Origin of the sequence: Streptococcus salivarius (genome assembly GCF_002094975.1) — a bacterium.
Classification (GTDB): domain Bacteria; phylum Bacillota; class Bacilli; order Lactobacillales; family Streptococcaceae; genus Streptococcus; species Streptococcus salivarius_D.
In genome coordinates, this window is record NZ_CP015283.1 from 1474902 (window position 1) to 1532572 (window position 57671).

The 57671-nt window shown below is 39.6% G+C and carries 53 protein-coding genes and 1 pseudogene (2 of these 54 cut by a window edge); 39 read left to right on the forward strand and 15 right to left on the reverse strand.

Annotated features, from left to right (window positions below):
* From gyrA to V471_RS06900, 5 genes are all read left to right on the forward strand, one after another.
* Nucleotides 1-308, forward strand: partial view of a DNA gyrase subunit A gene (gyrA, locus tag V471_RS06880; RefSeq protein WP_084871331.1) — the 3' end only. The gene continues 2161 nt to the left of window position 1, outside the view; 308 of the gene's 2469 nt are visible here — the last part of the coding sequence; the start codon falls outside the window, past its left edge; its stop codon occupies nucleotides 306-308.
* On the forward strand, nucleotides 308-1069 hold the full coding sequence (locus tag V471_RS06885; RefSeq protein ID WP_004182361.1) for a class A sortase: 762 nt from the start codon (nucleotides 308-310) through the stop codon (nucleotides 1067-1069). Before gyrA ends, V471_RS06885 begins: the two co-directional genes overlap by 1 nt.
* Nucleotides 1070-1106: 37 nt before the next feature.
* Entirely contained in the window at nucleotides 1107-1508 is a 402-nt protein-coding gene (gene gloA2, locus V471_RS06890) for an SMU1112c/YaeR family gloxylase I-like metalloprotein (RefSeq protein WP_045772368.1), read from the forward strand.
* 114 nt (nucleotides 1509-1622) lie between these two features.
* Complete coding sequence (locus tag V471_RS06895; protein ID WP_049527111.1) at nucleotides 1623-2591, forward strand: DUF1002 domain-containing protein; 969 nt, start codon at nucleotides 1623-1625, stop codon at nucleotides 2589-2591.
* 138 nt (nucleotides 2592-2729) lie between these two features.
* Nucleotides 2730-3992: an NRAMP family divalent metal transporter gene (locus tag V471_RS06900; protein ID WP_049527112.1), complete on the forward strand. Its 1263-nt coding sequence runs from the start codon at nucleotides 2730-2732 to the stop codon at nucleotides 3990-3992.
* Between the two features lie 125 nt (nucleotides 3993-4117).
* Here the strand turns inward: V471_RS06900 and V471_RS06905 are convergent, their stop codons facing one another.
* The 4 genes from V471_RS06905 to yghU form a co-directional block, all read right to left on the reverse strand.
* The gene (locus V471_RS06905; protein ID WP_003093591.1) at nucleotides 4118-4360 is read right to left on the reverse strand and encodes a type B 50S ribosomal protein L31; all 243 of its coding nucleotides are present in this window, start codon (nucleotides 4358-4360) and stop codon (nucleotides 4118-4120) included.
* Between the two features lie 106 nt (nucleotides 4361-4466).
* Nucleotides 4467-5399 carry an FAD:protein FMN transferase gene (locus V471_RS06910; protein WP_049527122.1) on the reverse strand — a complete coding sequence of 311 codons (933 nt, stop codon included), beginning with the start codon at nucleotides 5397-5399 and terminating at the stop codon, nucleotides 4467-4469.
* Complete coding sequence (locus V471_RS06915) at nucleotides 5386-6330, reverse strand: DHH family phosphoesterase (RefSeq protein WP_049527123.1); 945 nt, start codon at nucleotides 6328-6330, stop codon at nucleotides 5386-5388. Before V471_RS06915 ends, V471_RS06910 begins: the two co-directional genes overlap by 14 nt.
* A gap of 80 nt (nucleotides 6331-6410) precedes the next feature.
* Complete coding sequence (gene yghU, locus V471_RS06920; RefSeq protein WP_049554083.1) at nucleotides 6411-7199, reverse strand: glutathione-dependent disulfide-bond oxidoreductase; 789 nt, start codon at nucleotides 7197-7199, stop codon at nucleotides 6411-6413.
* Between the two features lie 174 nt (nucleotides 7200-7373).
* Between yghU and add the strand changes: the two genes are divergently transcribed.
* The 16 genes from add to dltD all read left to right on the forward strand — a co-directional run bounded on the left by add (nucleotide 7374) and on the right by dltD (nucleotide 23265).
* On the forward strand, nucleotides 7374-8384 hold the full coding sequence (add, locus tag V471_RS06925; RefSeq protein ID WP_084871332.1) for an adenosine deaminase: 1011 nt from the start codon (nucleotides 7374-7376) through the stop codon (nucleotides 8382-8384).
* A gap of 184 nt (nucleotides 8385-8568) precedes the next feature.
* Complete coding sequence (locus V471_RS06930) at nucleotides 8569-9165, forward strand: thymidine kinase (RefSeq protein ID WP_045772372.1); 597 nt, start codon at nucleotides 8569-8571, stop codon at nucleotides 9163-9165.
* Nucleotides 9166-9202: 37 nt separating this feature from the next.
* Nucleotides 9203-10282: a peptide chain release factor 1 gene (gene prfA, locus V471_RS06935; RefSeq protein ID WP_049554084.1), complete on the forward strand. Its 1080-nt coding sequence runs from the start codon at nucleotides 9203-9205 to the stop codon at nucleotides 10280-10282.
* The gene (prmC, locus tag V471_RS06940; protein WP_049554085.1) at nucleotides 10279-11112 is read left to right on the forward strand and encodes a peptide chain release factor N(5)-glutamine methyltransferase; all 834 of its coding nucleotides are present in this window, start codon (nucleotides 10279-10281) and stop codon (nucleotides 11110-11112) included. Before prfA ends, prmC begins: the two co-directional genes overlap by 4 nt.
* On the forward strand, nucleotides 11099-11710 hold the full coding sequence (locus V471_RS06945) for an L-threonylcarbamoyladenylate synthase (protein ID WP_049554086.1): 612 nt from the start codon (nucleotides 11099-11101) through the stop codon (nucleotides 11708-11710). Before prmC ends, V471_RS06945 begins: the two co-directional genes overlap by 14 nt.
* A 1-nt stretch (nucleotide 11711) precedes the next feature.
* Nucleotides 11712-12149, forward strand: a complete 438-nt coding sequence (locus V471_RS06950; protein ID WP_049554087.1) for a GNAT family N-acetyltransferase — start codon at nucleotides 11712-11714, stop codon at nucleotides 12147-12149.
* 131 nt (nucleotides 12150-12280) lie between these two features.
* On the forward strand, nucleotides 12281-13531 hold the full coding sequence (gene glyA, locus V471_RS06955; RefSeq protein WP_002891158.1) for a serine hydroxymethyltransferase: 1251 nt from the start codon (nucleotides 12281-12283) through the stop codon (nucleotides 13529-13531).
* Between the two features lie 5 nt (nucleotides 13532-13536).
* Entirely contained in the window at nucleotides 13537-14514 is a 978-nt protein-coding gene (locus V471_RS06960) for a nucleoid-associated protein (RefSeq protein WP_004182031.1), read from the forward strand.
* A gap of 1 nt (nucleotide 14515) precedes the next feature.
* Nucleotides 14516-15127, forward strand: a complete 612-nt coding sequence (locus tag V471_RS06965; RefSeq protein WP_037611402.1) for a lysozyme family protein — start codon at nucleotides 14516-14518, stop codon at nucleotides 15125-15127.
* Nucleotides 15128-15158: 31 nt separating this feature from the next.
* Nucleotides 15159-16898: an ABC transporter ATP-binding protein gene (locus tag V471_RS06970; RefSeq protein ID WP_049554088.1), complete on the forward strand. Its 1740-nt coding sequence runs from the start codon at nucleotides 15159-15161 to the stop codon at nucleotides 16896-16898.
* The gene (locus tag V471_RS06975) at nucleotides 16888-18636 is read left to right on the forward strand and encodes an ABC transporter ATP-binding protein (RefSeq protein ID WP_045768620.1); all 1749 of its coding nucleotides are present in this window, start codon (nucleotides 16888-16890) and stop codon (nucleotides 18634-18636) included. The genes V471_RS06970 and V471_RS06975 overlap by 11 nt, the downstream gene beginning before the upstream one ends.
* A 176-nt stretch (nucleotides 18637-18812) precedes the next feature.
* Nucleotides 18813-18944, forward strand: coding sequence for a teichoic acid D-Ala incorporation-associated protein DltX (locus V471_RS06980; RefSeq protein WP_002885174.1), 132 nt, complete (start codon nucleotides 18813-18815; stop codon nucleotides 18942-18944).
* 8 nt (nucleotides 18945-18952) lie between these two features.
* The gene (gene dltA, locus V471_RS06985) at nucleotides 18953-20503 is read left to right on the forward strand and encodes a D-alanine--poly(phosphoribitol) ligase subunit DltA (protein ID WP_049554089.1); all 1551 of its coding nucleotides are present in this window, start codon (nucleotides 18953-18955) and stop codon (nucleotides 20501-20503) included.
* Nucleotides 20500-21747 (forward strand): D-alanyl-lipoteichoic acid biosynthesis protein DltB, encoded by a 1248-nt coding sequence (gene dltB, locus V471_RS06990; protein ID WP_049554090.1) that lies wholly within the window; start codon nucleotides 20500-20502, stop codon nucleotides 21745-21747. Before dltA ends, dltB begins: the two co-directional genes overlap by 4 nt.
* A 17-nt stretch (nucleotides 21748-21764) precedes the next feature.
* Nucleotides 21765-22004, forward strand: a complete 240-nt coding sequence (dltC, locus tag V471_RS06995) for a D-alanine--poly(phosphoribitol) ligase subunit DltC (RefSeq protein WP_002891149.1) — start codon at nucleotides 21765-21767, stop codon at nucleotides 22002-22004.
* The gene (gene dltD, locus V471_RS07000; protein ID WP_070847341.1) at nucleotides 21997-23265 is read left to right on the forward strand and encodes a D-alanyl-lipoteichoic acid biosynthesis protein DltD; all 1269 of its coding nucleotides are present in this window, start codon (nucleotides 21997-21999) and stop codon (nucleotides 23263-23265) included. The genes dltC and dltD overlap by 8 nt, the downstream gene beginning before the upstream one ends.
* Nucleotides 23266-23411: 146 nt before the next feature.
* Here dltD and V471_RS07005 read toward each other — a convergent pair whose 3' ends face one another.
* Nucleotides 23412-26048, reverse strand: a complete 2637-nt coding sequence (locus V471_RS07005) for a calcium-translocating P-type ATPase, PMCA-type (RefSeq protein WP_070847339.1) — start codon at nucleotides 26046-26048, stop codon at nucleotides 23412-23414.
* 216 nt (nucleotides 26049-26264) lie between these two features.
* Nucleotides 26265-27995, reverse strand: a complete 1731-nt coding sequence (gene pabB, locus V471_RS07010; RefSeq protein WP_014633029.1) for an aminodeoxychorismate synthase component I — start codon at nucleotides 27993-27995, stop codon at nucleotides 26265-26267.
* 146 nt (nucleotides 27996-28141) lie between these two features.
* Between pabB and V471_RS07015 the strand changes: the two genes are divergently transcribed.
* From V471_RS07015 to metF, 3 genes are all read left to right on the forward strand, one after another.
* Nucleotides 28142-28495: a hypothetical protein gene (locus tag V471_RS07015; protein WP_045001669.1), complete on the forward strand. Its 354-nt coding sequence runs from the start codon at nucleotides 28142-28144 to the stop codon at nucleotides 28493-28495.
* Nucleotides 28496-28745: 250 nt separating this feature from the next.
* Nucleotides 28746-30995, forward strand: coding sequence for a 5-methyltetrahydropteroyltriglutamate--homocysteine S-methyltransferase (metE, locus tag V471_RS07020; protein ID WP_084871333.1), 2250 nt, complete (start codon nucleotides 28746-28748; stop codon nucleotides 30993-30995).
* A gap of 186 nt (nucleotides 30996-31181) precedes the next feature.
* The gene (metF, locus tag V471_RS07025; protein WP_021144026.1) at nucleotides 31182-32057 is read left to right on the forward strand and encodes a methylenetetrahydrofolate reductase [NAD(P)H]; all 876 of its coding nucleotides are present in this window, start codon (nucleotides 31182-31184) and stop codon (nucleotides 32055-32057) included.
* A gap of 134 nt (nucleotides 32058-32191) precedes the next feature.
* On the opposite strand, the gene V471_RS07030 is transcribed toward metF, so the two are convergent.
* The 5 genes from V471_RS07030 to V471_RS07050 all read right to left on the reverse strand — a co-directional run bounded on the left by V471_RS07030 (nucleotide 32192) and on the right by V471_RS07050 (nucleotide 36512).
* Nucleotides 32192-33910 (reverse strand): phospho-sugar mutase, encoded by a 1719-nt coding sequence (locus tag V471_RS07030; RefSeq protein ID WP_004182081.1) that lies wholly within the window; start codon nucleotides 33908-33910, stop codon nucleotides 32192-32194.
* A 152-nt stretch (nucleotides 33911-34062) separates the two neighbouring features.
* Entirely contained in the window at nucleotides 34063-34623 is a 561-nt protein-coding gene (locus V471_RS07035; RefSeq protein WP_004182060.1) for an ECF transporter S component, read from the reverse strand.
* A gap of 66 nt (nucleotides 34624-34689) precedes the next feature.
* The gene (locus V471_RS07040; RefSeq protein WP_084871334.1) at nucleotides 34690-35262 is read right to left on the reverse strand and encodes an ECF transporter S component; all 573 of its coding nucleotides are present in this window, start codon (nucleotides 35260-35262) and stop codon (nucleotides 34690-34692) included.
* A 28-nt stretch (nucleotides 35263-35290) separates the two neighbouring features.
* On the reverse strand, nucleotides 35291-35836 hold the full coding sequence (gene coaC, locus V471_RS07045) for a phosphopantothenoylcysteine decarboxylase (protein WP_084871335.1): 546 nt from the start codon (nucleotides 35834-35836) through the stop codon (nucleotides 35291-35293).
* Nucleotides 35829-36512, reverse strand: coding sequence for a phosphopantothenate--cysteine ligase (locus V471_RS07050; protein WP_084871336.1), 684 nt, complete (start codon nucleotides 36510-36512; stop codon nucleotides 35829-35831). The genes coaC and V471_RS07050 overlap by 8 nt, the downstream gene beginning before the upstream one ends.
* A 193-nt stretch (nucleotides 36513-36705) precedes the next feature.
* Here V471_RS07050 and V471_RS07055 point away from each other — a divergent pair, with 193 nt between their 5' ends.
* The 3 genes from V471_RS07055 to V471_RS07065 all read left to right on the forward strand — a co-directional run bounded on the left by V471_RS07055 (nucleotide 36706) and on the right by V471_RS07065 (nucleotide 40654).
* Entirely contained in the window at nucleotides 36706-38376 is a 1671-nt protein-coding gene (locus V471_RS07055) for a formate--tetrahydrofolate ligase (RefSeq protein ID WP_084871337.1), read from the forward strand.
* Between the two features lie 198 nt (nucleotides 38377-38574).
* Nucleotides 38575-39249, forward strand: a complete 675-nt coding sequence (locus tag V471_RS07060; protein WP_049546057.1) for a response regulator transcription factor — start codon at nucleotides 38575-38577, stop codon at nucleotides 39247-39249.
* Nucleotides 39239-40654, forward strand: a complete 1416-nt coding sequence (locus tag V471_RS07065; RefSeq protein WP_004182392.1) for a sensor histidine kinase — start codon at nucleotides 39239-39241, stop codon at nucleotides 40652-40654. Before V471_RS07060 ends, V471_RS07065 begins: the two co-directional genes overlap by 11 nt.
* A 77-nt stretch (nucleotides 40655-40731) precedes the next feature.
* On the opposite strand, the gene rpsT is transcribed toward V471_RS07065, so the two are convergent.
* Both rpsT and coaA read right to left on the reverse strand, forming a co-directional pair.
* Nucleotides 40732-40968 (reverse strand): 30S ribosomal protein S20, encoded by a 237-nt coding sequence (gene rpsT / locus V471_RS07070; RefSeq protein WP_004182129.1) that lies wholly within the window; start codon nucleotides 40966-40968, stop codon nucleotides 40732-40734.
* Nucleotides 40969-41037: 69 nt separating this feature from the next.
* Nucleotides 41038-41958, reverse strand: coding sequence for a type I pantothenate kinase (gene coaA / locus V471_RS07075; RefSeq protein WP_004182393.1), 921 nt, complete (start codon nucleotides 41956-41958; stop codon nucleotides 41038-41040).
* A 112-nt stretch (nucleotides 41959-42070) separates the two neighbouring features.
* Here coaA and V471_RS07080 point away from each other — a divergent pair, with 112 nt between their 5' ends.
* The 8 genes from V471_RS07080 (at nucleotide 42071) to V471_RS07115 (ending at nucleotide 49818) form a co-directional block, all read left to right on the forward strand.
* Nucleotides 42071-42661, forward strand: coding sequence for a class I SAM-dependent methyltransferase (locus V471_RS07080; protein ID WP_004182394.1), 591 nt, complete (start codon nucleotides 42071-42073; stop codon nucleotides 42659-42661).
* Nucleotides 42658-43935, forward strand: a complete 1278-nt coding sequence (locus V471_RS07085; protein ID WP_004182395.1) for a pyrimidine-nucleoside phosphorylase — start codon at nucleotides 42658-42660, stop codon at nucleotides 43933-43935. The genes V471_RS07080 and V471_RS07085 overlap by 4 nt, the downstream gene beginning before the upstream one ends.
* A gap of 33 nt (nucleotides 43936-43968) precedes the next feature.
* Nucleotides 43969-44631 (forward strand): deoxyribose-phosphate aldolase, encoded by a 663-nt coding sequence (gene deoC, locus V471_RS07090; protein ID WP_004182396.1) that lies wholly within the window; start codon nucleotides 43969-43971, stop codon nucleotides 44629-44631.
* On the forward strand, nucleotides 44618-45016 hold the full coding sequence (locus V471_RS07095; protein WP_049527913.1) for a cytidine deaminase: 399 nt from the start codon (nucleotides 44618-44620) through the stop codon (nucleotides 45014-45016). The genes deoC and V471_RS07095 overlap by 14 nt, the downstream gene beginning before the upstream one ends.
* A gap of 67 nt (nucleotides 45017-45083) precedes the next feature.
* The gene (locus tag V471_RS07100) at nucleotides 45084-46148 is read left to right on the forward strand and encodes a BMP family lipoprotein (RefSeq protein WP_284443953.1); all 1065 of its coding nucleotides are present in this window, start codon (nucleotides 45084-45086) and stop codon (nucleotides 46146-46148) included.
* Between the two features lie 113 nt (nucleotides 46149-46261).
* Nucleotides 46262-47800, forward strand: a complete 1539-nt coding sequence (locus V471_RS07105) for an ABC transporter ATP-binding protein (RefSeq protein ID WP_084871338.1) — start codon at nucleotides 46262-46264, stop codon at nucleotides 47798-47800.
* Nucleotides 47793-48860, forward strand: coding sequence for an ABC transporter permease (locus tag V471_RS07110; protein WP_004182400.1), 1068 nt, complete (start codon nucleotides 47793-47795; stop codon nucleotides 48858-48860). The genes V471_RS07105 and V471_RS07110 overlap by 8 nt, the downstream gene beginning before the upstream one ends.
* A gap of 1 nt (nucleotide 48861) precedes the next feature.
* The gene (locus tag V471_RS07115) at nucleotides 48862-49818 is read left to right on the forward strand and encodes an ABC transporter permease (RefSeq protein WP_004182401.1); all 957 of its coding nucleotides are present in this window, start codon (nucleotides 48862-48864) and stop codon (nucleotides 49816-49818) included.
* A gap of 64 nt (nucleotides 49819-49882) precedes the next feature.
* Here V471_RS07115 and V471_RS07120 read toward each other — a convergent pair.
* Nucleotides 49883-51132: pseudogene (locus V471_RS07120) on the reverse strand (ISL3 family transposase).
* A gap of 185 nt (nucleotides 51133-51317) precedes the next feature.
* On the reverse strand, nucleotides 51318-51953 hold the full coding sequence (locus V471_RS07125) for an MBL fold metallo-hydrolase (protein ID WP_045768638.1): 636 nt from the start codon (nucleotides 51951-51953) through the stop codon (nucleotides 51318-51320).
* A gap of 95 nt (nucleotides 51954-52048) precedes the next feature.
* Between V471_RS07125 and V471_RS07130 the strand changes: the two genes are divergently transcribed.
* From V471_RS07130 to asnS, 4 genes are all read left to right on the forward strand, one after another.
* Nucleotides 52049-54535, forward strand: a complete 2487-nt coding sequence (locus V471_RS07130) for a bifunctional DnaQ family exonuclease/ATP-dependent helicase (RefSeq protein ID WP_084871339.1) — start codon at nucleotides 52049-52051, stop codon at nucleotides 54533-54535.
* 157 nt (nucleotides 54536-54692) lie between these two features.
* On the forward strand, nucleotides 54693-55175 hold the full coding sequence (locus V471_RS07135) for a cell wall elongation regulator TseB-like domain-containing protein (RefSeq protein WP_070847407.1): 483 nt from the start codon (nucleotides 54693-54695) through the stop codon (nucleotides 55173-55175).
* Nucleotides 55176-55179: 4 nt separating this feature from the next.
* Nucleotides 55180-56361: a pyridoxal phosphate-dependent aminotransferase gene (locus V471_RS07140; RefSeq protein ID WP_045768641.1), complete on the forward strand. Its 1182-nt coding sequence runs from the start codon at nucleotides 55180-55182 to the stop codon at nucleotides 56359-56361.
* Nucleotides 56362-56397: 36 nt separating this feature from the next.
* On the forward strand, nucleotides 56398-57671 hold the 5' portion of the coding sequence (gene asnS / locus V471_RS07145) for an asparagine--tRNA ligase (protein ID WP_002891115.1). 73 nt of this gene lie beyond the right edge of the window; 1274 of the gene's 1347 nt are visible here — the first part of the coding sequence; its start codon is at nucleotides 56398-56400; its stop codon lies off the right edge, out of view.

Below are 57671 nucleotides of genomic sequence, written 5' to 3' on the forward strand. Positions count from 1 at the left end.
GTACCTCAGCTACTGAATACCCAACGAAGGGACGTGGTGGTAAAGGTATCAAGACTGCTAATATCACAGAGAAGAATGGTAACTTAGCAGGTATTGTCACAGTATCTGGTGATGAGGATATCATGGTCATCACCGATACAGGTGTTATCATCCGTACTGCCGTTGCTAATATCTCTCAAACTGGTCGTGCAACTCAAGGGGTTAAGGTCATGCGTTTGGATGACTCTGCTCGTATTGTAACCTTTGCTTTAGTTGAACCAGAAGAAGTAGAACAAGCTTCTGAAGACCAAGAAAGTGGTGACAACTAATGAGCAAAGATAAGAAAAATAAAGCAACAAAAAAACGCCGTAAGTGGCTGGATATTCTTCGCTGGGTGTTGATTGTTGTTCTCTTGGTTGTTGGTTTAGCCTTGATTTTCAATAAGTCTATTCGAAACACAGTGATTGCATGGAATACAAATAAGTATCAAGTGAGCAAGGTTTCTAAAAAGACTATTGAGAAAAACAAGGAAGCTAAGACGAGTTTTGACTTTGATACCGTTAAATCAATTAGCACAGAGTCTGTCTTGCAGGCACAGATGGATGCTCAAGAACTTCCTGTCGTTGGTGGTATTGCCATTCCAGAGGTGGGTATCAATCTTCCTATTTTCAAAGGACTTGGCAATACAGAGTTGACTTACGGTGCAGGAACTATGAAAGAAGACCAAGTCATGGGTGGTGAAAACAACTATTCACTAGCTAGTCACCACGTCTTTGGTATTGCTGGTGCATCTGACATGCTATTTTCACCACTAGATAAGGCTAAGGAAGGCATGAAGATTTATCTTACTGATAAGAATAAGGTCTATACTTATGTCATTAGTGAGGTCAAGGTTGTTCAACCAACCGAAGTAGCAGTGGTTGATGATACACCAGGCAAATCTGAAGTAACTTTGGTAACTTGTACGGATGCTGAAGCAACCCAACGTACAATAGTCAAAGGTGAATTGAAATCGCAGGTAGATTTTGACAAGGCAAGTTCAGACATCATTGAAGCCTTTAATAAATCATATAATCAATTTCAAAGTTAAGAAAGGGGCCTTCTGGCCTTTTTCTATGGAGGAAAATATGTTTTTAAATACAGTGCACCATGTTGCTATTATTGTTTCTGATTATGAGTTGTCTCGAGATTTTTATGTCAATAAACTTGGTTTTGAGATTATTCGGGAAAATCACCGTAGAGAACGCCATGATTATAAGTTAGACTTACGTTGTGGGGATATAGAACTTGAAATCTTTGGCAATAAGACCAGTGATCCGAACTATGTGGAGCCACCTAAACGTCCATCTTATCCTGAGGCATGTGGCTTACGTCATTTAGCTTTCAGAGTGACTAATATTGAAGAGGTCGTCAAGAGTTTAGAAGAAAAGGGTATTTCCTGCCAACCTATTCGCAAAGACACTTTTACCGGTGAAAAGATGACTTTCTTTGCTGATCCAGATGGTCTTCCCTTGGAGTTACACGAGTAGTTTTTTTGACCTTAATTTTTTAAGTCATGGTATAATAAATTCACGATTGGACTCATAGCCAGTCGTCCTTTAGGAGATTATGGAATAATATTCTATTTTCGAAAGGAAACACACATGAAATTGAAAAAACTACTTGTTACTGGGATGGCTTTATTGGCTTCAGTAACAGCCTTCACTTCGGTTGCGCAAGCAGCAACATCATCGCAAGTCCAAAAGGTCATTGATGAATCTTATGTTCAACCAGACTATGTGATGGGGTATTCATTGTCGGAAGAGCAACGTAATGAAACCTTGAATTTGTTAGGGTATGACAGCAGTAAGGATACTAATGTCAAGACCTTGACGACATCTGCATATGCGAATATCATGAACGTTGCTGACGATTCTAGTCTTCAGCTATATTCTTCTGTTAAGATTGCTAAGCTTGGTGCTAAGGAAACCTTGAGTGTAGAGATTGTGACACCGCAAAATATCACGAAAATCACTCCAGATATGTACCGTAATGCTGCCACGACACTTGGTATCGAACACGCTAAGATTACGGTAGCAGCACCAATCGCAGTTACTGGAGAAAGTGCCTTGGCTGGTATTTACTATTCCCTTGAGCAAAATGGGGCTAAGGTTTCAGATGAAAGCAAAGAGCTTGCGCAGGAGGAACTTAAAACCCTTTCTCAAATTAATGAGGAAAATTCAGGTAAGACTGACTATGATGCGGACAAGCTTAATGTAGCTATGACTGATATTAAGTCAGCAGTTGCTGATAAAGGGGATAAGTTGACTGAAGACCAAGCTAAAACGATTGTTCAGCAGACTATCAATAATTACAACTTGGATCTTTCTGATACGCAAATTAACCTTCTGGTGAATTTTGCTTTGAATTTATCTAAGTCTTCAATCATTGACAGTGCTAGCTTTAAGTCAACCTTGAGTTCACTTAAAGATTCTATCGTTTCGAAAGCTGGTAATACCTTCTCTGGAATCAACCTAAACTTTAATGCCAACAAAGCGGTTGAGAACAGCAAAAATATTTTTGCACAAATCTGGCAAGCTATCGTAGATTTCTTTACAGGACTTTCTAAATAGTAAAAGAGCTATCCGTTGGATGGCTTTTTCTATTTTTCAGAAAATATGTGAAATGCTATTGAAATTATTCCAACAATTGTGTAAAATGGTAAACATCAATTCAGATTATTCTGAAAATTTGTTTTAGGAGATTCTCTTATGTCACAAACAAGTGTAACTAGTCAGTCTACCTGGCGTAGTAAAATAAAAGCAATGGGACCTGGTATCCTAATGGCTTCAGCGGCCGTAGGTGGTTCCCATATCGTTTCATCAACCCAAGCTGGTGGTTCTTATGGATGGGCCTTGTTAGGCTTGGTTATTCTAGCTAACCTCTTCAAATACCCATTCTTCCGTTTTGGTGCTGAGTATACCGCAGATACAGGTAAAACCCTCGTTGAAGGTTATGCTGAGAAAGGTAAATTCTATCTTTGGGTATTCTTCATTTTGAATGTCTTCTCAGCCTTGGTTAATACTGCGGGAGTTTCTATTCTTTGTTCAGCCATCATTGCTAGTGCCTTTCCAATGCTTGGTTTGAGTATTACCACATGGTCAATTATTTTGGTTGCCATTATCTGGGGTATGTTACTCTTTGGTGGTTACAAACTTCTTGATGGTATGGCCAAATGGATTATGTCAGCTTTGACTATCGCAACAGTAGCAGCAGTTATTATTGCGGCAATCAAACATCCGGAGTACAATGCTGACTTCGTTGAAAAAACACCATGGCAGCTCGCAGCCCTTCCATTTATCGTTTCACTTCTTGGATGGATGCCAGCACCAATTGAAATTTCAGCCATTAATTCACTTTGGTCAGCTGAGAAAAAGAAAACTGTTGATTTCAACACTGATGATGCCCTCTTTGACTTTAACGTTGGTTACATCGGAACAGCTATTCTTGCGGTATTCTTTGTAGCACTTGGGGCTCTTATTCAGTATCCAACTGGTAAGCCAGTAGAAGCCGCATCAGCTAAGTATATTGCACAGTTTGTTGGTATGTACGCATCAGTGCTTGGTGAGTGGTCACGCTATTTGATTACCTTTATCGCTTTCTTGTGTATCTTTGGTACTGTAATTACCGTTATTGATGGTTACTCACGTGTTAACGAAATTTCTCTTCGTCTTTTGTTTAACCAAAAAGAAAAAAATCAAACACCTTTGAATATTTGGATGACCTTGACAGCTATTCTTGGTCTCATCATTATTTTCTTCTTCCAAGGTCAAGTAGCAACCATGCTTCGTTTCGCCATGATTGGTTCATTCCTTACAACACCTTTCTTTGCGCTTTTGAATTATGTACTTGTTACAAAAGAGAAGAAAGACCTTCCAACTTGGTTGAAAGGACTTGCTATTGCAGGTTTGATTTTCTTGTTTGGATTTGCTCTCTTCTTTATCTGGGCATTGGCTATCGGTAAAGCAGGTTAATAGGATTAAACGGTTTCCATATGGAAGCTGTTTTTTTATTTTATAGGAGGGGAGTAGGAGAGATTATATCCAAGAGCATACAAAAAAACCATTCCAATCGGAATGGCTTAACAACAAGATGTTGCTTATTTGAGACCGTATTTTTTGTTGAAACGATCCACGCGTCCGTCTGCTTGAGTGAATTTTTGACGGCCAGTGTAGAATGGGTGTGAATCTGATGAAATTTCTACACGGATAAGTGGGTAAGTTTCACCTTCGAATTCAACTGTTTCGTTTGAGTGTTTAGTTGAACCGCTAAGGAATTGGTAACCAGTAGTTGTGTCCATGAATACTACTTGACGGTAATCTGGATGGATATCTTTTTTCATGTTAAAATATTTCCTTTCTGCCATGGTACTTTCCGCACCATAGTTTTTTTTAACTATTTTAGTTTATCAAAAGGTGGTCTACTTGACAAGTCTTTTTTACTATTTTTTAGGAAATTCGCATTTTGTAAATGCCACCTGTCTGAAAGCAGTGATTGTCTTTATCAACGATGATTGCTTCCAGCTCAGCTTGTGAACTAACTTCCTGGAAAATATGTTCGAGACTAGAGCCAAATAAGCGGGTTGTCCAAATTTCACCATCCACTGAGAGGGATGAAATAATGGTAAGGCTGGCTAGGTCACTGGAGACTGGATAACCAGTTTGGCTATCAAAAATATGATGGTAGGTTTTGCCATCAATCTCAAAAGTGCGTTCATAGATTCCCGAAGTGACCACAGACTGGTCTCTTATAGCAAGCACCATAAGATTTGTGTTTCTAGTCTCCTTAGGATTTTGAATACCAATTCGCCATTTGTGGTCTGGATTATGGAGGGCTGGTCCAAAGGTTAGGACATTGCCTCCGAGATTGATTAGGGCACTGGTTACTTTTTCAGCTTTAAGAAAATCTGCAATACGATCTGCAATATATCCTTTTGCTAGGGCACCAAGATCAATTTTCATCCCTTTTTCTTTGAGAAAAACGCTTTGAGTTTCCTCGGATAGAAGAATGGCATTGGGATTGATGATGTCCAGGAGTGGACGAATTTCTTCAGGAAGAGGCAGCTTAGCATCAGAAAAACCAATGCGCCAAGTCTGAATGAGAGGCCCAATAGCAATATTAAGGTGACTTCCAGGTTGGCAGCTATGCCATTTTCCAAGAGAAATAAGTTCAAAAAGCTCTGGGTGAACTGTCACTGGATGTAAGCCTGCTGCCTTGTTAATTTTCATGAGTTCGGAACTGTCGTCATTGGCTGAGAAGCGCTTATTGTAGGTATGTAGAAGTGCTTCAACTTGGTCTAGCAGGGGTTCTGGTTCTTTATGATAGATAGAGACGTCAATCACAGTTCCCATGAGACGTACACGACGATTAGTGAGTTGCATGGGCAACTGTATCCTTGATTTCTTGATAGATTTGTTCGTTTTCTTCTAAGCTGTAGGAATTGGCCCCACTAGCAAGTGGGTGGCCGCCACCATCATGGCGTTTGGCAATCTCGTTGATGACAATGCTTTTACTGCGTAGACGGACACGGTAATGCCCTTCAGGTTGCTCTACGAAAATAGCCCAAGATTCGACGCAATCAATACGGCCTGGAGTGCCAACAATGGCAGAACTTTCAGCATCAGTGACATTGAATTCATCCAAAATCTTTCGTGTCAAGACAACTCGAGCTGCACCATTCTCATCGACCTCAAGATTATCGAAAACATAACCTTGTAGTTTAGCAATTTTGAAAGGAAAACTGTCCATACGACGAGCCATTGCTGCAAAATCAAAGTCGTATTCACGAAGTTTAGCTGCGATTTGAAGTGTTTTAGGAGTAGTAGATGGAAAGAGGAAGCGGCCTGTATCGCCAACAATACCATTGTAAAGAACACGAGCAGCGGCATCTGACAAGGAAAGACCAAGGCTGAGGGCCCAGTCAGTCACAATTTCGCTGGCACTTGAAGCAGTCGTATCAACTAAGAGGAGGTCTCCGTAAGCATCATCGTTAGGATGATGGTCAATTTTGATAAGGAAGTCACCTTTATCAAAACGGTCGTCGTCGATACGAGGGGTGTTGGCTGTATCGGTAACAATAACAAGCGCCCCTTCATAATCTTGGTCAGTTACCTCATCCATCTCAGCAATCCAAGATAAGGTAGGCTCATTGACACCAGTCACAAGGACTTTTTTATCTGGAAAGTTTGTTTTTAAAATTTCCTTCAGTCCTACCTGACTACCAATGGCATCTGGGTCAGGTCTTTGGTGGCGGTGAATAATAATAGTGTCGTAGGCTTTGATTTTTTCTAAAATAGCTTGAAATACAGTCATGAATGTCTCCTTGTCATTTTGCTTCTATTATATCATGAAACAATAGAAAAACGGTTAGCCTAGGCAAACCGTTATAAAAATTAGATCTCTTTATAGTCGACTTCAAGTCCGCGTTTAACCGCTGGACGGTCGGCAATTTTTTTAGTCCAAGCTTGAAGGTGCTTGTATTCTTTAACGTCAAGGAAAATACCAGCCTTATCCCAAATCTTATCTTGAGCAAGACGACCATACCAAGACCAGATGGCAATATCAGCGATAGTATATTCATCACCAGCAATATAAGGTTTGGTTGCTAATTCTTTATCCAGCAGGTCAAGTTGGCGTTTGGCTTCCATGACAAAACGGTTGATGGCATATTCGATTTTTTCAGGTGCATAGTGGAAGAAGTGCCCAAAGCCACCACCTAGAAAAGGCGCAGCACCTGTTTGCCAAAAGAGCCAGTTGAGAACTTCCGTACGTTTTGCGTGATTAGTTGGAATGAGTTTGCCGAATTTTTCAGCCAAGTAAAGGAGGATGTTAGCTGATTCAAAGACACGAACCGGTTGGTCCTCAGAGTAATCCATCATTGCTGGAATCTTTGAGTTTGGATTGATTGAAACAAAGTCTGAGCCAAATTGGTCACCGTCACCAATCTTAATACGATAAGCGTCATAACCTGCTTGAGTTACACCAAGTTCTTTCAATTCTTCCAGCATGATAGTTGCCTTGATACCATTTGGTGTCGGAAGAGTATAGAGTTGGAAAGGTTGGTCACCTTTAGGTAAAGTTTGTTCAAAACGTGCACCAGCTGTAGGTTGATTGAGGCCACCCCAGGCACCTCCCATAGAGGTTGGGTTTTCCCAAACTACTGGTAAAATATAGTCAGACATAAAGTTTCTCCTTGTATTCTTGATAGTTACATCCTAACAAAATGCTAATGGCATTTCAAGAATCTACTACGTCCTATTAGGCGCAACACCTTGACTTTTTCCATAAGAATGATAAGATAGTAAAAATTAATTTTTATCTGATAAAAAACATATTGTTTAGAGAGGAAGAAAAGAATGACTGCTATTGATTTTCATAAGTTGGCTAAAACAGAACTACACTGCCATTTGGATGGTTCTCTATCATTGGAAACCATTCGTCACCTAGCTGACTTGGCACAGATTGAGTTACCTGAGGACGATGCAGAGCTCAAACACCATGTGACAGCACCTGCTACCTGTGAGAGTCTCTTAGATTATCTTGAGGCTTTTGATTATATTCGTCCTTTGCTTCAAACAAAGGAAGCCTTGACCGTTGTGGCTTATGATGTTGCTAAACAGGCTGCTCTTGAAAATGTTATCTATATTGAAGTGCGTTTTGCTCCAGAATTGTCAATGGATAAGGGATTGACTGTCGCTGAAACCATTGATGCTGTTTGTCAAGGCTTACGTCAAGCTCAAGAAGAATTTGGTATTGTAGCTAAGGCCCTAGTTTGTGGCATGCGCCAATCAGATCAAGAATTAACGGCCCGTATTCTTGATGAAGCAAATGAAGTTGAAAATAGTGACTTTGTTGGTTTTGATTTTGCTGGAGATGAGCATCATTATGGACCTAAAGCGATTAAACCTCTGATTGAACAAGTCCAAAGTTACAACCGTCCCATGACTTTCCATGCTGGTGAGTGTGGTTGCCCAGCCTTTTTGGCTGAGTCAATTGCCATGGGAATTAAGCGTAATGGTCATGCAACGATCCTGGCTCAAGAGCCTGAGCTTCTGGAAGAGTTTGTCAAAAATGGTGTCACAGGAGAGTTATGTTTAACAAGTAATCTCCAGACCAAGGCAGCCGTTACAGTTTCTGATTTTCCTTATCTAAAAATGAAAGCGGCAGGTGCTAATATTACCATTAATACGGACAATCGTACCGTTTCTGATACAAACCTGACCAAAGAGTACGAACTCTATCACAAGCATTTTGATAGCTCAGTTCAAGACTTCTATGCTCATAATAAGACGGCAATCGAAGCTTCATTTGCTAGCGATGAGGAGAAAGAAGAACTTCTTGAAAAATTGGCTAAAGCCTATTCATAAGAAACTATTAGACTGGTAAAACTTTATCAGGAAGATAAGATTGAGCCGTTTGAAACACAAGTTAAACCTATCATAAAAATAAGGGAGTGAGGCGAACTTTTTTCAAAAATTGTTCAGTCTCCCTCCCTTTTACGCTTAGAATTATGATAAAATAAGTACAATACATATTTTAGAGGAGACTGGTTTGGCACAACTTTATTTTCGCTACGGCACCATGAATTCTGGGAAATCCATTGAGATTCTTAAGGTTGCCTATAATTACGAAGAACAAGGAAAACCAGTGGTACTATTGACCAGTCGTTTGGATAATCGAGATGGGGTCGGCTATATCTCTAGTCGTATTGGCATGAAACGGAAGGCCTTTCCTATTGGTGATGATACAGATATTTTTGGTTACGTTGCTCATATGGATCCACGACCTTACTGTGTTTTAGTTGATGAGGCTCAGTTTTTAACCCGTGCAAATGTCTATGATTTGGCACGAATTGTTGATGAGTTAGATATCCCAGTGATGGCTTTTGGTCTCAAAAATGATTTTCAGAACAATCTCTTTGAAGGATCTAAGTATCTTTTGCTTTTGTCTGATAAGATTGATGAGATTAAGACTATTTGTCATTATTGCTCGAGAAAGGCAACCATGGTTCTTCGTATGGAAGATGGTAAGCCAGTTTATGAGGGAGCACAAGTTCAAATTGGAGGACACGAGAGTTATATCTCTGTTTGTCGAAAGCACTGGTTTAATCCCCCTCAAGAAAACATAATCCCTTTGAATAAGGCCTAAAAACGACTATTAGTTATATAAGGAGTAAAGATAACAAATGAATATTTATGATCAGTTACAAGCGGTTGAAGACCGTTATGAGGAATTGGGTGAATTGCTTAGTGACCCTGAAGTCGTTTCAGACACTAAACGCTTCATGGAGTTGTCACGTGAAGAGGCAAATACTCGTGAAACGGTGACAGCTTACCGTGAGTACAAGCAAGTCATTCAAAGTATCTCAGATGCTGAAGAGATGATTAAGGAAGCAAGCGGTGATCCTGACTTGGAAGAAATGGCTAAGGAAGAACTCAAAGAATCCAAAGCCGCTAAAGAAGAGTATGAAGAACGCTTGAAAATTCTTCTCTTGCCAAAAGACCCTAATGATGACAAGAATATCATCCTCGAAATCCGTGGAGCCGCAGGTGGTGATGAAGCTGCCTTGTTTGCAGGTGACCTTTTAGCTATGTACCAAAAATACGCAGAAACACAAGGTTGGCGCTTTGAGGTTATGGAAGCATCTTACAATGGTGTTGGTGGTATCAAAGAAGTGGTTGCCATGGTTTCAGGACAATCAGTCTACTCAAAACTCAAATATGAATCAGGAGCACACCGTGTACAACGTGTGCCTGTGACTGAGAGCCAAGGTCGCGTTCATACCTCGACAGCAACTGTTTTGGTTATGCCAGAAGTTGAAGAAGTAGAGTACGAAATTGATCCTAAGGACCTTCGTGTCGATATCTATCACGCATCTGGTGCTGGTGGTCAGAACGTCAATAAGGTTGCGACTGCGGTTCGTATGGTTCACATTCCTACTGGAATCAAAGTAGAGATGCAAGAAGAACGTACACAACAGAAGAACCGTGATAAAGCCATGAAGGTTATCCGTGCACGTGTTGCGGACCACTTTGCACAAATCGCTCAAGATGAACAAGATGCTGAGCGTAAATCTACTGTTGGTACAGGGGACCGTTCAGAGCGTATCCGTACTTACAACTTCCCACAAAACCGTGTAACGGATCACCGTATTGGTTTGACCCTTCAAAAACTAGATACAATTTTGGCTGGGAAAATGGATGAAGTCATTGATGCTCTTGTTCTTTACGATCAAACTCAAAAATTGGAAGAGCTTAACAAATGATTCTAGCGGATGTTCTTGCTGACTATGAGAAGCAGCTTGAGGCTGTTGGAGAAGAGCCAGAGGCCCTTTCCTTTGTTTATCGTGGTTTGAAGCAGTGGGACTTGACTCATCTTGTTCTTCAATTGCGTCAGGAAGTTTCAGAGGAAGATGCTGAGTTATTAGCTCATGCATTTAGCCAATTAAAGAATCACAAGCCTGCCCAGTATATCTTGGGCTATGAAGACTTTCATGGCTTACGTTTTCAGGTTGATGAGCGTGTCTTGATTCCACGTCCTGAAACTGAGGAACTAGTTGACTTGATTTTAGCGGAAAACCCAAGCACAGAGCTTAAGGTTCTTGATATCGGAACTGGGAGTGGTGCTATTTCGGCATCCCTGAAAAAGAGTTGCCCCCTGTGGCAAGTAACAGCTAGTGACTTATCAGTGGATGCGCTAGAGCTTGCCAAGGAGAATGCTAAGCTAAATCAGGTAGACATTAGCTTTGTTCAATCGGATGTTTTCGAAAATATTTCTGGCAGTTTTGATATCATTGTGTCAAATCCTCCCTATATTTCTGAAAATGATAAGAACGAAGTTGGTATCAATGTCTTGGCTAGCGAGCCAAAGATGGCCTTGTTTGCTGATGAAGAGGGACTTGCCATTTATAGACAGATTATTGAGGAGGCAAATAAGTATTTGACTCCTAGTGGAAAGCTCTACTTTGAAATTGGCTATAAGCAGGGCCAGGATTTGAAGGGACTCTTGTCTCTACATTTTCCAGATAAGCGAGTGCGTGTCCTTAAGGACCAATTTGGACAAGATAGAATGGTCGTGATGGATGATGAAAAATAAGAAAGTGTTAAGAGAAATCTTGTCTGACGGTGGCGCAGTTGTTCTTCCTACAGAGACTGTCTATGGTTTATTTGCTAAGGCTTTGGATGAGAGTGCTGTGAACCATGTCTATGAGCTGAAAAATCGTCCTAGAGATAAAGCCATGAATTTGAATGTCGCTTCTTATGAAGATATCCTGTCTTATTCGAAAGAGCAGCCCAAATATTTGAAACAATTGTATGATGCTTTTTTGCCTGGGCCTTTGACTATCATTTTAAAAGCTAATGATAAAGTCCCAAGATGGATTAATTCAGGATTGGCGACAGTTGGCTTCCGTTTGCCAGATCATCCTGTCACTAGAAAACTGATTCAAGCAGAAGGGCCCTTGATTGGCCCCTCAGCCAATAAGTCTGGGAAGGCTAGTGGTCGTTATTTTGACCAAATAAGAGACCAATTTGATTTTCAGGTGACTGGCTATCAAGATGATGATGCCTTGTTAGGTGTAGATTCGACAATTTTGGATTTGTCTGGCAACAAGGTAAAAATTTTACGGCAAGGTTCTATCACTCAAGAAGACATTCTTGCCAAGCTACCAAAAATCCCTTTCGAGGAGGTATAACATGCTACGTGATTTGATAGCGACAGATGTTGAAGCAATTTGTGAGATTAACAAAGAGGCTTTAGGTTATGCTTTTAGTTCAGAGGAAACGGCTAGTCAACTAGCTAGATTATCCAAAGACCCACATCATTTTCTACTAGGTTATGAGGATGATGCTAGTCATGAACTCCTTGGCTACGTTCATGCAGAGGTTTATGAATGTCTCTATTCCAATGTAGGATTTAATATCTTGGCTTTAGCAGTTTTACCTCAAAGACAAGGGATGGGGATCGGTAAAATTTTACTTGAAGGGTTGGAGCAAGAAACAAAAAGACGCGGTTATGAGTTTATTCGCTTAAACTCTGCTGACCATCGTCTGGGTGCGCATGCATTTTATGAAAAAGTAGGTTATACTTGTGATAAGATGCAGAAACGGTTTATTAAATTGATAAAAGGATAAGACCTATTGGCGGCTCTACCCGAGTTGACCATAGAATAAATGACTAACAGAGACATATGGAAGTGTGAGATAATTTCCGACTGTATGTGGGTGAGTTGATTGAACCCCATTAGACCTCAAAGGAGACCTCTATGATTTTTGATAAAGAAGATTACAAAGCATTTGACCCTGAACTTTGGAACGCCATCGATGCTGAGGCAGAACGTCAGCAAAACAATATCGAGTTGATTGCCTCTGAGAACGTGGTATCTAAAGCAGTAATGGCTGCTCAAGGAACTCTCTTGACTAACAAGTACGCAGAAGGCTATCCAGGTAAACGTTACTATGGTGGTACAGACGTGATTGATGTGGTTGAGTCTCTTGCTATTGAGCGTGCCAAAGAACTTTTTGGAGCAAAATTTGCCAACGTGCAACCTCACTCAGGTAGCCAAGCCAATGCAGCAGTTTACATGTCTTTGATTCAACCAGGTGATACGGTTATGGGAATGGATTTGTCAGCGGGTGGTCACTTGACACATGGTGCACCAGTTAGCTTCTCTGGTAAGACCTATAACTTTGTGGCATACAACGTTGATAAGGAAACTGAACTCCTTGATTACGATGCTATTCTGGCTCAAGCTAAAGAAGTACAACCAAAACTCATCGTTGCTGGGGCTTCAGCTTACTCACGTATCATTGATTTTGCTAAATTCCGTGAAATTGCTGATGCTGTAGGTGCTTACCTCATGGTAGATATGGCTCACATTGCCGGTCTTGTAGCCTCTGGTCATCATCCAAGTCCAGTTCCTCATGCACATGTGACAACTACAACAACTCACAAGACGCTTCGTGGCCCTCGTGGTGGTTTGATTTTGACTGATGATGAAGATATCGCTAAGAAATTAAATTCTGCGGTCTTCCCTGGTTTGCAAGGTGGTCCATTGGAACACGTTATTGCTGCTAAAGCTGTTGCTCTTAAAGAAGCACTTGATCCTGCCTTTAAGGAATATGGGGAAAATGTTATCAAGAATGCTGCTGCCATGGCTGACGTTTTCAATCAACATCCAGATTTCCGTGTTATCTCAGGTGGCACTAACAATCACCTCTTCTTGGTTGATGTGACTAAAGTTGTTGAAAATGGTAAAGTTGCACAAAACGTTCTTGAAGAAGTTAATATTACTTTGAACAAGAATGGTATTCCTTACGAGCAATTGTCTCCATTCAAGACATCAGGTATCCGTGTTGGTAGTCCAGCCATCACAAGTCGTGGTATGGGTGAAGCTGAGAGCCGTAAAATTGCTGAATTAATGGTTGAAGCTTTGGAAAATCACGATAAACCTGAAGTTTTGGAACGCATTCGTGGAGAAGTTAAAGCTCTTACAGATGCCTTCCCACTCTATTAAAAACTATGTTAGATTTATATATTAAACGCATTATCATTCACCAGTTTTCGCCAAATGATACGGAGCTGGTTTTAGCAGAAGGGCCTCTTGAAATAACGCCACGCTTAGATGAGTATTTCCGAAAGAAACTCTCTAAAGTTTTCTCAGATGAGGCTAAACGTGGTTATTTCGATGCAGAGAATGTTTTCATCAGTCATTTAGGTGATGATTTGATGGAAAGCTCAGTTAAGATTGCCCAACTTTGGAAGGAAGAATTTGTCATTTCTGAAGATCAAAAGACCAATGATTTGGTCTTTATTCAGTTTGACAAAGAAGGGCAAGAGTATTTTGCTTTCTTGCGTATTGCTCTCAAGGATAGTTTGATTCATTCTTTGGGAGATAGCCAACATCCTATTCAATTGTCACAGAATAATTTGCCTTCTGCAGCCCAGACACCTGATGAAGCTTTGGTAATCAATCGTAGTAGTAAGCAGTATTATTTGATTGAAAAGCGAATCAAGCATAATGGAAGCTTTGCCAATTATTTCTCTGAAAATCTGTTGCAGGTCCAGCCTGAACAATCTGTCAAAAAATCGATTAAGATGGTTGAAGATACTGCCCAGAAGATTGCCGAGAATTTTAATCAGGATGACTTTAACTTCCAAGGGAAAATGAAATCTGCTATTTTCAATAATTTGGAAGAAGATCAAGAGTTATCACCTGAAAAATTGGCAGACCAGCTCTTTGATAATAATTTGACAGCTCGTTTGACCTTCGTTGATGAGCTCAAAGAGGCCATACCTGAGCCTATCTCGGTATCAGATATTGACCATTCGCGTCAAATTAAGAAATTGGAGAATCAAAAATTATCGTTATCGAACGGAATTGAGTTAATTGTGCCTAATAATGTGTATCAGGATGCTGATAGTGTTGAGTTTATTCAAAATCCTGATGGCACCTACTCTATTCTCATCAAAAATATCGAGGATATCATCAATAAATAATATGTTTAAATGGATAAGACGTCTGGCGGTTTTTGTCGTAGTCCTCATCATAGGTATCCAATGCTATCGAATCCATGCCAATATTCAACATGTCTTAACCTATGAATCCATGGTTAAGGAGGTTTTGGCAGAGGACGACATTGATAATACAACCAATGTCGATTTGGTTCTGGCTATGATCTACACAGAAACCAAGGGGAAGACAGATGACGTGATGCAGTCCAGTGAAAGTTCTACAGGGGTGACCAACTCCATAACAGATCGAAAAGAAAGTATTCGTCAGGGGGTGACGGTGCTGTCGGAAAATCTGGAAGAAGCTGCCCACCATAAGGTGGATCCTTGGACAGCAGTACAAGCCTATAATTTTGGTAAGGCCTATATCGATTATGTGGCTGATAATGGTGGAGTTAACACCGTCGAACTCGCAAAGGCTTACTCTAAAAATGTCGTTGCTCCGAGTCTAGGAAACACCAGCGGGAAAACATACACCTATTACCAACCAGTTGCCATGTACTATGGTGGCGGAAAACTTTATACAAATGGCGGAAATATTTACTACGCTAAGGAAGTACAGTTTAATCTCTTTTTGATGCGTATGTTCTCACGCCTTTAAAGAGTAAGGACGTTAAACTTAGGAAAGACAAATGAAAGCATTATTAGTGTATTTTAGAGGATACGTCAAAGACAGTATCCTGGGACCCGTTTTTAAATTAATCGAAGCCAGTTTCGAACTCTTGGTCCCTCTAGTAATTGCTGGAATTGTCGACACAACTATTCCAAATAAAGACCAAAATCATCTGTTTATGATGATTTTTCTCTTGTTCGGACTTGCCGTTATTGGGGTTGTTGTTGCTATTTCAGCACAGTATTTTTCATCCAGAGCAGCAGTTGGCTATGCCCGAGGTTTAACCAATGATTTGTATGCGAAAATCATGCGTTTATCAAAGGAAAAGCGGGATGAGATTGGAACGTCAAGTTTGGTGACACGTTTGACTGGTGATACCTTTCAAATCCAAACGGGTATCAATCAATTTTTGAGGCTCTTTTTGAGGGCGCCAATTATCGTGACAGGAGCCATTATTATGGCATTCCGAATCAGTCCACGCTTGACCCTATGGTTTCTTGGCATGGTCTTGGTATTGACCCTTATAATTGTACTAGCTAGTCGCATCGTCAATCCTTTATACGCCAAGATTCGAGTAATTAATGAATCAATTGTTACCAATACGCGTCAACAACTTGAAGGTATGAGGGTTATTCGGGCTTTTGATCAAAGTGAGCGTGAATTAGATAACTTTACTGGTGTCAATAAAGACTTGAAGAAGTGGCAGCTCAAAACAGGAGTGATAGCAAGTCTCATTAGTCCTTTGACTTTCTTGATTGTTAATATGACCTTGATTGCTATCCTTTGGCAGGGAAATCTGCAAATTCAAGGTGGCCTTTTGTCTCAAGGGATGCTGATTGCTCTAGTCAATTATCTCTTGCAAATTTTGACGGAGCTCCTTAAATTGGCCATGATGTTGACTAATCTGAATCAAAGTTTTATTTCAGCGAAACGGGTACAAGCTATTTTTGAACTCCAAGATGAGGATATTGAGGCACCTTTAGAAGTCCGCACTTCTAGTCAGGCTTCTACAGTGCTAGCTATTGATCAGATGACCTTTACCTATCCTACAGCTAGTTCGCCATCACTCCAAGAGATTCATGTCAGTCTTACTCAAGGTCAGTCACTAGGTATTATTGGTGGTACAGGTTCAGGTAAATCGACATTGGTGAACTTAATCATGAACTTATATCAGCCTCAGATTGGTTCGCTAGCTATTTTCAAAGATCAAAAATCACCAAAAAACCTTAAAGAGTGGCGTTCTTGGGTTGCCTATGTCCCGCAAAAAGCTGAGTTATTTAGAGGAACCATTCGTTCAAACTTGTCCTTAGGACTTGACCACGAACCGAGTGAGCAAGAACTGTGGCATGCGCTTGACATGGCTCAGGCTGCTGATTTTGTAAAAGACAAGGATCTTGGTTTAGATGAGCCAGTTGAGTCATTTGGCCGTAATTTTTCGGGGGGTCAACGTCAACGTTTGACTATTGCGCGTGCGCTGATGAGACCAGCACCATTCTTGATTTTGGACGACTCAACCTCAGCCCTAGATTACCTAACTGAAAGTCGCTTACTAGCGGCTATCAGAGACAATCTTAAATCAACGAGTCTGATTATTATTTCGCAAAGAACAAATAGTCTAAAAGCTGTTGATCAAATTTTGGTGCTTGATAAGGGACATCAAGTTGGCTTGGGTAATCATGAAGAATTGCTTGCCACAAATAAACTCTATCAAGACATTCATTATTCTCAACATCAAAAGGAGGTCGCTGATGAAGGCTAGAAATAATAAATCAACGCTTAAACGTTTAAGTAGAGATATCTTAAGTCAGCGTTACCTCTTTGCCTTAGCAACTGTTGGGACCATTATTCAAGTTGCCTTAACGGTTTACTTACCTATCTTAATTGGTGATGCAGTGGACGCTGTTCTTAAGATGAACGCCGTTCTATTGATGTCACGTTTAATTTGGCAGATGCTTGTAGTTATCTTAGCTAATAGTGCAATCCAGTGGCTTAACCCTTTGATTTATAATCGATTGATTTATTCATATAGCGAAAGTTTACGTGAACGAGTCATGATGAAAATTCATGCTATGCCTCTCAGTTACCTTGATCGTCAAGGAACTGGAGACATGGTTAGCCGTGTGACTACAGATAGCGATCAGTTAAACAACGGACTTCTCATGGTCTTTAACCAATTTTTCGTTGGGCTTTTGACTATTTTTGTCATAATCTTTACCATGGCTCGCTTAGACTGGTTCATGATGCTCTTAGTCCTAGTCATGACGCCTTTGTCAATGCTTGTGGCACGTTTTATCGCAAAGAAGAGTTATCAACTCTATCGCAATCAAACTAAATGGCGAGGCATGCAGACTCAGTTGATTGAAGAAAGTTTGACTCAAGAAGCTTTAGTACAGAGTTTAAATGCACAAGACCAGATGGTTAGGAGTTTTAAAGACGTCAATGGTAAGTATGCTGATTATTCACAGGGTGCTATCTTTTATTCGTCAGCGGTTAACCCAGCTACACGTTTTGTCAATAGTCTGATCTATGCTCTTATTGCAGGTGTTGGTGCCTATCGGATCATGTCGGGTGGCGCTTTTACAGTGGGACAATTGACTACCTTCCTAAACTATGTGACTCAGTATACGAAACCTTTTAATGATATCTCATCTGTTCTATCTGAACTTCAAAGTGCTTTGGCCTGTGCTGATCGCCTTTATATGATATTGGATGAAGAGGAAATAACAGAAACAGGTAAGGTGGTTTTGGAAGAAGCAGATGTGCAGGGACGTTTTCAATTTGACCATGTCCAATTTGGTTATTTGCCTAATAAACCTCTTATCAAGGATTTGAGCATTGATATCCTTGCCGCAAGTACTGTTGCCATTGTTGGTCCAACAGGAGCGGGAAAATCTACCTTGATTAACCTGCTCATGCGTTTCTATGATTTGGACAAGGGGAACATTCTACTGGACGGTAGACCTATTACAGATTATACTCGTGAGAGTCTTCGGAAACAGATTGGGATGGTCTTGCAGGAAACTTGGCTTGAGGTTGGCACTATTCATGATAATATTGCCTATGGAAATCCCGAAGCCAGTCGTGAAGAAGTTATAGCAGCAGCCAAGGCTGCCAATGCAGATTTCTTTATTAAGCAGTTGCCTCAAGGCTATGACACCTACTTGAATGACGCGGGGCAATCCCTTTCTCAGGGACAACGTCAGCTTTTGACTATTGCCCGCATATTTGTCAATGTGCCTAAAATCTTAATCTTGGATGAAGCCACTTCTAGTATTGATACTCGTACAGAGCTCCTCATTCAAGAGGCCTTCGCTAAATTAATGAAAGGTCGAACAAGTTTCATCATTGCCCATCGATTGTCTACCATCGAAAATGCGGACCTTATTTTGGTCATGAATAATGGGGATATCGTTGAACACGGAACCCATGAACGACTGATGCAAGCTAAGGGAATGTACTATCGTATGCAGACGGCCCAAAAGACACAAAATAGTTAAATCCGACAGAGCTTTTAAGCTCTGTTTTTTTATGATTGTAGCCAATCATTTATCACGGAAATCTATTAATGGAAAAGAAATGAAATTTAGTTATTTTTTCTTTTTTATTGGAAAAAATGGCGATAAGATGGTAAACTAGAGAGGATATTATATAAAAAAAGGTATCGAAAATTAGAATGTTAAAACATAAAAACGTCCTGGTATTTTTAGGACAAACCTTGCTTTATTTCGCCATTTTTATGGCCCTAATTTATCTCTACAATTACCTAGGACAAGGTCAAGGTAATTTTATCTATAACGAATTTTAGGAAGAATAATGACGAATACAAAAATTAAAGATATGATTGAAACGATTAAGCAGTTTGCTCAATCACAACCTGACTTTCCTGTTTACAATATTTTAGGGGAAGTTCACACTTACGGCGACTTGAAGGCTGACTCAGATAGCTTGGCAGCCAAGATTGATAGTCTTGATATTCCAGAAAAATCACCTGTTGTGGTTTATGGCGGTCAAGAGTATGAAATGTTGGCAACTTTTGTCGCTTTGACTAAATCTGGTCACGCTTATATTCCAATTGACAGTCACTCAGCTCTTGAGCGCGTGACGGCAATTGTTGAAGTGGCAGAGCCTAGTCTGATTATTGCTATCAATGACTTCCCACTTGAGGATGTCCAAGCACCAATCTTAACATTGGATCAAGTGACAACAGCTTTTGAAAGCAAGACTAGCTACGAAGTGACTCATCCTGTTAAGGGGGATGATACTTATTACATCATCTTTACCTCAGGAACTACAGGTAAGCCTAAAGGGGTCCAAATTTCACACAATAATCTCCTTAGTTTCACTAACTGGATGATTACGGACAAGGAATTTGCGACTCCAAAACGTCCTCAAATGCTGGCTCAACCGCCTTATTCATTTGACCTATCGGTAATGTACTGGGCACCAACATTGGCGCTTGGAGGAACACTCTATGCGCTTCCTTCAGCCATTACACAGGACTTCAAGAAGCTCTTTGAAACGATCTTCTCACTTCCAATTGCTATTTGGACATCAACACCATCTTTTGCAGATATGGCAATGTTGTCTGAAGACTTCAATGCAGAGAAGATGCCGAAAATTACGCATTTCTATTTTGACGGAGAAGAGTTGACTGTCAAGACTGCTCAAAAGCTTCGCCAACGTTTCCCAGAAGCACGTATTATTAATGCTTACGGACCAACTGAAGCAACTGTAGCCTTATCAGCAGTAGCAGTAACTGATGAGATGCTGGATAACCTTAAGCGTTTGCCGATTGGTTATACCAAGGAAGATTCACCGACTTATATTATCGATGAGGATGGCAATATCCTTCCAAATGGTCAACAGGGTGAAATCATCGTATCAGGACCAGCAGTTTCAAAAGGCTATATGAACAATCCTGAAAAGACTGCGGAAGCCTTCTTCGAGTTTAATGGCCTTCCTGCTTACCATACTGGTGATGTAGGAACGATGACTGATGAAGGTCTCCTTCTTTACGGCGGACGCATGGACTTCCAGATTAAATTTAATGGTTTCCGTATTGAGTTAGAGGATGTTTCACAAAACCTTAATAAGTCTAAGTATATTGATTCAGCAGTAGCTGTGCCACGTTACAATAAAGACCATAAGGTTCAGAACCTCTTGGCTTATGTGATTCTTAAGGATGGTGTTCGTGAGCAGTTTGAACGTGAAATTGATATCACCAAGGCGATTAAGGCTGACTTAGAAGATATCATGATGTCTTACATGATGCCTACTAAGTTCCTCTATCGTGAGAGCTTGCCTTTAACACCAAATGGGAAAATTGATATCAAGGGTCTTATCAGTGAGGTTAACAACCGATGATTGACTTCTTGAAACAGCTTCCCCATTTAGAAGCCTACGGTAACCCCTTCTATTTTGTCTATCTTGGATTAGCTCTATTGCCAATCTTTGTGGGTCTCTTCTTTAAAAAGCGTTTTGCGATTTATGAATGTTTGGTCAGTCTAGCCTTTATTGTTCTCGCTCTGACAGGAACACATGCTAGCCAATTACTAGCCTTACTTTTCTATATCGTTTGGCAAATCATCTGGGTTTATTCCTACAAACATTACCGCAGTAAAAAGGACAATAAATGGGTTTTCTATTTACACTCATTTCTAGTAGTCCTTCCCTTGATTTTTGTTAAGGTAGAGCCTGCGATAAATGGTACTCAGTCACTCTTAAACTTTCTTGGTATTTCTTACTTGACCTTCCGATCAGTTGGTATGATTATCGAGATGCGGGATGGTGTCTTAAAAGAGTTTACACTTGGAGAATTCCTCCGATTCATGCTCTTTATGCCAACCTTTACGAGTGGTCCTATTGATCGCTTCAGACGTTTTAACGAAGATTACCAAGCGATTCCTGAGCGAGACGAGCTGATGAATATGTTGGAGCAAGCTGTAAAATATATCATGCTTGGTTTCCTCTATAAGTTTGTTTTGGCTCAGATTTTCGGAAGTATGCTCTTGCCTTCACTGAAAGCGCAAGCTTTGGCTCAGGGTGGTATCTTTAATTTACCAACACTTGGTGTCATGTATGTTTTCGGTTTTGATCTCTTCTTTGACTTTGCGGGTTACTCGATGTTTGCCTTGGCAGCATCAAACCTTATGGGGATTAAGAGCCCAATCAACTTTGATAAACCTTTCATCTCACGAGACTTGAAAGAATTTTGGAATCGTTGGCATATGAGCTTGTCTTTCTGGTTCCGTGACTTTGTCTTTATGCGTTTGGTTATGGTTTTGATGCGAAACAAGGTTTTCAAAAACCGTAACACGACATCAAATGTGGCCTATGTCATTAATATGATGGTTATGGGATTCTGGCATGGAGTTACCTGGTATTACATTGCTTATGGTATTTTCCATGGTATTGGTCTAGGAATTAATGATGCCTGGTTACGTAAGAAGAAGACCATTAATAAAGAACGTAAGAAAGCTGGTCTTGAGCCACTTCCTGATAATAAATGGACGAAGGCTTTGGGAATCTTTATTACATTTAATACTGTTATGTTGTCATTCTTGATTTTCTCTGGATTCTTGAATGACCTCTGGTTCACTAAAAAATAAGTAAAGGAATTATAAAAATGGATGTAAAATCAGAAGTTATTGAAATTATTGATGAACTCTTCATGGAAGATGTTTCAGACATGATGGATGAAGACCTTTTCGATGCTGGTGTTCTTGATTCTATGGGAACAGTTGAGCTTATCGTTGAATTGGAATCACGTTTCGATATTCGTGTGCCAGTTTCAGAATTTGGTCGTGATGACTGGAACACAGCTAATAAGATTGTTGAAGGGGTAACGGAGCTTCGCAATGCTTAAGCGTTTATGGCAAATTTTTGGCCCTATAATCTGTGCCTTAGTCTTGGTAGTAATAGTTATTTTTTCCTACCCTCAAGGCAGAAAACATAGTTATGAGGTTGAAAAACGTAACGCAGTAACCTTGACAACTGAGAACTTTAAGAGCCGTATTAATAAGACGACAGCTCTTTCTGATAAGAATCATCGATTTGTCCCTTTCTTTGGGTCTAGTGAGTGGTTGCGTTTTGATGCCCTTCATCCAGCTGTTTTAGCTGAAAAATATGACCGTAACTATCGCCCATATTTTATTGGACAACGTGGGGCTGCCTCTCTAAACCAATATTTGGGAATGCAACAAATGCTTCCTGAATTGAAAAATGGGACAGCAGTCTATGTCTTGTCACCACAGTGGTTTACTAAAAAAGGTTACAATTCTGCGGCTTTCCAGCAGTTCTACAATAACGACCAACTTAGTAGTTTCTTAAGTCAAAATCAGACGGATGCAAATTCTCAATATGCTGCTCAGCGTATCTTAGAGATGAAACCTGAGATTACTATGAAATCTCAACTTTCTAAAGTGGCTAATGGGCAAGATTTAAATTCTCTTGATAAGACTTATATTCAATTTATGGCAGAGCTTAATAAGCGAGAAGATGCCTTGTTCAGTCCTTTTGCAGCATCAAATAATGCAAATTACGACAAGAAGGTTCTTCCTTATCTTAAAGAGTTGCCAGACAAGCTCTCTTACGAGGCACTTGACCAGGTTGCCGTGAGAGATGCAGAAGCCCATACCAAGTCAAACGATTTTGGTATTGATGACCGTTTCTATAAGAAACGTTTGGCTAAAAAGATTGGTAAACTTAAAGGTTTCCAAAAGAATCTTTCGTATGAAGTTTCACAAGAATACGGTGACCTACAGTTGGTGTTAAATCAATTTGCTAAGTCAAATACTAACGTCATCTTTGTCATCCCACCTGTTAATAGCAAGTGGATGGCTTATACGGGACTAAGTCAAGAAATGTATGATGCTACGGTTTCTAAAATCCGTTATCAATTGGAAAGTCAAGGCTTCACCAATATTGCTGACTTCTCAAAAGATGGAGATCAACCTTACTTCATGCAAGATACCATTCATATGGGATGGAAAGGTTGGGTAGCCTTTGACAAGGCTGTTGATCCATTTGTAAGTAATCCAACACCTGCACCTAGCTATAACTTGAACGACCGCTTTTATAGTAAGGATTGGGCAGGTTATACAGGGGCTCCTAGTCAGTTTAAGTAGTATTACTTAATAAATCAAAAAGGCTTGTTAAAGCCTTTTTATGTTATGATCTTTCCACGGTATCACCTTCATAAATTATAAAAAGGATTGGCGTAATTCCCAATCCTTTTTATCCTTTTAAGTTTTATAATACGTTAAACAGATCGTTATTTGTTTTTAGTTAGAGCTTTTCGAATTAAATCTGCAGGGATAATCAAAACCGCGATAAGAAGAGCAACGATATAGTGTTGAACGTCCATTGGTACGGTACTAAATACTTTACCACCGAATTGAATAATCAAGCTTTGAACAACAGCAATAGAAATCATTACAATTGAGAATTTCTTGTTTTCGCCGATATGTTCAAAAACATTGAATCCATTACTACGTGTATTAAGTGAGTTGAAAATGACAGCATAGATAAATACTGTAAAGGTGAATGTTGTTACCATTTCAAAGTTGCCAGTCCCATTTGTGATAAAGTCTTGGATACCACCAACATTTTTAAGAATAGCTAAACATACAAGAGTAATGAAGACGCTAGCTACACCAATAGCAGATTTCATATAGCCAGTAAGAATATTTGCCTTCTTAGCAACTGGCTTTTCATTCATGTAACGATCTAGGGTAGGCTCTTCACCAAAGGCAAGGGCAGCAAGTGTGTCCATGATAAGGTTAATCCAGAGAATTTGGATAATTGTAAATGGTTCTTTGAGGCCCAAAAGTGGTGAGAGAAGTGACATAGCAATTGTAGTCACGTTAACGGTTAATTGGAAGATAATGAATTTACTTACTGACTTACTCATAGTACGTCCATAGAGGACGGCTTTTTCAATCGAAGTCAATGAGTTATTCAAGATAACGATATCTGAGGCTTCACGTGCGACTTCAGTACCATCACCCATTGAGAATCCGACATCAGCCGATTTAAGGGCAGGTGAGTCATTGACTCCATCACCTGTCATACCAGCAACCATATCGAGGTCTTGAGTTGCCTCAATAAGACGTTTTTTATCCATTGGAAGGGCACGACTGACCACTTTTAAGTGAGGCAATTGTTGTTTGAGTTCTTGATCTGAGAGGGCAGAAAGTTCATCGTGAGTAAGGACAAGGTCATTTTGACCAGTAACGATACCGGCTTCTTTAGCGATAGCAACAGCGGTTTCTTTACGGTCACCAGTTACCATAACTACTTGAACCCCTGCACGGTTCATTGTTTCAACAGTTTGTTTAATTGAAGAACGAACGTTATCACGGATACATACGATACCAATCAAGACTTTATCATTACCATCTGTATTTAGGATAGCAAGCAAACGCATTGAACGATTAGCTTGTTCCAATGATAATTCTTGGAAACGAGCTTTAATATCATCTGTAAAGTTTTGTTTATTACCCTCTTTATCAAGATAGTAGTAGCAGTCGTTTAGGATGAATTCTGGAGCACCTTTGATGTAGGTTTTTCCATCGTTAGTCGTTACACTTGCGAATTTTGTTGCTGAGTTGAATTGTTGCTTCTCAGTAATTGTATTCGTATCGAAATCAAGTTGAGAACGTCCGATAAGGAAATCAAGAAGTGCACGATCAGTGGCGTTACTACCAACAGCACTGCCATCAGCTACCATGGCATCGTTATTAAGACCGATACCATTAATCATTTCAGCTTTTAGGCTATCTGACATTGTGTCAAAATCAGGAGCATCAGTTTCACCAGTAGCCGCATAAAGTGTTCCATCAGCAAGGAAGAAGTCAACTACAGATAGTTTACCTTCAGTGATAGTACCAGTCTTATCACTGAAGAGGATATTCATGTATCCGGCTGTTTCAATGGTATCAGGATGGCGAACCAAGATATTTTGAGCTAAAAGTCGTCCTGAGTTCATTGAAGAAACGAGTGCCAACATCATTGGAAGACCTTCTGGAACGGCCATGATGATGATTGTAACCGCAAAGAGAATTGTTTCAATGATAAGAAGGAAGATTGAACCACCATTGAGGTTATTAGCCTTATTAAGGGCAATAAAGCCTAAAACAAGGTTGATTACTGAATATGCAGCACCTGCACTATAACCGAGGACACCGATGTTTCCAGCAAGCTTGTTGAGTTTTTCTTTGGATGGTGAATCTTTACTATCTTCTTGAAGAGAAGTATTGATGCTTCCTAGAACGGTATTATCACCAATTTGTGTAGCTTCCATAACGGCTTCGCCTGAAGTAACAACTGTACCACGGAAGACTTTGAGCTCTGTAAAGAGGTCGGAAGAGTCTGGCTCTGCTTGATCACCAAGAGGAAGTTTTTTAGCATCTTCACTTTCACCATTAAGGACAGCTTGGTTTACTTTTAATTCACCTTCCAAGATGATACCATCAACTGGGATCTTGTCCCCTGATTGAAGGAGAATCTGATCACCTTTCACAATATCATCAACGAGAACCTCTTTAAGTTTACCATCACGATAAACCTTAGCATTAGTTTTTGAAGCCTCTTCCTGAAGAGTGTTGAACTTTTGCTCATTTCGGTATTGTGAGACTGCTGAAAATCCTGTAGACATCAAAATGGCGAAAATTAGTGAGATAGCCTCATACCAATTAGCTTCACCAATAGCAGGGAAAATCATTCCAACAAAGTTGAAGATGATTTTTAATCCTAAGGCAGCCAAGAGGATAAGAATCCATTGATCTTGGAAGGCTTCGATAAAGATTGAGAGGAGCGAGTTTGCCTCTTTACTAGAGAGCCTATTATCGCCATGGGCGTTTTTACTTGCTTGAACTTCAGCAGAAGTCAAGCCTTTAAATTTTTTCATTTAAGGTTTTGTATCCTTTCTAAATTATTACTGAGTTTTAAGGCTAGTAAATTATAAGCCAAAAAGTTCATCATTACAGTCACGATAACTGAATAACCATCAGTAAGTATTATACTTTATTTTACTATTAAGTTGTTGATTTTTCACCAATAGAATATTGAAGTTTCTTTTCTCTTTAGCAAGTGTAGGAGTGTACAAAGAACCCGCATTTTTTATTTAGAGATAATTCTGTTTTTTCACCTTCAATTCATACAACCCTCTCACCGCATTGCATCCATAGATGGCCTGAGCCTGTTCCATATCTTTTAAGGTCAAGACTTTTTCTTTAAGCTTATTATCAGCAATAAGTCTTTGTCTGTAGATGCCATTTAAGAGGCCGAGGTGAACGGGTGGTGTGTAGAGTTGGTCTTTGATTTTAAGAACGATGTTACCGATAGAGGTTTCTAGGAGTTGCCCCTCATGATTATAATAAATTTGTTCGTGAGGTTCGATACTAAGGTGAGGACGGTAACTTGTTTTGAAGAAGGTATAGGGGCTATCCAACGGATGCCTTTGCTCAACTAACCTTGCTTGGCAGAAGTCATTAGATAAGTTTGTTAATTGGGTATGTTCAAACTTCAGTTCACCATCTTTTGCAAGTGACATTTTAAGACGGTAGTCTTTGTCAAGGTTTAGTGATTGGCACAGAGCTTCGACTTGATAGTGTGCTTTTTCTGCATTGAAAGGATAGTCAAAGTAGCGACTGCTCTCTTGCAAGCGTTTCATATGCTCCTCAAGAAATAGCAGTTTTCCTTGATGGACACGACCAGTTGAAATGAGATTGAATTTGGGGTTCTGACGGTATAGAACAGCAGCTTTTTGCTTGGTTTCTTCATATTCAGCTTCCCAGTTGCTATCCCAGGTAATACCTCCTCCGACACCATAGATAGCTTTGGTTCCTTCCATTTGTAGTGTTCGAATGGCCACGTTGAAAATACTAGGTCCCTGTGGCATCAAGATACCAATAGCTCCACAATAGACACCTCGAGGCTGTTTTTCAACCTTCTTAATAATCTCCATGGTTGCTATTTTTGGGGCACCTGTAATCGAGCCGCATGGAAAAAGGGCTTGGAAGACATCGCTTAAACTACTATTTGGTAGGAGTTGCGTCTCAATAGTCGAAGTCATTTGCCAAACCGTAGAGTATTGTTCAACTTGGCAAAGGCTCTTGACATCCTCACTTCCTATTTTTGAAATACGATTCATGTCATTTCTAAGAAGATCGACAATCATCATATTTTCAGAGCGATTTTTCTGATCCTGAGCTAGCCACTGGGCTTGTTTGAGGTCAGATTCACTTGTCAAACCACGATTAGTAGTACCTTTCATAGGACGAGTGGTCAATCTATCACCATCTTTTTTAAAAAAGAGTTCTGGGCTTATGGAAATGATAGAGACATCATCGTGCTGAATAAAGGCATTGTAATGTGCATTTTGCTCAACAACCAATCGGTTATAGATGGCAAAGGGATCAGCTGTCAGGTTCTGTTGAAGTTGAACAGTATAATTGACTTGATAAGTATCACCTTGTCGAATATGGTGGTGTATTTGCTCAATAGCAGCCTTGTATTCCTCTGCAGAAGTTAGCTCTTGCCAAGATTTTGGTAAGGCAATTGGCTCATAAGCAAGTGGAATAGGCTCTATTTGAACAGTTTCATGAATAGTGAAGTAGAGGAGATACTCTGACATTAATGGACCAGCAATAACCTGAAATTTTGTCTCGAAGGCAGGAGCTGCTTCATAGGAAACATAACCTACTGCATAATAGCCCTTATTTTGATAGGCTTCGACTTCAGTTAAGAGATGCTTAACTTCCTTAATGTCCTTTGTTTTTAGTTCTTTAATGGCGTCTGTAAAGATTTGTCTGACACCAAGTTCTTTAAAATCAATAACAGTTTTCTTATGCATACTTAGAGTATAACATAAGAAGTTTCCCTCTGGTTCTTTTTCATGTTTTAATTCTCTTTCTCAAAATTTTAACTAAAAATGAACTTTTTTGACAGTTTTACATATGTTATAATAGTGGTGACTAAAAGAAGATTTCAGAGGGAAGTATGACAAAAAAAAACAATTTAAAGAAGGGTAACAGCAGTTTTTTACATAAAAAAATGAAAAGAGGGACATCTAAAAGTAATTCATGGAAGCATCAAATGTACGAGCTAGAAATTGCCATTGCTAAAGAGTCAAGTAACAAAAAAAGAAATGAACTTATTAAAATTCATAATAGCTATATGAGTGAGTATGATAGCTTAAAGAAACAAATCATTTGGTTAGTCGTATTGGGAATTTGTTTCTTATTGGTACTGGTAGTTTTTGGTTATTATATTTGGAAAAGTTACAATAGTGAGAATATGTCTTATACATCATCTTGGATTCAAGAGAAAGTACTGAGCACCTATAGAGCTTAGTATCCTAATCCTAGTAAATAATAGAGTCTCTAGACAAAAGTCTAGGGATTTTTTGTTAAAAAAGGTTTTATCAGGTTGATGTATAGTTATTAGCTATAACAATATCTAAACAAAAGGAGATAACGGTAGCTAGAAACCCATTACTTTATAGGTTATAGTCTAAAACTATATATAGAGAAAACTAATAGCAATTATACAGCCACCCATTTCTTTGGTAAGATAAGTTCAACAACAAAGAGGAGGACACAAGATGTCAACTACTATCATTGGTTTCCCACGTTTGGGTGAATTCCGCGAATTAAAATTTACAACAGAAAAATACTTTAGAAATGAAATTACTGCAGATGAACTCTTAGCAACAGCCAAAGACTTACGTGCAAAACACTGGAATATTGTTAAAGAGAAGGGTATCAGTGAAATTCCTTCAAATGATTTTTCACATTACGATAACTTCCTTGATGCAGCTTTCCTTTTCAACGTCGTACCTGAATCTGTTCAAAACTTGGATTTGACAGATCTTGAACGTTACTTTGCTTTGGCGCGTGGTTACCAAGGTGAAAAAGGGGATGTACGTGCCCTTCCTATGAAAAAATGGTTTAACACTAACTACCATTACATCGTTCCTAAATTTGAAAAAACAACAGAAGTTAAACTTGCTGGTCACAAGATTTTTGATGAGTACCAAGAAGCTAAAGAATTGGGACTTAACACACGCCCAGTTGTGGTTGGACCATTCACATTCCTTCAATTATCTGACTTTGAAGATGGTGTGAAAGCAGAAGACTTTGTAGACAGCTTTGTGGCAGCTTACCAAGAAGTCTTCGCAAAATTGGCTGAGCTTGGTGCGACTCGTATTCAACTCGATGAGCCAGCCCTTGTTAAAGATTTGACAGCTGAAGAAAAAGCTCTCTTCTTGAATATCTACAACAAACTCTTGGCTGATAAAAAAGGTCTTAAAGTCTTGATCCAAACTTACTTTGGTGATGTTCGTGATGTCTACAATGATCTTGTGAACTTGCCAGTTGATGGTATTGGTCTTGACTTTGTTGAAGGTAAGAAAACACTTGAATTGGTTAAAGGTGGTTTCCCAGCTGATAAGACTCTCTATGCCGGTATCGTCAACGGTAAAAACATCTGGCGTAACAACTACGAGAAGAGTCTTGAAATTCTTGAACAAGTTCCAGCTGAAAATGTTGTTTTGACAACATCTTGCTCACTTCTTCATGTACCATTTACAACTGCTAACGAAGAATTTGAACCAGCTATCTTGAACCACTTTGCTTTTGCGGTTGAAAAATTGGACGAATTGCGTGATTTGGATGCTATCCGCAATGGTCAAGGTGCAGAAGCCCTTGCAGCCAACAAAGAACTCTTTGCGACTGAGCGTGTTGGTGAAAATGCTGAACTTCGTGCTCGTATTGCAGGCTTGACTGAAGCTGATTACACTCGTTTGCCAGCATTTGCAGAACGTGAAGTGATTCAAAAAGATGCTTTCAAACTTCCATTGCTTCCAACAACAACTATCGGTTCATTCCCTCAAACTAAGGAAGTTCGTGCTAAACGTTTGGCTTTCCGTAAGAATGAATTGTCACAAGAAGAATACGATGCATTCCTTGCTGAAATCACTGATGAATGGATTAAATGGCAAGAAGAAGTTGGATTTGATGTGCTTGTACACGGTGAATTCGAACGTAACGACATGGTTGAATACTTCGGTCAAAACTTGTCAGGTTACCTCTTCTCTAAAAACGGTTGGGTGCAATCATATGGTATGCGTGGGGTTAAACCACCAATCATTTGGGGTGATGTGACTCGTCTTAACCCAATCACTGTGAAATGGTCTAGCTACGCACAAAGCCGTACTGACAAACCTGTTAAAGGTATGTTGACTGGACCTGTTACTATCCTTAACTGGTCATTCCCACGTGAAGACATCTCTATCAAGGATTCAACTCTTCAAATTGCTCTTGCAATCAAAGATGAAGTTCTTGACCTTGAAGCTGCAGGCGTTAAAATTATCCAAATTGACGAAGCTGCTCTTCGCGAAAAATTGCCACTCCGTCGTAGTGACTGGTACGAGGATTACCTCGACTGGGCTATTCCAGCCTTCCGTTTGGTTCACTCAACAATAGCACCAGACACACAAATCCACACTCACATGTGTTACTCAGAATTTACAGATATCATCCCAGCTATCGACAACTTAGATGCTGACGTTATCTCATTTGAAGCTAGCCGTTCAAATCTTGAAATCTTGGATGAACTTAAAGCTCAAAACTTCCAAACAGAAGTTGGACCTGGGGTTTACGATATCCACTCACCACGTGTCCCACAAGACGGTGAAATTGACCACACTATCGAAGCAATCTTGGCTAAAGTACCAAGCGGTAAAGTTTGGATCAACCCTGACTGTGGTTTGAAGACTCGCGGAATCAAAGAAACTAAAGAAAGCTTGATCAAGCTTGTAGAAGCTGCAAAAGCAGCTCGCGAAAACTTGTAAGCAGAAGTTATCATACGTTGAAGACCTTCTTCCTTAAGTGTAGAAGGTTTTCAATAGCGAATAATTTTCTAAAGATTTTTGCAAGCAGGCTATGATTAACAAGTGTTTAACTGAACTCATGAAGTCAGTAGGCACTTAAAACAGCTTTCGTCTTAACAAAAATCTAAAAAGAAGAAGGTATAAAATATGACAAGCCAAACACCATCACTCTCTTTTGAAGTCTTTCCACCTAACCCAGCAGTAGGTAATGAAAAAATCCTACGTGCTCTTGAGGATATGCAAGGATTGGCTCCACACTTTATCAGTGTGACAGCTAGTAATAACAAATATAATATCAAAGAGACGACGGTTCCTTTGGCAGATCATATTCAAAATGACCTAGCTATCCCAACGATTGCCCACCTTCCAGCTATCTATTTGAGTAAAGAAAAGGTTGCTGATACCTTACGTGACTTGGATGCCGTTGGTGTACACCGTATCTTAGCCCTACGTGGCGATATCATTCCTGGTGTGGAACCTCTTAAAGACTTTAAATATGCCACTGATTTGATTGAATTTATCAAGGAAGAAGCTCCTCAATTTGATATCATCGGTGCCTGCTATCCTGAAGGGCATCCAGATTCGCCAAATCAAATCTCTGATATCCAAAACCTTAAGAAAAAGGTTGATGCAGGTTGTTCTGGTCTTTTAACCCAACTCTTCTTTGACAATGAACGTTTCTATGATTTTCAAGATAAATGTACCTTGGCTGGAATTGATGTACCAATTCATGCGGGTATTATGCCAATTTTGAATCGTAACCAAGCTCTACGTTTGCTTAAGACTTGTGAGAATATCCATTTGCCACGTAAGTTCCGTGCCATTTTGGATAAGTATGAGCATGATCCTGAGTCACTTAGAGCGGCAGGTCTTGCTTATGCGATTGACCAGATTGTCGACCTTGTTACTCAAGATGTTGCAGGCGTTCACCTCTACACCATGAATAATGCAGAAACTGCTCGTCATATTCACGAAGCGACTCATTCCTTATTTAAGCATCATTCACAAGTTAGCGCTCTATAATTGAATCATAAAACTACCACCTATAGTTTAATCTATAGGTGGTTTCGTGTTTATAGTATGAAAAAAGTGACTTCCTTAATTCTAGTAGTGTAATGTATAAAAAAGACTCAGAGCTAAGCTCTAAGTCTTAAATATTACTCGCCTACGAAAGCATTGATTTCTGCTTCGATATTCGCAATTTTTTCTTTAGCATCTGCTTCAGATTCACCAACTGTAGCGATGTAGAATTTGATTTTTGGTTCTGTACCTGAAGGACGAACGGCAAACCATGAATCATCAGCCAAGATGTATTTAAGCACGTTACTTGGAGGAGTTGTCAATTTTTCAACGCCGTCAGCAGTAGTAGCTGTTTGTTCCAAGAAGTCTTCTGTCTTAGCAATGTCTGTGTTGTTGAATTGTTTAGGAGCATTGCCACGGAATTTATCCATGATTTTCTTGATTTCAGCAGCTCCGTCAACACCTGAAAGGGTAACAGAGATGGTTTTTTCTGCGAAGTAGCCGTATTGTTTGTAGATTTCTTCGATACCATCTGCCAAAGTCATGCCACGTGAGCGGTAGTAAGCTGCGATTTCAGCAACGATAAGAACAGCTTGGATAGCATCTTTGTCACGTACGAATGGTTTGATGAGGTAACCGAAGCTTTCTTCGAAACCAAGCATGTAAGTGTGGTTGTGTTGTGTTTCAAATTCATGAATTTTTTCACCAATAAATTTGAAACCAGTCAAGACGTTAAACATCGTTGCGCCGTAGCTTTCTGCAATCTTAGTAACCAACTCAGTTGATACGATTGATTTACAGAGGGCAGCATTGGCAGGAAGTGTACCAGCTGTTTTGTGAGCTTCAAGAATGTATTTAGCAATGATAGCTCCGATTTGGTTACCAGAAAGGTTGAGGTAAGAACCATCTGGTTGACGAATTTCAACACCAAGACGGTCAGCATCGGGATCAGTTGCAACCAATACATCAGCGTCTACTTTGCGACCAAGTTCTTCAGCAAGAGCAAATGCTTCTTGGTTTTCAGGGTTTGGAGATTTAACGGTTGAGAAGTCAGGGTCTGGTACAGCTTGCGCTTCAACAACTTGTACAGCTTCAAATCCAGCTTGCGCAAGAGCACGACGTGCCAACATTTCACCAGTACCATGAAGTGGAGTGTAGACAATCTTCATGTCACGACCGTATTCATTGATTAAGTCTTGGTTGATGTTAACGCCTTTAACTTCTTTCAAGTATTCAGCGTCGACGTTTTCACCGATAACTTCAATCAAGCCGCTAGCTTTGCTTTCTTCAAGGTCAGCCAATTGCACAGTGAAAGGATTTTCGATAGCACGGATGTAGTCTGTCAATGCATCTGCATCTGCTGGTGGCATTTGTCCACCGTCTTCTCCGTAAACCTTGTAACCATTAAATGGTGCAGGGTTGTGGCTGGCTGTTACCATGATACCAGCAAATGTGTGAAGATGACGTACTGCAAATGACAATTCAGGTGTTGGACGAAGGCTTTCAAATACGTAAGATTTAATACCGTGAGCTGCCAAAACTTGTGCAGATTCAAATGCAAATTCTGGAGAGAAGTGACGGCTGTCATAGGCAATAGCAACACCACGTTTTTTAGCTTCTTCCCCTTTTGAGTCAATCAATTGGGCCAAACCTTCAGTTGCTTGGCGAACAACGTAAATGTTAATGCGGTTAGTACCAGCACCAATCAATCCACGCATACCAGCTGTACCGAATTCAAGGTTGGTATAGAAGGCATCTTCTTTCGTTTTTTCATCCATTGCGACCAACTCATCATGAAGGTAAGCAGGCAATTCAGCGAAGTCGAGCCATTTTTGATAATTTTCAGTGTAAGACATAGCAATCTCCTTTATATTTTTAACCGCTTACATTATAACAAATTTTTTCAGAAAATTCTAGCGATAATTGTAAATCTTTTTAAAAAGAAAATGGTATCTAAAATGTAAATGAAAATAAAAGAGCCAAGACATATCAGTCTCGACCTAACTAATTATTTTAATCTTTCAAGTGTCGGAACGGCTGCAGTTGTGACAAGAACTGTAGCAATAACTTCAATAAGAGAGTTTGTTGTCAAAATTAAAGCAAGAAAATGTTGAAAACTACCACCATAGATGTTACCGAAGAAGATATAAATTCCCAATAGAACAAAAATGGTATTGGTCATAGACCCGACAATAGCAGCTGTCACTAAACCAGTACGATTGTGTAGCCATCGATAGACGAAGTAAGGAGTCACTCCGATTAAAATACGTGGAAACAGTGCAATAATGAGAGAATAGAGATTTCCATGTGAGACAAAGGGACTAAAGAGGAAACTTGCTGGCGTCAAAACCAATGTATTCATGGTCACACTAAAGAGGCCCATGAGGAGTCCCAAAACAGCTCCGATTCTAGGTCCATAAATGACGGAAGCGATAACAACAGGAATATGAACTAAGGTCGGTTGAATACCAGACGGAACAAATTCGAGAATGAAGGAAGTTACAAAATGAATGGTGAGCATTACTGCAAAAAAGATGGCAATTCTTGCAATAGCGGTTGATTTTTTCATAAAAATTCTCCTTAACGGTTTATAGAATAGTATCTGATTTTCGGCACTATCCATAGATTAAATGATTTACTTTTTCAATCGTAAAAGCATAGGAGTGATACTTACTGTCAAAAGTCCAGCAATAATCATTTCAGCAATCGAATTTGTTGTGAAAATGGTTGCCATTAGTGTTTTGCCACCTGCTGTGTAGAAGTTAGGGATTAGGAAGTAGATGCCAAGAAGTACGAAAAATGTATTTGTGAAAGCACCTAAAACCCCAGATAAAGTCAGACCTAGACGGTTTTGAAGTAACTTGTAGACAAAGTAAGGGAAAATACCGATTAGGATACGAGGGACGATGGCAATGACTACAGATGCCCAAGTTCCTCCTTCAACAAAAGGACTAAAGAGATAGCTACTAACCGTATAGATAACAGTGTTGCGAATAATACTCATAATTCCCATGAAGCCACCCAAATAAGCTCCAATTTTAGGACCGTAGACGATGCTAGCGATAATAACTGGGATATGGGTTAGGGTTGGTTTGATTGGAAGTACAAAAGCAGCAAAGATGGTTTGACTGAGTACTTCGATTACAACCATTGTAGCTATCAAGAGGGATAACTGAGCCGTTTGGTTTGCTTTATTTTTCTTATTCATCATAAACTCCTTTTTATTCTCTGCAAGGCTATTTTGTTAAAGCATTGTCAATGGATTCAATAATGTCATCAATATCAGCTAAGGCACCACGTCCTGTATCTCCACAAGCCAGTAAACCTGATTTTGGAAGAATTTCTTGGTAGCCAACGTTATGTAGAGTATCTAAATTCTTCTTAGTCAGTGGATTTTCATACATTTTCGTATTCATTGCAGGGGCAATTAGTTTTGGTGTGGTGCTAGGTGAAGCTAAGGCAGTAGCAGTAAGCATATTATCGGCTAGACCATGTGCTAATTTTGCAATGGTATTTGCTGAAGCAGGAGCTACAATAAAGAGGTCAGCTTCTTTACCTAAATCAATATGATTAATACGTTCAGCCGATTTTTCTTCCATGACATCAGTGTGAACAGGATTCTTCGAAAGGACTTGAAGCGTCAGAGGAGTGATAAAGGCTTGCGCAGCTTCAGTCATAATGACATGAACGTCATAACCTTTTTTCTTTAACCTGCTTGTTAAATCAGCTGCTTTATAGGCAGATATTGATCCTGAAACAGCAAGGATGATACGTTTAGTCATGGCATATCCTTTCAAATAAAGCTTGAGCAATCGCAGATTTAGTCGTAACTTTCTCCTCGTTTTTTTCGTCAACAAGATAGGCAATATGTTGATCTGGAGTAATATCACTCAAGTCGTTGGCAACAATAATATTAGCTTTGTTGCGTTTCAGACTTGCACGAGCAACCTCAAAAAGCTCTTCTTTACTTACATTAACCAAAAGTTTGAAGCCAATCAATTGAATAGCAGGATTCCATTGTTTGACGAGGCTAATGACCTTCGGTGTTTTTTTAAGAAAAAGAACCTGATAATCTGAAGCTGAAGATATCTTGCTCTCAGTGTTAGATTTATGCAAGAATTGAGCGAGATCTTCGGTGTCCTCCAATTCAGCGAAATCCGTCATATAAATAGGAGTATAATCAGAGACTGCCATACTATGGATAAGAACATCGTGCTCTTTGACGAGTGGCTCCATCTTTTTGAGAAGACTATCTACGTTCGTAATTTCTGTAATCTTTAGATTTTCTTTCGGTTCTGGTTTAACCGCTGTCTTGGTCGTTACTAAGGTTACTTGGTGACCCTTAGCCAAGAAAAGTTCAGCGATTTCCTTTCCTAGATAACCTGTTGAATGGTTTGTGATTCCACGTACAGCATCAATCTTTTCAGTGGTACCACCCGATGTAATCAAAATTTTCATAGTAGTATTGTACTAAAAATTGCGTCTTTAGTAAATAAAAGTAAGTATTTTTGAGGCGTACCCCTATAAATTAAAGTTATAACGATTTATAACAAAACAAAAACCGAACATTGAAAAGTAATTGACCAAAAATAATGCGTTTTTTATCAAACTCTGATATAATAGATTCTAGAAAAATATAGAGGAGTGTCTCATGAAAACAGATATCGAAATTGCTCAAAGTGTAGAATTAAAACTAATCACAGAAGTAGTTGAAAAAGTTGGAATCGGCTTTGACGATTTGGAACTCTACGGAAAATATAAGGCAAAATTGTCATTTGATAAAATCAATGCAGTCAAAGACAATAAGCCAGGAAAATTGATTTTGGTAACAGCCATCAACCCAACACCAGCAGGTGAAGGTAAATCAACCATGTCAATCGGTCTTGCAGACGCTCTTAACAAAATTGGTAAGAAAACGATGATTGCCCTTCGTGAACCATCACTTGGTCCGGTTATGGGAATCAAAGGTGGTGCTGCAGGTGGTGGTTACGCTCAAGTGCTTCCGATGGAAGATATCAACCTCCACTTCACAGGGGATATGCACGCTATTACTACAGCAAATAATGCTTTGTCAGCCCTTCTTGACAACCATATTCATCAAGGAAATGCTCTCGGCATTGACCAACGTCGTATCATTTGGAAACGTGTGGTTGACCTTAATGACCGTGCGCTTCGTCATGTAAACGTTGGTCTTGGCGGACCACTTAATGGTATTCCACGTGAAGATGGTTTTGATATTACTGTTGCGTCTGAAATCATGGCGATTCTTTGCTTGGCTACTGATATTAATGACCTTAAAGAACGTTTGGCTAACATTGTAGTTGCCTACCGTTATGACCGTACACCTGTTTATGTACGTGATCTTGAAATTGAAGGTGCGCTTACCCTTATTCTTAAAGATGCCATCAAACCTAACTTAGTACAGACAATTTATGGGACACCAGCCTTGGTACACGGTGGTCCATTTGCCAACATTGCTCACGGATGTAACTCAGTTCTAGCTACGGCTACAGCTCTTCGTTTGGCTGATTATACGATTACTGAAGCAGGTTTCGGTGCTGACCTTGGTGCTGAAAAATTCCTTGATATCAAGACTCCAAACCTTCCAACAACTCCTGATGCTGTTGTTATTGTTGCGACACTTCGTGCCCTTAAAATGCACGGTGGGGTAGCCAAAACTGACCTCTCTGAAGAAAATGTTCAGGCCGTTCGTGATGGCTTCGCAAACTTGAAACGTCATGTGGAAAACGTTCGTAAATTTGGTCTTCCAGCAGTCGTTGCTATTAACGAGTTTGTTGCTGATACAGAAGCTGAAATTGCAGCCCTTAAGGAACTTTGTGCAGAAATCGATGTTCCTGTTGAATTGGCTAGCGTTTGGGCTAATGGTGCTGATGGTGGTATTGACCTTGCCAACGCAGTAGTTGATGCTGTTGAAAATGGTAATGCCGACTATAAACGTCTTTATTCTGATGATGATAGCTTGGAAGCAAAAATCACTAAGATTGTTACTGAAATCTATGGTGGTAAATCAGTTGTCTTCGAGAAAAAAGCTAAGAACCAGCTCAAACAATTTGCAGAATTCGGTTGGGATAAATTGCCAGTATGTATGGCCAAAACACAATATAGCTTCTCAGATAACCAATTCTTACTTGGAGCACCAGAAGGTTTTGATATCACTATCCGTGAATTTGTTCCTAAAACAGGTGCTGGATTTATCGTAGCTCTTACAGGTGACGTCATGACTATGCCTGGTCTTCCAAAAGCACCAGCAGCCCTCAAGATGGACGTAGCTGAAGACGGAACAGCTGTTGGTTTGTTCTAAGAAGAAATATCGATATAAAACAGTACCTATTGGTGCTGTTTTTTCGTTTCAGTTATGAAAAGCTTAAGGAAAGTTTAGTAGACTAAATCTAAATAAAAGAAGATCAAAGCACTAGATGATTACGTCTATTTTAGATATAATGATAAAACTTAGTCAAAGTGTTATTTGTATCTTTGACACCTAACAAGGGGGATAACTATGATTAAAATACTACTAGTAGAAGATGATTTGAGTTTGTCGAACTCAGTTTTTGATTTTTTAGATGACTTTGCTGATGTGATGCAGGTATTTGATGGAGATGAAGGTCTCTACGAAGCTGAAAGTGGCGTTTATGATTTGATTCTTTTAGACTTAATGTTGCCTGAAAAAGATGGTTTCACTGTTCTTAGAGAATTACGTGACAAAGGTGTAACAACTCCTGTACTTATCATGACGGCTAAGGAAAGTCTAGATGATAAGGGCCACGGCTTTGAACTTGGTGCAGATGACTACCTAACTAAGCCTTTCTATTTAGAAGAGTTGAAGATGCGTATTCAAGCACTCTTGAAACGCTCTGGTAAATTTGACCAAAACACACTTTCTTTTGGTGATGTTCGTGTCAATCTTGCTACAAATTCAACCTTTGTGGGGGATAAAGAAGTAGAACTTCTTGGTAAAGAGTTTGATTTATTAGTTTACTTCTTACAAAATCAAAATGTCATCTTGCCTAAGTCACAAATTTTTGACCGTCTTTGGGGATTTGATAGTGATACCACAGTATCAGTTGTCGAGGTTTATGTTTCTAAAATTCGTAAGAAACTAAAAGGAACAGACTTTGCTGCCAACCTCCAAACCTTGAGAAGTGTGGGGTATATTTTGAAGAATGCTGACTAAATTTTTCAATTATCTCTTTAGGAGAATCAAGTCAGACGGATTTAAGTCGTTCATTCATTTCTTTGCCACTTTTTCTGGTATTTTCCTTATCATGACTGTCATGATTTTGCAGATTCTGAGTTACGGCGTTTATTCCAATGTGGACTCTAGTCTGAAAATGGCAGCCACTAAAACCAATTCTTATTTAGAAATGGAAATGCTAAAACGGGAACTTTTTCTGACTTCTGAGGTAGATCAAAATAATACGACAACCATTTACCAAGCCTATGATACTAAAGAGTCGACAGCTGAAACACCTGACTCGAGTGGCTCTAAAAAAGAACCTAAGAAGAAATCAAAAATTGAAGATACCCCTCACGATTTATCTGTTGCGGCAAATACTAGTGTCTTGGTACTTGATAAGAATGGAAAAGTCCTTAATGTCGTTGATAAATTTTCAAGCTTATCCAATTTACCAATAGACAAAAATAACATTGATGTTATCAGCAAGGGAAGTGCTCAGAATTATTTCGATCAAACGGAAAAGTACCGTCTGATTACTGAAAAAGTAGATAATAGCCTCTATCCTGATGCTAAGTACCTTGTTATTGCGATTAATACAACTCAATTGGAAGAAGCCACTGAACGTTATGTTAAGCTAATTGTCATCATGATGAGTTTCTTCTGGCTTTTATCTGTTGCGGCTAGTATGTATTTGGCTAAGTGGTCAAGACGTCCTATCCAGGAAAGCTTGGAGAAGCAGAAGGCTTTTGTTGAGAATGCTAGCCATGAGTTACGGACACCGCTTGCTGTGATTCAAAACAGATTAGAAGTTCTTTTCCGCAAGCCTGAGAGCACCATTCTAGATAATTCAGAGAATATTGCTTCAAGTCTTGATGAAGTACGCAACATGCGTCTTTTGACGACTAATCTTTTGAACTTGGCTCGTCGTGACGATGGTATTAAACCAGAAATCGAAACCTTAGAACCTGCTTTCTTTGATACAGTATTTACCAACTATGCCATGATTGCAGAAGAAAATGAGAAAGGTTTCACGGCTCAAAATCAAGTTGGTCGTCCAATCCAGACTGATAAAACGTTATTGAAACAGTTAATGACCATCTTATTTGATAATGCTATTAAATATACGGAAGATGATGGACATGTTACCTTTACTGTTCGCACTAATGACCGCCATCTTTATATTTCTGTAGCTGATAATGGTCCTGGAATATCAGATAGTGATAAGAAAAAAATCTTTGATCGCTTTTATCGCGTAGATAAGGCTAGAACCAGACAAAAAGGTGGGTTTGGACTTGGCTTATCTCTAGCGCAACAAATTGTTTTAGCCCTAAAAGGAACAATTGTTGTTAAAGATAATCAACCAAAGGGAACGATTTTTGAAGTTAAGATCACCGGAGTTTAATTAATAAAGAAAACCTGCTAGGCGATAAGCTAGCAGGTTTTTTAGGTAATAAAAAAACTCCTAAATGGAGCTTTCAATTAGTTAGCCAATTTAGCTGCAAGACGTGATTTATCGCGGCTTGCTTTGTTTTTATGAATCAAACCTTTAGAAGCGGCTTTATCGATGCTAGCTGATGCAGCACGGTAAGCTTCTTCAGTTGGGTTAGCGTTGAATGCTTTAATAGCAGTACGCAAAGCTGATTTTTGAGCTGAGTTTTTTTCGTTTTGTTTAACGTTAAGTTCAGCGCGTTTGATAGCTGATTTAATATTTGCCAATGTTTTCACCTCCAAAATTTATCTAACTATGTCATTATACGTTATTTTAGGCCCCTTGGCAAGCTTTTTCTATTTTTTTAAGTGGATGAAGTCGATTTTATGATTGTCTCCCTTGTGAAGAATCAGTTCAGCTCGACTTCGTGTAGGTTCGATATAATTTTCCAGGTTAACTAAATTGATATCACGCCAGGTTTTTTGTGCTAAAGATAAAGCTTCATCCTTACTAAATTTAGTGAAACGATGGTAGTAGTTGTTTTCATCTTTTTTGGCGAGCTCAAGAAGGGTTTGAAAACGTTCGAGATACCAGGATTCGATATTATTAACTTCAGCGTCAATGTAGAGAGAAAAATCGAAATAGTCACTCATGTAAAGTCGTTGGTTAATAGGGTTCTGGAAAACGTTAATCCCTTCGACAATTAGAAAATTAGGCTGTCTAATTTCTTGGGTAAGTCCTGGTACAATATCATAAATTTCATGAGAGTAAACAGGAATATTGACATCACCACCATTTTTTATAGTATCTAAAAAGTTGAGAAGAAGTGGCATATCGTAGGACTCAGGGAAGCCCTTACGATTAAGGATGCCTTTTTCTTTCAAGGTTTGGTTAGGATAGAGAAAGCCATCAGTTGTCACAAGTTCAACTTTAGATTGGGGGAAGGTACGCTGCAACAAGAGTTGAAGCAAACGACTGGTTGTGGATTTGCCAACAGCAACTGAACCAGATACCCCGATAATAAATGGACGGTTAGTCTGTGATTTTTGTAAAAAGATACTCTTAGAGAAGGTCAGGTCGTTGGCAGTTTTCTGATAGATACGAATGAGATTGATAAGAGGTAGATAGATGTCACTAACTTCTTGAACATCGATCTTATCATTAAGGCTTCGAATGGAATCCAGTTCTTCTGCAGTCAATGGGGCATTGTCCTCTTTATGAAGGCGTTGCCATTCCTTACGTGATATCGTTTCGAAATTTATAAATTCATTTAGCATAAATAACATTATAGCAGAAAAAAAGGTCGAATGTAAGCCTTGTCATTTCACTAGCCTTACTTTAGTATTTATGATACGATAAAGAAAAAGTACTATCTAGAAGGAAAAAATAATGTCAAAAATGTATTATGCTGAGACGCCAGATGCGGCTCACGATATTCACGATTTAAAAGTAAATTTATTAGGAGAAAGTTTTCAGTTTTATACGGATGCTGGGGTTTTCTCTAAAAAAATGATTGATTTTGGAAGTCAAGTGCTTTTGAGTGCATTAGATTTGGAAGCTGGCAAAACGCTTTTAGATGTGGGTTGTGGCTATGGTCCTCTTGGTATCAGTTTAGCCAAGGTTCAAGGAGTCAAAGCGACAATGATTGACATTAATAGTAGGGCAATTGATTTAGCTAAACAAAATGCTCAACGAAACAAGGTTGAAGCTACTATCTTCCAATCAAATATCTATGAAAATGTTACTGGAACTTTTGACTATATTATTTCTAATCCACCTATCCGTGCTGGGAAGAAGGTGGTTCATCAAGTTATTGAGGAGGCATATGATTATCTCAATCAAGGTGGTAACCTAACTATTGTTATTCAGAAAAAACAAGGAGCTCCATCAGCAAAGACTAAGATGGAGGATGTGTTTGGTAATGCTGAAGTCGTTAAAAAGGATAAAGGATATTATATCCTTAGAAGTGAGAAAATATGAGAACAGTTGATTTAATTGAAAAGAAAAGAGATGGTGGCGAGTTAAGCACAGAGGAAATTTCATATCTCATTAATGGCTATGTGTCTGGGGAAATACCAGACTATCAGATAGCAGCCCTGGCGATGGCGATTTATTATCAAGGTATGTCTATTCGTGAAATCCATGATTTGACCACTGATATGGTTGCTTCGGGCGAACAATATGATTTGTCAGAAATTCCAGGTGTTAAGGTGGATAAACATTCGACCGGAGGCGTTGGTGATAAGGTAACCATTATTCTGATGCCGCTTGTAGCTAGCTTTGGTGTTCCAGTGGCTAAGATGAGTGGTCGTGGTCTCGGACACACAGGTGGAACGATTGACAAATTAGAGTCTATCAAAGGCTATCAGGTTGAGCGTAGTAAGGAAGAATTCATTCAGCAAGTTAAAGACATTGGGATTTCCCTCATTGGTCAGTCTGAGCATTTGGTTAAGGCTGATAAACTTCTTTATGCCTTGCGTGATGTCACTGCAACAGTAGATTCCATTCCTCTAATCGCAAGCTCTGTTATGTCAAAAAAGATAGCAGCAGGCGCTGATAAGATTTTACTGGATGTTACTGTTGGTCAAGGCGCTTTCATGAAAAATATGTCTGACGCTGAGAAGTTGTCTGAGACCATGGTTGCACTAGGGCATGAGGTCAATCGTGAAACGATTGCAGTTATTACAGATATGAGCCAGCCACTAGGTAAGGCTATTGGTAACCGTTTAGAAATCACAGAGGCTATTGAAATTATGCAAGGTAAGGGACGTGAAGATATCACTGACTTTATCTGTGAGATGGCTGAGATTCTATTAGATTTAGCTCAGGTTGAAGCTAGCCAGGAAGAGATTCGTCAGCACTTAGTGGGTGGAAAAGCTCTTGCTAAGTTTGAAGAACTCATTCAAGCTCAAGGTGGTGATTTGACCGATCTTTATCGTCATAGCAGTGCTCCTGTCGTGACAGATATTCATGCTCATGAAACAGGTTACATTAAAGAGTTACCTGCAATGGCATTTGGAAAATTTGCTATGCAATTAGGAGCAGGTCGAGCTACGAAGTCAGATAGTCTTAATTATGAAACAGGAATTGTATTTGAAAAGAAAGTTGGCGATTCTGTGACTCAGGGAGACCTTATTGCCAAGGTCTATAGCCAAGAAATTTTATCTGAAAAAATGCTGACTGAATTCGAAAAAAATGTTATTATGGGTAGTGAATGTAAAGAAACGACAGAAATATTAAAAATAATTCGCTAACCCCTAATTTAATTCTAATCAAGGAGTTTGTTTATGTCTGTTAATAGCTATATTGACCATACCTTACTAAAAGCTGATGCTAATAAAGAACAGATTCTTTCCTTAATTGATGAGGCTAAGAAGTATGAGTTTGCCAGCGTCTGTGTTAATCCAACTTGGGTCAAAACGGCAGCTGAATTGCTTAAAGATAGTTCTGTCAAAGTTTGTACGGTTATTGGTTTCCCTTTGGGAGCATCGACCTCCGCAGTTAAGGCTTTTGAAGCCAAGGATGCTATTGCCAATGGGGCAGATGAAATTGATATGGTAATCAATATCGGTGCTCTTAAATCTAGAAATCTTAAATTAGTTGAAGACGATATTAAAGCTGTTGTTGAAGCTAGTGGAAGTAAACTTGTAAAGGTTATTATTGAAACTTGTCTATTGACTGATGAAGAAAAGGTAGAAGCTTGCCAATTAGCAAAACTGGCAGGTGCAGATTTTGTGAAGACATCTACAGGGTTTTCTACTGGTGGTGCTACCATTGAAGATATTGAACTTATGCGAGAAGCTGTTGGTCCTATTATGGGAGTCAAGGCATCTGGTGGAGCACGTACACTTGAGGCGGCTCAAGCCTTTATCAAAGCTGGTGCAACCCGTATTGGTACTTCGTCAGGAGTGGCCATAATGAAAGGGCAAGAAAGCCATGACAGTTATTGAAAAAGAGCAAGTGATAAATGCAGCACAAGAGGCAGCTGAAAATGCCTATGTTCCTTATTCTCGTTTTAGAGTTGGAGCAGCATTGCTTACAAAGGATGGGCAAATCTTTCAAGGATGTAACATTGAGAATGCCTCATTCGGACTGACAAATTGTGCAGAAAGAACAGCTATTTTTAAGGCGGTATCTGAAGGATATAGAGACTTTGAATGTCTCGCAGTATACGGAGATACCAAAGAACCTATTTCACCGTGTGGTGCTTGTCGCCAAGTTATGGTCGAATTTTTTAAATCAGATTCTAAAGTGATTCTTATCGCTGAAGATAAATCGACAGTCGAGATGACAGTCGGAGAGTTGTTACCATACTCTTTTACGGACTTACAATAGTCTAGTTGTTTTATTCTTTATTAAGCAAGTTTTCTTGCAAGTTATAGGAGGAGTGTTCAAGATGAAATTGAACAAGAAAATTATCGGGCTTGGCCTTGTTGCTGTTGCGGCACTTGGTCTTGCAGCATGTGCACGTGGCGGACGTGGCGGATCATCAGCTGATTCAAAAGTTAAAGCTGCTATCGTTACAGATACTGGTGGGGTAGATGATAAATCATTTAACCAATCAGCGTGGGAAGGACTTCAAGCGTGGGGTAAAGCTAACAAACTTAAAAAAGATTCTGGCTTCACGTACTTCCAATCTGGTTCAGAGTCTGACTTTGCAACAAACATGTCTTCAGCACAAAGTCAAGGCTACAACCTCATCTTTGGTGTTGGTTTCGCTCTTCATGATGCAGTTGCAGATGCAGCCAAAGAACATGAAGATGTGAACTATGTAATCATTGACGATGTTATTAAAGATCAAAAGAACGTTGAGAGCGTTTTGTTTGCCGATAACGAAGGTGCTTACCTTGCAGGTATCGCAGCAGCTATGCAGACAAAAACAAATAAAGTTGGTTTCATCGGTGGTCAAACATCAGACACAATTACACGTTTTGAAGCTGGTTTCACAGCGGGTGCTAAGTCAGTAAAACCTGATATCGATGTACAAGTTCAATATGCTGAATCATTCTCTGATGCAGCTAAAGGTACAACAATCGCTTCAACAATGTACGCTTCAGGCGTTGACGTAATCTATCAAGCTGCTGGTGGTACTGGTACTGGTGTCTTCACAGCTGCTAAAGAAGTTAACGAAAAACTTGATGCTGACAGCGATAAGAAAGTATGGGTAATCGGTGTTGACCGTGACCAAACAGCAGAAGGTAATTACACATCTTCAGACAAGAAAAAATCTAACTTTGTTTTGACTTCAACAATCAAACAAGTTGGTACAGTTGTTAAAGATATTGCTAACGGACAAGTCAAAGGCGATAAATTCGAAGGTGGTAAAACTAAGACTTACGGTATCAAAGACGGTGGTGTTGACATTGTAACGTCTAATCTTCCTTCAGATATCAAGGATGCAGTAGAAAAAGCTAAAGAACAAATCAAGAATGGTGAATTGAAACCAACTGATGGTCTTAGCAAATAATAGTTAAGCATAAGTCTTTATAGAGCTTAAACTGAGACAATTTTTGTCTCAGCAAAGGGAAGCAGTTAATGATCCCCTTTGCTGAAATTAAAATTATTCTGAAAGGAGATTGTATGACGAAGCCAAATGTCATTGAGATGCACGATATTACCAAAAAATTTGGTGAATTTGTGGCAAATGATCATATCAATCTTGATGTGAGACAAGGAGAAATCCACGCCCTCCTCGGTGAAAATGGTGCAGGTAAGTCAACTTTAATGAATATGCTTTCAGGTCTTTTGCAACCTACGAGCGGAACCATTAAGGTTAAAGGACAAGAGGTGACGATTGATTCACCATCTAAAGCAACGAAACTGGGGATTGGGATGGTTCACCAACACTTTATGTTGGTTGAAGCTTTTACAGTTGCTGAGAATATCATTTTGGGTAGTGAGGTAACCAAAGCTGGTGGAGTACTTGATATGAAGAAGGCTACCAAGGAAATTACTGAACTCTCTGAAAGATATGGTCTTGCAGTAGATCCAACTGCCAAAGTAGCAGATATCTCTGTTGGTGCTCAACAACGTGTTGAAATCCTTAAGACTCTCTATCGTGGGGCTGATATCTTGATCTTCGATGAACCGACTGCGGTATTGACTCCGTCTGAAATTACTGAACTTCTAAACATTATGAAGACCTTGGTTAAGGAAGGTAAGTCAATTATCCTTATTACCCATAAGTTGGATGAAATCCGTGCAGTATCTGATCGTGTCACTGTCATTAGACGTGGTAAATCAATTGATACAGTAACGATTGAAGGGTCAACAAATGCTGACTTGGCCGAAATGATGGTTGGTCATCAGGTTTCCTTCAAAACAGAGAAAATTCCTTCAAATCCAAAAGAAGTTGTTCTTTCTATTAAAGATTTGGTGGTTAACGAGAACCGTGGAATTCCAGCTGTGAAAAATCTGTCATTAGATGTTCGTGCTGGTGAAATCATCGGTATTGCCGGTATCGATGGCAATGGTCAGACAGAACTTGTCCAAGCGATTACAGGACTTCGTAAAGTTAAGTCAGGTGATATTACCATCAAGGGTGAATCGATTATCCATAAGACAACTCGTCAGATTACTGAAATGAGTGTTGGTCATATTCCTGAAGGTCGTCACCGTGATGGTATGGTCCTTGAAATGACAGTTGCTGAAAATATCGCTCTTCAAACCTACTACAAAGAACCAAATTCTAAGAATGGTATCTTGAACTATAGTGTCATCAATGCAAAAGCGCGTGAATTGATGAAAGAATTTGATGTTCGTGGTGCGGGAGAGTTAATTGCTGGTGGTGAATTGTCAGGTGGTAACCAACAAAAAGCTGTTATCGCTCGTGAGATTGACCGTGACCCAGAACTTCTTATTGTAAGTCAACCAACTCGTGGTCTTGACGTTGGTGCTATTGAGTACATCCGTAAACGTATTATCGCTGAACGTGATAAAGGTAAGGCTGTTATTGTTGTCAGCTTTGAATTGGATGAAATTCTTGATATGTCAGACAGAATTGCGGTTATCTATGATGGTGCAATTCAGGGAATTCTAGATCCTGCTGAAACGAATAAGCAAGATCTTGGTATTCTTATGGCTGGTGGACAATTGAATAAGGAGGAAGCAAATGTCTAAAAAAGTACAAAATTGGGCAGTTCCTTTAATTGCTGTCCTCTTGGGAATGTTGATTGGAGCCGTTTTGATGTTAATCTTCGGTTACGATCCATTCTGGGCTTACTACGATCTCTTCACAACGGCCTTCGGTTCATTGAAAAATATTGGTGAAATTCTTCGTGCCATGAGTCCGCTGATTCTGATTGCACTTGGATTCTCTGTTGCCTCTAAGGCAGGTTTCTTTAACGTAGGTTTGCCAGGACAGGCCTTGGCAGGATGGGTTTCTGCTGTATGGTTTGCCTTGTCATTCCCTGATTTGCCAAAGGTGGTTTCAGTTATCTGTACAGTCATTATTGGTCTGGTTGCAGGTGGTATCGCTGGGGCTATTCCAGGTATTCTCCGTGCTTACTTGGGAACAAGTGAGGTCATTGTAACCATCATGATGAACTACATCATTTTGTATGTGGCGAACAATATTATTCGCTTTGGATTTACAGCTGATATGTTGCGTTCTTCAGAAGCATCTAACAAGGTTGTAGCCTCAGCTAGTTATCAAACAGAGTTCTTATCTCAAATAACTGGTGGTTCGCGTTTCAATATTGGTTTCTTCCTGGCTCTTGCAGCTGCCTTCTTAGTTTGGTTCTTGCTTAAGAAAACAACAACTGGTTTTGAAATTACCTCTGTAGGTCTTAATCCTCATGCATCAGAGTATGCAGGAATGTCATCTAAACGTGTTATTATCATGTCAATGATTATCTCAGGTGCTCTTTGTGGTCTTGGAGGAACAGTAGAAGGACTTGGTACATTCCAAAATGTCTTCGTTCAAAACGCTTCATTGGCTATCGGTTGGAACGGTATGGCGGTTGCGCTTTTAGCGTCTAACTCACCTATCGGTATTCCATTTGCCGCCCTCCTTTATGGTGTCTTGTCTATTGGTAAGAGTGGTATGATTGGCGTGCCACCTGAAATCATTGATGTTGTTTCAGCCTTGATTATCTTCTTTGTTGGTGCTAACTACATCATTAGATATTGGGTTCGCCCTCGTCATAAATCAGTGAAAGCTAAAGGAGGACAGAACTAATATGGACTTTATTACAATTATAGCCTTGATCGTTGCCTCTATGTTGAAATACTCAGCACCATTGATTTTTACAAGTATCGGTGGAACTTTCTCTGAACGAGGTGGTATCGTAAATGTCGGCCTTGAAGGAATTATGGTAATTGGTGCTTTCGCAGGTGTTCTCTTTAACTTGACTTTTGCAGAAAGTTTTGGAAACGCGACACCTTGGATTGCTGCGATTGTAGCAGGTCTGATTGGCGTTCTCTATTCATTGCTCCATGCGGTTGCGACAATTAACTTCCGTGCGGACCATGTTGTCTCTGGTACAGTGTTGAACCTTATCGCACCCTCTTTGGCAGTATTCTTGACACGTGTTATCTATGGTGCTGGTCAAACACCTGCTATCAGTCATAACTTTAAGACTGTATCATTCCCAATCTTGGATCATATCCCTTTCTTGGGTAAAGTTTTCTTCACTAATGTTTCTTTGGTAGCGTATGTTGCTATCTTGGTTTCAGTAGCATCATGGTGGCTTATCTTCAAGACACGCTTTGGTTTGCGACTTCGTTCAGTTGGTGAGCACCCACAGGCAGCGGATACACTTGGTATTAACGTTTATCGTATGCGCTACTATGGCGTTATGATTTCAGGTTTCCTTGGTGGTGTTGGTGGTGCGGTATATGCTCAATCCATCTCTAACAACTTTGCTGTTACAACAATTGCAGGTCCTGGTTTCATCGCCTTGGCTGCTATGATTTTTGGTCGTTGGAGTCCAATCGGAGCTATGCTCTCAAGTTTGTTCTTTGGATTGTCACAATCATTGGCAATCATTGGAAAACAGCTTCCACTTATTTCACATGTACCAAATGTGTATTTGCAAATTGCACCATATATCTTGACTATTATTGTCTTGGCTGCTTTCTTCGGTAAAGCCGTTGCACCTAAAGCAGATGGTGTTAACTATATCAAATCTAAATAAACACACTACAGTGTTTCAGATAAGGGCTCTTTGTCAACTGTAGTGGGTGACGAAAAGCTAACATCTAGAGAGGACCTGATAGGTCTTCTCTTTTTTTATGTTTAGAGTGATGAAGACACGTTTCTTAAAGTTGATGAAGTTTCTAAAACCGAAGCCCAACCGTTTGATGTCTTTGATCAACTTGTTAGTCGCTTCGAGTTTCGCGTTTGAATAGTCAGTTTCTAGCGCATTCTTGATGTATTGCTTGTGTCTAAGAAAAGTCCTAAAGACCGTTTGAAAGTAGTGATTGACCTTGCTCATGTTCTCCTCTATTGACTCAAAAAACTCATCTACCCTCTTCTCCTGAAAGTGAAAAAGCAAAAGCTGATAGAGGTTGTAGTCATTAGCGAGCTCTTCTGAAAAGTCTAGAGTCTTCTCAACGACTTCATGTGGTGCTAAAGTTTGTCGGAAAGTCTTTGAATAAAAAGAGTTGAGCGATAGCTTACGGCTGTCCTTTTGAAAGAGTCGCCAGTGATTTTTCAAGGCTCGATAGGGTAGTGACTTCTTATCAAACTGGTTCATAATAGCAATTCTTGTCTTTAAAAATGCTCGACCAAGGTGCTGGATAATGTGGAAACGATCAAGAACGATTTTGGCGTTTGGAAAAAGTTTTTTGGCTAGTGGCATATAGGTCCCAGACATATCCATCGTGATAAACTGTACCTGTTGTCGGACTTTCAATGGATACTTCAAAAAGTAGTTTCGTATAGTGGTTTGGCGACGATTATCAAGGATGGTTATGAGTTCGTTTGTCTCATAATTCTGGGCTACAAAAGCGAATTCCCCTTTCTTGAACCCAAACTCATCCCAGGACATAACAGTAGGGAGCTTGTCATAATGTTCCTTGAAAGTAAACTGGTCGAGCTTACGATAGACAGTGGACGTCGACACACGAAGCTTTCTGGCAATATCAGTTAGTGACATCTTCTCAGTTAGTAGTTGTGTAACCTTTTGTCGGACAAGGTTGGAGATTTGACAGTTTTTCTCAACGATTGATGTCTCAGCTACCGTGACTCTCCTACAATTTTTACACTGGAAGCGGCGTTTCTTCAGACGTAGTAGTGTTGGAGTTCCCGCTTGTTCGAGAAGAGGGATTTTAGAAGGCTTTTGAAAGTCGTACTTGATCATTTTTCCATGGCAATGAGGACATGATGGTGCAGGATAATCGAGTTTTGCTTGAATCTCTATATGAGTGTCAGTTTCAAAAACAAGTGAAATCTTGATGTTTTGGTCTTTAATTCCGATTAATTCTGTGGTATTCTTAATAAGTCTCATAAGTTCTTCCTAATGATGGTTTGGTTGCTTTTCATTATAGTTCTTATGGGACTTTTTGTCTGCATTCAAAAAGCTCTATAATCTCTACAGTGATTTTACCCACTACAGAAATTATAGAGCCTTTTTTATTCGAGAAAAAAAGCTTGTTAGTACTTACTAAAGTAGGTGTAGACAAGCTTTTGTTTTTATGAAAAATGTGGGTTAAAGACCTTTTCATGACCAATAGTGGTGTCCCATCCATGACCTGGGAAAACTCTGTAGTGGTTAGGAAGTGTAAAGAGTTGTTCTTTAATACTAGTGAGTAATTGTTCGTGGTTCCCTGTTGGAAGGTCCCAGCGTCCAATTGTTTCTTTAAAGAGGGCATCACCAGAAAATACAGTTTCTTCTTTATCAAAGATAAAAGAAACACCTCCAATAGAGTGTCCTGGGGTTGGAACAACTTTAAACTGGAAATCCTCGATGTTATAGTCCTGAGTGAAATCGAAGTAGTATTCTGCTGGATTGACAATAACGTCTTCCATATCGTCATGACGTGGAAGTCCAGATAAATTATCAATAGGATTCAGCAACCAGTCCTTTTCAGCTTCAGCAACGTAAACAGGAGGATGATTGTATGCCTGACGGACTGCCTCAACACTCATAATGTGGTCGTAGTGTGTATGTGTCAAAAGGATAGCAGCAACCGGTTTGTCGATTGCTTTAAGTTCAGCTAAGATACTAGAAGTATCACTTCCTGGATCAATGACTAGACAGGCTGTATCGTTTTCTAAAATATAGGTATTTTCCTGGGCAACAGGATTTAAAATTCGTCTTATTTTCATAGCTCTAGTGTAGCACGAATTTCAGGCTTTTTCCAATATCAGAATGATGGCTTTATCTTTTTTTGGGGCTTTGGATATGCTATAATAAGGTCACTATGAGTGAAAAAAACACGAATAAATATGCCATTGTTGACTTGGAAGCAACCTCCGCTTCGTCAACGGCTAGTATTATACAGGTGGGAATTGTCATCATGCAAAATGGTCAGGTGATTGACGAATTTGCGAGTGATGTTAACCCACACCAAGAACTCGATGATCACATTATTCATTTAACAGGGATTACCGATCAGCAGTTGGCTCAAGCCCCAGATTTCTCAGAAATTGCTAGAACCATTTTTGAACTGATTGAGGACTGTATTTTTGTTGCCCATAATGTTAAATTTGACGCTAATTTGCTTGCTGAGACACTTTTCATGGAGGGCTTCGAACTAAGAACTCCTCGTGTGGATACTGTCGAATTGGCTCAAGTCTTTTATCCGACGTTAGAACAATATAAGCTATCTCATTTATCCAAGGTTCTTAATCTTGACCTAGCTCAGGCCCATACCGCTATTGAAGATGCGAGAGCGACCGGACAGCTTTTGTTTCATTTGATGGATAAGATTGCTAGCTTACCTAGACAGACCATTGAGATGCTTTTGACCTTTTCAGATAGTCTTCTTTTTGAGACTGAATTGGTTATTCGTGATGCTATAAGAGGTCAAAATTTAGGCCTTTCAAAAGAATATGTCATGCTTGAAGAATCTGGAATTGTTCTTCGTAGACCTTTGACTTATAAGTCTGAACGAAAACTGTCTCAAGATTTTGATACCAATATTGCTCTCTTAGATTTGGAGTCACGGCCTAAACAAAAAGAGTTTGCTGAGGCAGTAAGAAGGGAGCTTGATAATACTGATATTTCCATGATTCAGGCTCAGACTGGAATTGGGAAAACCTATGGCTATTTGCTTCCCTTGTTGGCGCAATCTGATGTAGATAAAGTGGTGGTGGCTGTTCCGACCAAGCTCCTTCAAAATCAGATTATGAATCAGGAAGCTAAAGCCTTGTCTGCTGTCTTTAATATTAACTTTCATAGTCTCAAAGGACCTCAGAATTATATCAAGTTAGATGCCTTCTACCAAACTTTACTTCGTCAGGATAGTAACCGTTTGGTTAATCGTTACAAAATGCAACTTTTGGTTTGGTTGACTGAAACAGAGACAGGGGATCTTGACGAAATCAGACAGAAACAGCGCTATATGGCTTATTTCGATGAGATTAAGCACGATGGTAAGTTAAAAGCTGACAGTCTTTTTGCTGAATATGATTTTTGGCAACAGTCCTACCAAAAAGCTCAGGAAGCTAGGGTAGTTGTAACCAACCATGCTTATCTGTTGACTCGTATGGAAGATGATCATGATTTTGTTCGAGGAAAGACTCTTGTGATTGATGAGGGGCAAAAGATGGTTCTGGCTTTGGAACAATTTTCACGTCATCAAGTCAATCTTACGGTCCTTTTGCAACATATTCATCGAATTCTTGATAGTGGTAGTCAAAGCTTGCTTCAACAACGCTTGCTCGAAAATCTGCAGTTTGAAGTTTCTCATCTAATCCAAGAACATCAACAATTTCCTCAGAAGCAGTATAATCGCCAGCAATTAGATCGTTTGCTACAAACCATTTCTGAACTGGAAGGTGAAAGTGATTTGATGGAGATGTTGTCTCCACTGAAGACACCGCTTTACAGCCATTTCTGGCTTGAAACAGATTATTATCAGGAACATCGTGTGACTTATTTAAAGGCGTCACGCCAAGAGCTCTTAGAGCTTTCTGCTTATCTACCAAGTGCCCAAAAAGTGATAATTGTTTCAGCAACTATTGATGTGGGACCTGATGTAGATGTGGCTGATTTGTTGGGCTTAGATCAAGTACGCAAGGTTAGCCTCCCAATGGATACTTTACCCAATCAAGCTATTTGGATTGATCAAAGCATGCCTATTATTGGTATTACTTCTGAGGAAGAGTATGAAGTTGCTCTTGCAAAGCGTCTCCAGAAGCTATCTGAAATGGACTATCCAATTTTAGTACTATTTACATCTCGAAAGAGTATGATGGCTGTTTCAGATTTATTGGATCATAGGGAAGTTCGTCACCTAACTCAAGAGAAAAATGGGACTGCTTTTAATGTCAAAAAACGTTTTGACAGAGGTGAGACCAATCTCCTTCTGGGTATGGGGTCGTTCTGGGAAGGTGTTGACTTTGCCCAACAAGATAGGGTAATTGAGGTTATTGCACGTCTGCCGTTTGACAATCCTAAGGATCCTTTCTATCAAAAGATTGAATCTTGGTTTTCTAAGCAAGGAAAGAGCACCTTTGATAGTTACAGTCTTCCCATGACGGTTTTACGTTTTAAACAAGCTATTGGACGTGCTCAAAGACGTCCAGAACAGCGCTCGGCTATTCTTCTTATGGATAATCGCCCGCTCGTTAAGAGTTATGGAAAACTATTTCTAAAAGAAGTCACACAAGAAGTGGCGCTTAAGCACGCTAAGTTCGAGGAAGTCAAAGAGGATATTCAGGATTTCTTAGAAAAAGAAAGTTAACTTTTTCAAACTAACCTTTTCTATGATTACTCAGGCTTTATGAATTTTACTGACTTATAAAAAAGATAGACTTAATTGCTCAATACTAGCTATATTGCTATGTAAAGATTTATCATTTTCTGATATAATAAATTCAGAAACTTTTTTAGGAGGCATTATGCGTAAACAACGTTCACCCTGGACCAAAAAGCAACAGTTCATTTTTGGAATAATTGTAATCGTTGTGACCTTAATTGCCTCTTTGACTGCTATTCTTATTGTAGCGACTAAGCCTTATGTAGACGCCGAAAAGAAGGTTATTGCCATAGCAGAGAGCAAAGCAGATATTAAGACTGTTACTGAATTTGATATCTACCATGGTGAGGCTACCTATTACGGGCTTCTTGGAAAGTCTGGTCAAGGTGAGAAACTGGCTGTTATCGTGAGTCATGATTCAGGTGAGGTTGATATCTACAAGCAATCTGATGGTATAAGTAAGTCAGTGGCTAAGAAAGCTGCTAAAGCCTATGGTGCTAAGGAGATATCCTATGTCCACCTAGGAAAATATGGCAAAACTCCTATTTGGGAAGTGAAGTCAGGAACCCAGTATTATCTGGTTGATTTTATCTCAGGTCAGGTTATTAAAGTGGAAGGACTATAATGAAATGACAAAATTATCAAATCGTGTATTACAAATGGAAGAAAGTGTTACTTTAGCTGCCAGTGCGCGTGCTAAAGCTCTTAAAGCTCAAGGGCGTGATATCTTGAGTTTGACACTTGGTGAACCAGATTTTGTGACACCTAAGAACATTCAAGATGCTGCCATTGCCTCTATTGCAAATGGTAAAGCAAGTTTTTATACCGTGGCTTCTGGACTTCCAGAACTTAAGGATGCGATTAGCACTTACATGGAAAATTTCTATGGTTATGCTGTAAAACCAAATGAGGTTGTTGTCGGCACTGGTGCGAAGTTTATCTTATATGCTTTCTTTGCTACGGTCATCAATCCTGGTGATGAAGTCATTATTCCAACACCTTGCTGGGTTTCTTACGTAGACCAAGTTAAAATGGTTGAAGGTGTTCCGGTCACTTTCCAAACGACTGAAGCTAATCAATTTAAAGCAACGGTTGAACAACTTGAAGCGGCTCGTACTGAAAAAACTAAAGTTGTCTTGCTTAATTCTCCATCAAATCCAACAGGAATGATTTATAGTAAGGAAGAATTGCAAGCAATTGGTGACTGGGCGGTTGAGCACGATATCTTGATTTTAGCAGATGATATCTATGGCCGTTTGGTCTATAATGGCAACACCTTTACTCCAATTTCTAGTCTTTCAGATGCCATTCGTAAGCAAACAATTGTGATTAATGGTGTTTCAAAGACTTATGCTATGACAGGTTGGCGTGTTGGTTTTGCTGTCGGAGATCCAGAAATTATTTCAGGTATGGCTAAGATTATCAGTCAAACGACATCAAATCTTACAGCAGTTTCTCAATATGCTGCGATTGAAGCCTTAACAGGTGATCAGTCTTCGATCGAAGAAATGCGTCAAGCTTTTGAGGAACGTTTGAATACGATTTATCCACTCCTAGCTGAAGTGCCTGGCTTTGAAGTCATCAAACCTCAAGGTGCCTTTTACCTCTTCCCTAATGTTAAAAAAGCGATGGAAATCAAAGGCTACACAAATGTTAATGATTTTACAAATGCTATCCTTGAAGAGGCTGAAGTCGCTTTGGTAACAGGTGCAGGATTCGGCGCACCTGAAAATATTCGTCTTAGCTATGCAACAGACTTGGATACTTTGAAAGAAGCAGTCCGCCGAATCAAAGCCTTTATGGAAAAATAGAATTAATATAGATCGAAAGAAAAGAGAAGTAATTACATGTCTAAACAATTAGTTTCAATTATTGATGTGCCTAAACACGTGGGCGAAGAAATCACTATCGGTGCATGGGTAGCTAACAAATCAGGTAAAGGGAAATTGGCCTTTCTTCAATTGCGTGATGGAACTGCCTTCTTCCAAGCGGTAGCTTTCAAACCTAACTTCATCGAAAAATACGGTGAAGAAGAAGGTACTGAAAAATTTGATACTGTTAAACGTCTTAGCCAAGAAACATCAGTTTATGTGACTGGTGTGGTCAAAGAAGATGAACGTTCAAAATTTGGTTACGAGTTGGATGTGACAGCAGTAGAAGTCATCGGTGAGTCACATGATTACCCAATCACACCAAAAGAACACGGAACTGACTTCTTGATGGATAATCGTCACCTTTGGTTGCGTTCACGTAAACAAATGGCTGTCCAACAAATTCGTAATGCGATTATTTACGCAACTTACGAATTCTTTGATAAAAATGGTTTCATCAAATTTGATAGTCCAATTTTGTCAGGAAATGCAGCTGAAGATTCAACAGAATTGTTTGAAACGGATTACTTTGGTACACCTGCTTACCTAAGCCAATCTGGTCAGCTTTACCTTGAAGCTGGTGCCATGGCTCTTGGTCGTGTCTTTGACTTCGGTCCTGTTTTCCGTGCCGAAAAATCTAAAACACGCCGTCACTTGACTGAGTTCTGGATGATGGATGCTGAGTATTCATTCTTGTCACATGATGAGTCACTTGATTTGCAAGAAGCTTATGTTAAAGCTCTTATTCAAGGTGTTATTGATCGTGCGCCACAAGCTCTTGAAATCCTTGAACGTGATGTAGATCTTCTTAAGAAATACATTGCTGAGCCATTCAAGCGCGTGTCATATGATGAAGCTATCGATCTTCTTCAAGCACATGAAAATGATGAAGATACTGATTACGAGCACCTTGAACATGGAGATGACTTTGGTTCACCACACGAAACTTGGATTTCTAACTATTTTGGTGTTCCAACATTCGTTGTTAATTATCCAGCAAGCTTCAAGGCCTTCTACATGAAACCAGTTCCTGGTAATCCTGAGCGCGTTCTTTGTGCAGACCTTTTGGCTCCAGAAGGTTATGGTGAAATCATCGGTGGTTCAATGCGTGAAGATGACTACGATGCTCTTGTAGCTAAAATGGATGAACTCGGAATGGACCGTTCAGAATACGAATTCTACCTTGACCTACGTAAATATGGTTCAGTACCACACGGTGGTTTTGGTATCGGTATTGAACGTATGGTTAC

Coding starts and splice junctions, on each gene's coding strand:
- prmC (WP_049554085.1), top strand. CDS start 10,279: ATGATTCTAGCGGATGTTCTTGCTGACTATGAGAAGCAGCTTGAGGCT.
- V471_RS06915 (WP_049527123.1), bottom strand. CDS start 6,330: ATGACTGTATTTCAAGCTATTTTAGAAAAAATCAAAGCCTACGACACT.
- V471_RS06945 (WP_049554086.1), top strand. CDS start 11,099: ATGATGAAAAATAAGAAAGTGTTAAGAGAAATCTTGTCTGACGGTGGC.
- V471_RS07055 (WP_084871337.1), top strand. CDS start 36,706: ATGAAAACAGATATCGAAATTGCTCAAAGTGTAGAATTAAAACTAATC.
- V471_RS06970 (WP_049554088.1), top strand. CDS start 15,159: ATGAAAGCATTATTAGTGTATTTTAGAGGATACGTCAAAGACAGTATC.
- prfA (WP_049554084.1), top strand. CDS start 9,203: ATGAATATTTATGATCAGTTACAAGCGGTTGAAGACCGTTATGAGGAA.
- V471_RS06950 (WP_049554087.1), top strand. CDS start 11,712: ATGCTACGTGATTTGATAGCGACAGATGTTGAAGCAATTTGTGAGATT.
- V471_RS07110 (WP_004182400.1), top strand. CDS start 47,793: ATGTCTAAAAAAGTACAAAATTGGGCAGTTCCTTTAATTGCTGTCCTC.
- metE (WP_084871333.1), top strand. CDS start 28,746: ATGTCAACTACTATCATTGGTTTCCCACGTTTGGGTGAATTCCGCGAA.
- glyA (WP_002891158.1), top strand. CDS start 12,281: ATGATTTTTGATAAAGAAGATTACAAAGCATTTGACCCTGAACTTTGG.
- V471_RS07005 (WP_070847339.1), bottom strand. CDS start 26,048: ATGAAAAAATTTAAAGGCTTGACTTCTGCTGAAGTTCAAGCAAGTAAA.
- V471_RS06965 (WP_037611402.1), top strand. CDS start 14,516: ATGTTTAAATGGATAAGACGTCTGGCGGTTTTTGTCGTAGTCCTCATC.
- gloA2 (WP_045772368.1), top strand. CDS start 1,107: ATGTTTTTAAATACAGTGCACCATGTTGCTATTATTGTTTCTGATTAT.
- V471_RS07105 (WP_084871338.1), top strand. CDS start 46,262: ATGACGAAGCCAAATGTCATTGAGATGCACGATATTACCAAAAAATTT.
- coaC (WP_084871335.1), bottom strand. CDS start 35,836: ATGACTAAACGTATCATCCTTGCTGTTTCAGGATCAATATCTGCCTAT.
- V471_RS07115 (WP_004182401.1), top strand. CDS start 48,862: ATGGACTTTATTACAATTATAGCCTTGATCGTTGCCTCTATGTTGAAA.
- V471_RS07095 (WP_049527913.1), top strand. CDS start 44,618: ATGACAGTTATTGAAAAAGAGCAAGTGATAAATGCAGCACAAGAGGCA.
- dltB (WP_049554090.1), top strand. CDS start 20,500: ATGATTGACTTCTTGAAACAGCTTCCCCATTTAGAAGCCTACGGTAAC.
- V471_RS07065 (WP_004182392.1), top strand. CDS start 39,239: ATGCTGACTAAATTTTTCAATTATCTCTTTAGGAGAATCAAGTCAGAC.
- add (WP_084871332.1), top strand. CDS start 7,374: ATGACTGCTATTGATTTTCATAAGTTGGCTAAAACAGAACTACACTGC.
- V471_RS06895 (WP_049527111.1), top strand. CDS start 1,623: ATGAAATTGAAAAAACTACTTGTTACTGGGATGGCTTTATTGGCTTCA.
- V471_RS07040 (WP_084871334.1), bottom strand. CDS start 35,262: ATGAATAAGAAAAATAAAGCAAACCAAACGGCTCAGTTATCCCTCTTG.
- V471_RS07015 (WP_045001669.1), top strand. CDS start 28,142: ATGACAAAAAAAAACAATTTAAAGAAGGGTAACAGCAGTTTTTTACAT.
- dltC (WP_002891149.1), top strand. CDS start 21,765: ATGGATGTAAAATCAGAAGTTATTGAAATTATTGATGAACTCTTCATG.
- yghU (WP_049554083.1), bottom strand. CDS start 7,199: ATGTCTGACTATATTTTACCAGTAGTTTGGGAAAACCCAACCTCTATG.
- V471_RS07080 (WP_004182394.1), top strand. CDS start 42,071: ATGTCAAAAATGTATTATGCTGAGACGCCAGATGCGGCTCACGATATT.
- V471_RS06975 (WP_045768620.1), top strand. CDS start 16,888: ATGAAGGCTAGAAATAATAAATCAACGCTTAAACGTTTAAGTAGAGAT.
- V471_RS07125 (WP_045768638.1), bottom strand. CDS start 51,953: ATGAAAATAAGACGAATTTTAAATCCTGTTGCCCAGGAAAATACCTAT.
- V471_RS06885 (WP_004182361.1), top strand. CDS start 308: ATGAGCAAAGATAAGAAAAATAAAGCAACAAAAAAACGCCGTAAGTGG.
- coaA (WP_004182393.1), bottom strand. CDS start 41,958: ATGCTAAATGAATTTATAAATTTCGAAACGATATCACGTAAGGAATGG.
- dltA (WP_049554089.1), top strand. CDS start 18,953: ATGACGAATACAAAAATTAAAGATATGATTGAAACGATTAAGCAGTTT.
- dltD (WP_070847341.1), top strand. CDS start 21,997: ATGCTTAAGCGTTTATGGCAAATTTTTGGCCCTATAATCTGTGCCTTA.
- V471_RS06905 (WP_003093591.1), bottom strand. CDS start 4,360: ATGAAAAAAGATATCCATCCAGATTACCGTCAAGTAGTATTCATGGAC.
- V471_RS06960 (WP_004182031.1), top strand. CDS start 13,537: ATGTTAGATTTATATATTAAACGCATTATCATTCACCAGTTTTCGCCA.
- V471_RS07060 (WP_049546057.1), top strand. CDS start 38,575: ATGATTAAAATACTACTAGTAGAAGATGATTTGAGTTTGTCGAACTCA.
- V471_RS07030 (WP_004182081.1), bottom strand. CDS start 33,910: ATGTCTTACACTGAAAATTATCAAAAATGGCTCGACTTCGCTGAATTG.
- V471_RS06910 (WP_049527122.1), bottom strand. CDS start 5,399: ATGCAACTCACTAATCGTCGTGTACGTCTCATGGGAACTGTGATTGAC.
- V471_RS07140 (WP_045768641.1), top strand. CDS start 55,180: ATGACAAAATTATCAAATCGTGTATTACAAATGGAAGAAAGTGTTACT.
- V471_RS06900 (WP_049527112.1), top strand. CDS start 2,730: ATGTCACAAACAAGTGTAACTAGTCAGTCTACCTGGCGTAGTAAAATA.
- V471_RS07135 (WP_070847407.1), top strand. CDS start 54,693: ATGCGTAAACAACGTTCACCCTGGACCAAAAAGCAACAGTTCATTTTT.
- deoC (WP_004182396.1), top strand. CDS start 43,969: ATGTCTGTTAATAGCTATATTGACCATACCTTACTAAAAGCTGATGCT.
- V471_RS07085 (WP_004182395.1), top strand. CDS start 42,658: ATGAGAACAGTTGATTTAATTGAAAAGAAAAGAGATGGTGGCGAGTTA.
- V471_RS06980 (WP_002885174.1), top strand. CDS start 18,813: ATGTTAAAACATAAAAACGTCCTGGTATTTTTAGGACAAACCTTGCTT.
- metF (WP_021144026.1), top strand. CDS start 31,182: ATGACAAGCCAAACACCATCACTCTCTTTTGAAGTCTTTCCACCTAAC.
- pabB (WP_014633029.1), bottom strand. CDS start 27,995: ATGCATAAGAAAACTGTTATTGATTTTAAAGAACTTGGTGTCAGACAA.
- V471_RS07035 (WP_004182060.1), bottom strand. CDS start 34,623: ATGAAAAAATCAACCGCTATTGCAAGAATTGCCATCTTTTTTGCAGTA.
- V471_RS07130 (WP_084871339.1), top strand. CDS start 52,049: ATGAGTGAAAAAAACACGAATAAATATGCCATTGTTGACTTGGAAGCA.
- V471_RS07050 (WP_084871336.1), bottom strand. CDS start 36,512: ATGAAAATTTTGATTACATCGGGTGGTACCACTGAAAAGATTGATGCT.